The 57671-nt window shown below is 36.9% G+C and carries 60 protein-coding genes, 1 tRNA gene, 3 pseudogenes and 1 riboswitch (1 of these 65 running past the window's edge); of the genes and pseudogenes, 7 read left to right on the top strand and 57 right to left on the bottom strand.

The features are described from left to right. The 20 genes from QM928_RS07760 to efeO all read right to left on the bottom strand — a co-directional run. Positions 1–655: the start of an Eco57I restriction-modification methylase domain-containing protein gene (locus tag QM928_RS07760; protein ID WP_248034297.1), read on the bottom strand. It extends 1247 nt beyond the left edge of the window; the window shows 655 of its 1902 coding nt (coding positions 1–655); the start codon lies at positions 653–655; the stop codon falls past the left edge of the window. 73 nt (positions 656–728) lie between these two features. Further along, positions 729–983, bottom strand: coding sequence for a type II toxin-antitoxin system RelE family toxin (locus tag QM928_RS07755; protein WP_248034298.1), 255 nt, complete (start codon positions 981–983; stop codon positions 729–731). A gap of 1 nt (position 984) precedes the next feature. Further along, positions 985–1227: a type II toxin-antitoxin system RelB family antitoxin gene (relB, locus tag QM928_RS07750; RefSeq protein WP_248034299.1), complete on the bottom strand. Its 243-nt coding sequence runs from the start codon at positions 1225–1227 to the stop codon at positions 985–987. Positions 1228–1316: 89 nt separating this feature from the next. Beyond that, on the bottom strand, positions 1317–2126 hold the full coding sequence (locus QM928_RS07745) for an MBL fold metallo-hydrolase (RefSeq protein WP_248034300.1): 810 nt from the start codon (positions 2124–2126) through the stop codon (positions 1317–1319). A 1-nt stretch (position 2127) separates the two neighbouring features. Continuing rightward, the gene (gene vicK / locus QM928_RS07740) at positions 2128–3477 is read right to left on the bottom strand and encodes a cell wall metabolism sensor histidine kinase VicK (RefSeq protein ID WP_248034301.1); all 1350 of its coding nucleotides are present in this window, start codon (positions 3475–3477) and stop codon (positions 2128–2130) included. Continuing rightward, entirely contained in the window at positions 3470–4174 is a 705-nt protein-coding gene (gene yycF / locus QM928_RS07735) for a response regulator YycF (protein WP_075231732.1), read from the bottom strand. The genes vicK and yycF overlap by 8 nt, the downstream gene beginning before the upstream one ends. 64 nt (positions 4175–4238) lie before the next feature. Then, positions 4239–5402 carry an A/G-specific adenine glycosylase gene (gene mutY / locus QM928_RS07730; protein ID WP_414294911.1) on the bottom strand — a complete coding sequence of 388 codons (1164 nt, stop codon included), beginning with the start codon at positions 5400–5402 and terminating at the stop codon, positions 4239–4241. Between the two features lie 449 nt (positions 5403–5851). Next, positions 5852–6763: a bifunctional riboflavin kinase/FAD synthetase gene (locus QM928_RS07725; RefSeq protein WP_153225528.1), complete on the bottom strand. Its 912-nt coding sequence runs from the start codon at positions 6761–6763 to the stop codon at positions 5852–5854. Between the two features lie 65 nt (positions 6764–6828). Beyond that, positions 6829–7815 carry a dihydroorotate dehydrogenase gene (locus QM928_RS07720; RefSeq protein WP_083301286.1) on the bottom strand — a complete coding sequence of 329 codons (987 nt, stop codon included), beginning with the start codon at positions 7813–7815 and terminating at the stop codon, positions 6829–6831. After that, a complete protein-coding gene (locus QM928_RS07715) occupies positions 7778–8578 on the bottom strand; it encodes a dihydroorotate dehydrogenase electron transfer subunit (RefSeq protein ID WP_414294912.1) in 801 nt (266 codons plus the stop codon). The genes QM928_RS07720 and QM928_RS07715 overlap by 38 nt, the downstream gene beginning before the upstream one ends. Before the next feature lie 248 nt (positions 8579–8826). Continuing rightward, positions 8827–9516 carry a sugar phosphate nucleotidyltransferase gene (locus tag QM928_RS07710; protein ID WP_322741497.1) on the bottom strand — a complete coding sequence of 230 codons (690 nt, stop codon included), beginning with the start codon at positions 9514–9516 and terminating at the stop codon, positions 8827–8829. Positions 9517–9528: 12 nt separating this feature from the next. Further along, on the bottom strand, positions 9529–10407 hold the full coding sequence (locus QM928_RS07705) for a DMT family transporter (RefSeq protein WP_414294913.1): 879 nt from the start codon (positions 10405–10407) through the stop codon (positions 9529–9531). Beyond that, positions 10397–11266 carry a choline/ethanolamine kinase family protein gene (locus tag QM928_RS07700; protein WP_414275999.1) on the bottom strand — a complete coding sequence of 290 codons (870 nt, stop codon included), beginning with the start codon at positions 11264–11266 and terminating at the stop codon, positions 10397–10399. The genes QM928_RS07705 and QM928_RS07700 overlap by 11 nt, the downstream gene beginning before the upstream one ends. 12 nt (positions 11267–11278) lie before the next feature. Then, positions 11279–12301: a ribitol-5-phosphate dehydrogenase gene (locus QM928_RS07695; protein WP_414275998.1), complete on the bottom strand. Its 1023-nt coding sequence runs from the start codon at positions 12299–12301 to the stop codon at positions 11279–11281. 4 nt (positions 12302–12305) lie between these two features. After that, entirely contained in the window at positions 12306–13013 is a 708-nt protein-coding gene (locus QM928_RS07690) for a 2-C-methyl-D-erythritol 4-phosphate cytidylyltransferase (RefSeq protein ID WP_414275997.1), read from the bottom strand. 336 nt (positions 13014–13349) lie between these two features. Continuing rightward, positions 13350–13517 carry a twin-arginine translocase TatA/TatE family subunit gene (locus QM928_RS07685; RefSeq protein WP_075230556.1) on the bottom strand — a complete coding sequence of 56 codons (168 nt, stop codon included), beginning with the start codon at positions 13515–13517 and terminating at the stop codon, positions 13350–13352. Then, positions 13501–14232, bottom strand: coding sequence for a twin-arginine translocase subunit TatC (tatC, locus tag QM928_RS07680; RefSeq protein WP_414294914.1), 732 nt, complete (start codon positions 14230–14232; stop codon positions 13501–13503). The genes QM928_RS07685 and tatC overlap by 17 nt, the downstream gene beginning before the upstream one ends. Then, the gene (locus QM928_RS07675) at positions 14232–15920 is read right to left on the bottom strand and encodes an FTR1 family iron permease (protein WP_414294915.1); all 1689 of its coding nucleotides are present in this window, start codon (positions 15918–15920) and stop codon (positions 14232–14234) included. Before QM928_RS07675 ends, tatC begins: the two co-directional genes overlap by 1 nt. Continuing rightward, positions 15895–17109, bottom strand: coding sequence for an iron uptake transporter deferrochelatase/peroxidase subunit (gene efeB / locus QM928_RS07670; RefSeq protein WP_414294916.1), 1215 nt, complete (start codon positions 17107–17109; stop codon positions 15895–15897). Before efeB ends, QM928_RS07675 begins: the two co-directional genes overlap by 26 nt. A 5-nt stretch (positions 17110–17114) precedes the next feature. Beyond that, the gene (gene efeO / locus QM928_RS07665) at positions 17115–17987 is read right to left on the bottom strand and encodes an iron uptake system protein EfeO (RefSeq protein WP_371558951.1); all 873 of its coding nucleotides are present in this window, start codon (positions 17985–17987) and stop codon (positions 17115–17117) included. 183 nt (positions 17988–18170) lie between these two features. Between efeO and QM928_RS07660 the strand changes: the two genes are divergently transcribed. After that, positions 18171–18470, top strand: a complete 300-nt coding sequence (locus tag QM928_RS07660) for a YbaB/EbfC family nucleoid-associated protein (RefSeq protein ID WP_371558952.1) — start codon at positions 18171–18173, stop codon at positions 18468–18470. Between the two features lie 46 nt (positions 18471–18516). On the opposite strand, the gene QM928_RS07655 is transcribed toward QM928_RS07660, so the two are convergent. The 10 genes from QM928_RS07655 to QM928_RS07610 form a co-directional block, all read right to left on the bottom strand. Beyond that, entirely contained in the window at positions 18517–20280 is a 1764-nt protein-coding gene (locus QM928_RS07655; RefSeq protein ID WP_414294917.1) for a glycerophosphoryl diester phosphodiesterase membrane domain-containing protein, read from the bottom strand. 8 nt (positions 20281–20288) lie between these two features. Beyond that, positions 20289–20879: a 3'-5' exonuclease gene (locus tag QM928_RS07650; protein WP_414289930.1), complete on the bottom strand. Its 591-nt coding sequence runs from the start codon at positions 20877–20879 to the stop codon at positions 20289–20291. A gap of 70 nt (positions 20880–20949) precedes the next feature. Then, the gene (locus QM928_RS07645) at positions 20950–21441 is read right to left on the bottom strand and encodes a DUF536 domain-containing protein (RefSeq protein ID WP_049504976.1); all 492 of its coding nucleotides are present in this window, start codon (positions 21439–21441) and stop codon (positions 20950–20952) included. A gap of 178 nt (positions 21442–21619) precedes the next feature. Continuing rightward, a complete protein-coding gene (truB, locus tag QM928_RS07640) occupies positions 21620–22498 on the bottom strand; it encodes a tRNA pseudouridine(55) synthase TruB (protein WP_414294918.1) in 879 nt (292 codons plus the stop codon). Positions 22499–22508: 10 nt separating this feature from the next. Next, complete coding sequence (locus QM928_RS07635) at positions 22509–23783, bottom strand: DUF2130 domain-containing protein (RefSeq protein ID WP_414294919.1); 1275 nt, start codon at positions 23781–23783, stop codon at positions 22509–22511. A gap of 80 nt (positions 23784–23863) precedes the next feature. Then, positions 23864–24661, bottom strand: a complete 798-nt coding sequence (locus QM928_RS07630; protein WP_075229484.1) for a formate/nitrite transporter family protein — start codon at positions 24659–24661, stop codon at positions 23864–23866. Between the two features lie 339 nt (positions 24662–25000). Next, positions 25001–25798 carry a formate/nitrite transporter family protein gene (locus tag QM928_RS07625; RefSeq protein ID WP_414294920.1) on the bottom strand — a complete coding sequence of 266 codons (798 nt, stop codon included), beginning with the start codon at positions 25796–25798 and terminating at the stop codon, positions 25001–25003. A 158-nt stretch (positions 25799–25956) separates the two neighbouring features. Next, positions 25957–26586 (bottom strand): hypothetical protein, encoded by a 630-nt coding sequence (locus QM928_RS07620; RefSeq protein WP_414294921.1) that lies wholly within the window; start codon positions 26584–26586, stop codon positions 25957–25959. A gap of 25 nt (positions 26587–26611) precedes the next feature. After that, entirely contained in the window at positions 26612–27028 is a 417-nt protein-coding gene (locus QM928_RS07615; protein ID WP_414294922.1) for a hypothetical protein, read from the bottom strand. 115 nt (positions 27029–27143) lie between these two features. Beyond that, positions 27144–27653 carry a QueT transporter family protein gene (locus tag QM928_RS07610; RefSeq protein ID WP_414294923.1) on the bottom strand — a complete coding sequence of 170 codons (510 nt, stop codon included), beginning with the start codon at positions 27651–27653 and terminating at the stop codon, positions 27144–27146. Next, positions 27654–27751: riboswitch (PreQ1 riboswitch) on the bottom strand. A gap of 28 nt (positions 27752–27779) precedes the next feature. On the opposite strand from QM928_RS07610, the gene QM928_RS07605 reads away from it, so the two are divergent. The 3 genes from QM928_RS07605 (at position 27780) to QM928_RS07595 (ending at position 28846) form a co-directional block, all read left to right on the top strand. Then, positions 27780–28214, top strand: coding sequence for a GtrA family protein (locus QM928_RS07605; protein ID WP_049508472.1), 435 nt, complete (start codon positions 27780–27782; stop codon positions 28212–28214). A gap of 71 nt (positions 28215–28285) precedes the next feature. After that, on the top strand, positions 28286–28666 hold the full coding sequence (mscL, locus tag QM928_RS07600) for a large conductance mechanosensitive channel protein MscL (protein WP_075231750.1): 381 nt from the start codon (positions 28286–28288) through the stop codon (positions 28664–28666). Between the two features lie 108 nt (positions 28667–28774). Beyond that, positions 28775–28846, top strand: a tRNA-Arg gene (locus QM928_RS07595). Positions 28847–28983: 137 nt separating this feature from the next. On the opposite strand, the gene QM928_RS07590 is transcribed toward QM928_RS07595, so the two are convergent. The 24 genes and pseudogenes from QM928_RS07590 to QM928_RS07475 all read right to left on the bottom strand — a co-directional run bounded on the left by QM928_RS07590 (position 28984) and on the right by QM928_RS07475 (position 51354). After that, the gene (locus QM928_RS07590) at positions 28984–29367 is read right to left on the bottom strand and encodes a hypothetical protein (protein WP_414294924.1); all 384 of its coding nucleotides are present in this window, start codon (positions 29365–29367) and stop codon (positions 28984–28986) included. Next, positions 29364–29756, bottom strand: coding sequence for a hypothetical protein (locus QM928_RS07585; protein ID WP_414294925.1), 393 nt, complete (start codon positions 29754–29756; stop codon positions 29364–29366). Before QM928_RS07585 ends, QM928_RS07590 begins: the two co-directional genes overlap by 4 nt. 100 nt (positions 29757–29856) lie before the next feature. Beyond that, complete coding sequence (locus QM928_RS07580; protein ID WP_414294926.1) at positions 29857–31647, bottom strand: DUF262 domain-containing protein; 1791 nt, start codon at positions 31645–31647, stop codon at positions 29857–29859. Between the two features lie 115 nt (positions 31648–31762). Then, positions 31763–32329 carry a hypothetical protein gene (locus tag QM928_RS07575; RefSeq protein ID WP_153225504.1) on the bottom strand — a complete coding sequence of 189 codons (567 nt, stop codon included), beginning with the start codon at positions 32327–32329 and terminating at the stop codon, positions 31763–31765. 67 nt (positions 32330–32396) lie between these two features. Next, positions 32397–33251, bottom strand: a complete 855-nt coding sequence (locus tag QM928_RS07570) for an ADP-ribosylglycohydrolase family protein (RefSeq protein WP_153225503.1) — start codon at positions 33249–33251, stop codon at positions 32397–32399. 194 nt (positions 33252–33445) lie between these two features. Beyond that, the gene (locus QM928_RS07565; RefSeq protein WP_153225502.1) at positions 33446–34045 is read right to left on the bottom strand and encodes a hypothetical protein; all 600 of its coding nucleotides are present in this window, start codon (positions 34043–34045) and stop codon (positions 33446–33448) included. Positions 34046–34405: 360 nt separating this feature from the next. Continuing rightward, positions 34406–34937 (bottom strand): annotated as a pseudogene (locus QM928_RS07560) (GNAT family N-acetyltransferase). A gap of 465 nt (positions 34938–35402) precedes the next feature. Then, entirely contained in the window at positions 35403–35984 is a 582-nt protein-coding gene (locus QM928_RS07555; protein WP_153225501.1) for an HNH endonuclease, read from the bottom strand. A gap of 5 nt (positions 35985–35989) precedes the next feature. Then, on the bottom strand, positions 35990–36607 hold the full coding sequence (locus tag QM928_RS07550; RefSeq protein ID WP_153225500.1) for a chemotaxis protein: 618 nt from the start codon (positions 36605–36607) through the stop codon (positions 35990–35992). Positions 36608–36622: 15 nt separating this feature from the next. Then, a complete protein-coding gene (locus QM928_RS07545; protein WP_153225499.1) occupies positions 36623–38908 on the bottom strand; it encodes an ATP-binding protein in 2286 nt (761 codons plus the stop codon). Between the two features lie 14 nt (positions 38909–38922). Beyond that, complete coding sequence (locus QM928_RS07540) at positions 38923–40353, bottom strand: Eco57I restriction-modification methylase domain-containing protein (RefSeq protein WP_281334861.1); 1431 nt, start codon at positions 40351–40353, stop codon at positions 38923–38925. A 53-nt stretch (positions 40354–40406) separates the two neighbouring features. Continuing rightward, a pseudogene (locus tag QM928_RS07535) lies at positions 40407–40720 on the bottom strand (23S rRNA (uracil-5-)-methyltransferase RumA); the annotation flags it as partial. 398 nt (positions 40721–41118) lie between these two features. Then, positions 41119–41610 (bottom strand): nucleotidyltransferase, encoded by a 492-nt coding sequence (locus tag QM928_RS07530; RefSeq protein WP_075230087.1) that lies wholly within the window; start codon positions 41608–41610, stop codon positions 41119–41121. Between the two features lie 323 nt (positions 41611–41933). Further along, positions 41934–43304, bottom strand: a complete 1371-nt coding sequence (gene rlmD / locus QM928_RS07525) for a 23S rRNA (uracil(1939)-C(5))-methyltransferase RlmD (protein WP_414294927.1) — start codon at positions 43302–43304, stop codon at positions 41934–41936. Positions 43305–43377: 73 nt separating this feature from the next. Continuing rightward, positions 43378–44352 (bottom strand): DUF1002 domain-containing protein, encoded by a 975-nt coding sequence (locus QM928_RS07520; protein WP_414294928.1) that lies wholly within the window; start codon positions 44350–44352, stop codon positions 43378–43380. A gap of 82 nt (positions 44353–44434) precedes the next feature. Further along, positions 44435–45037 carry a lysozyme family protein gene (locus tag QM928_RS07515; protein ID WP_373093502.1) on the bottom strand — a complete coding sequence of 201 codons (603 nt, stop codon included), beginning with the start codon at positions 45035–45037 and terminating at the stop codon, positions 44435–44437. Next, positions 45037–46011 (bottom strand): nucleoid-associated protein, encoded by a 975-nt coding sequence (locus QM928_RS07510; RefSeq protein WP_075231769.1) that lies wholly within the window; start codon positions 46009–46011, stop codon positions 45037–45039. The genes QM928_RS07515 and QM928_RS07510 overlap by 1 nt, the downstream gene beginning before the upstream one ends. A gap of 7 nt (positions 46012–46018) precedes the next feature. Then, the gene (gene glyA, locus QM928_RS07505; protein WP_414294929.1) at positions 46019–47275 is read right to left on the bottom strand and encodes a serine hydroxymethyltransferase; all 1257 of its coding nucleotides are present in this window, start codon (positions 47273–47275) and stop codon (positions 46019–46021) included. Between the two features lie 66 nt (positions 47276–47341). Further along, positions 47342–47773: a GNAT family N-acetyltransferase gene (locus QM928_RS07500; RefSeq protein ID WP_414294930.1), complete on the bottom strand. Its 432-nt coding sequence runs from the start codon at positions 47771–47773 to the stop codon at positions 47342–47344. Position 47774: 1 nt separating this feature from the next. After that, on the bottom strand, positions 47775–48377 hold the full coding sequence (locus tag QM928_RS07495; protein ID WP_414294931.1) for an L-threonylcarbamoyladenylate synthase: 603 nt from the start codon (positions 48375–48377) through the stop codon (positions 47775–47777). Beyond that, positions 48361–49197 (bottom strand): peptide chain release factor N(5)-glutamine methyltransferase, encoded by an 837-nt coding sequence (gene prmC, locus QM928_RS07490; protein WP_414294932.1) that lies wholly within the window; start codon positions 49195–49197, stop codon positions 48361–48363. The genes QM928_RS07495 and prmC overlap by 17 nt, the downstream gene beginning before the upstream one ends. Next, the gene (gene prfA, locus QM928_RS07485) at positions 49197–50276 is read right to left on the bottom strand and encodes a peptide chain release factor 1 (RefSeq protein WP_001028810.1); all 1080 of its coding nucleotides are present in this window, start codon (positions 50274–50276) and stop codon (positions 49197–49199) included. Before prfA ends, prmC begins: the two co-directional genes overlap by 1 nt. A 9-nt stretch (positions 50277–50285) precedes the next feature. Next, the gene (locus tag QM928_RS07480) at positions 50286–50765 is read right to left on the bottom strand and encodes a GNAT family N-acetyltransferase (protein ID WP_075230294.1); all 480 of its coding nucleotides are present in this window, start codon (positions 50763–50765) and stop codon (positions 50286–50288) included. Continuing rightward, positions 50755–51354 (bottom strand): thymidine kinase, encoded by a 600-nt coding sequence (locus QM928_RS07475; RefSeq protein WP_373115783.1) that lies wholly within the window; start codon positions 51352–51354, stop codon positions 50755–50757. Before QM928_RS07475 ends, QM928_RS07480 begins: the two co-directional genes overlap by 11 nt. A gap of 123 nt (positions 51355–51477) precedes the next feature. Between QM928_RS07475 and QM928_RS07470 the strand changes: the two genes are divergently transcribed. Beyond that, entirely contained in the window at positions 51478–51660 is a 183-nt protein-coding gene (locus tag QM928_RS07470; protein ID WP_001117401.1) for a 4-oxalocrotonate tautomerase, read from the top strand. 122 nt (positions 51661–51782) lie between these two features. Continuing rightward, positions 51783–53156, top strand: a complete 1374-nt coding sequence (gene mnmE, locus QM928_RS07465) for a tRNA uridine-5-carboxymethylaminomethyl(34) synthesis GTPase MnmE (RefSeq protein ID WP_414294933.1) — start codon at positions 51783–51785, stop codon at positions 53154–53156. Between the two features lie 393 nt (positions 53157–53549). Here mnmE and hemH read toward each other — a convergent pair whose 3' ends face one another. Further along, on the bottom strand, positions 53550–54644 hold the full coding sequence (gene hemH, locus QM928_RS07460; RefSeq protein ID WP_371607822.1) for a ferrochelatase: 1095 nt from the start codon (positions 54642–54644) through the stop codon (positions 53550–53552). Between the two features lie 154 nt (positions 54645–54798). Between hemH and pepT the strand changes: the two genes are divergently transcribed. Beyond that, positions 54799–56022: a peptidase T gene (gene pepT, locus QM928_RS07455; RefSeq protein ID WP_414294934.1), complete on the top strand. Its 1224-nt coding sequence runs from the start codon at positions 54799–54801 to the stop codon at positions 56020–56022. A 28-nt stretch (positions 56023–56050) separates the two neighbouring features. On the opposite strand, the pseudogene QM928_RS07450 reads toward pepT, so the two are convergent. Then, a pseudogene (locus QM928_RS07450) lies at positions 56051–57098 on the bottom strand (IS630 family transposase). A 193-nt stretch (positions 57099–57291) separates the two neighbouring features. Beyond that, positions 57292–57671 (bottom strand): Rib/alpha-like domain-containing protein (locus tag QM928_RS07445; protein ID WP_414321994.1); only part of this gene is annotated, 380 nt, incomplete at its 5' end.

Below are 57671 nucleotides of genomic sequence, written 5' to 3'. Positions count from 1 at the left end.
TTGCAATTTCTTTCTTTTGCTCTAATGTTGGTTGATTTCCAGTCTTAGCTAGATAGTAATCCTCAAAGGTTGCTAAAAGATTTTCACGCGCCAAAAGCAGGGAATCTCCTTGATACTCATAGCCATAGGAAGCACGGTAAACTTCTTTTACAAGTTCATAGAAGGTGGCTTCTTCTGTAACCTCACGACTAATGCGCTGTAATTTTCTATCAACAAAACCAACTCGCTCAGACAGTGGAATTTCCTCTCCGGTTACTGTATCATAGCGGGTTACCATATAAGGAGCCTCACCACAGGTAATTTCTAGCCAGCGGACTTTGATATATTCTTCAAGCGCTAGAACTTCAAGTTCAGCTTCCACATAAGCATTTTGCTTTTCAACCAACCATGTAGGCGTAAATACTTCCGCTCGAATCTTGGTTCTATCTTTTTGCTCATACTTAGACTTTTCCGAACGAGGTTGAATCAAGCTTGCATAGGTTCCCGTCACCCTACTTGGAGTGATGCGATCACTTGGAGCAAATCCTTTTCCCAACAATTCATAAGAATGTGTCGCCCAAACAATATTTTTCTTTGTCGTTCGATCTTTTAAAAGAATTTTTAATAAGTCAGCCGACTCCAGAGCCAACTGTTCTTCACTAATATCTATTGTCATAAGCAACCTTTCTTATATTGTAAACCCTATTATATCATATTTTAGAAAATGAAAATTTATTTGGAAAAGAAATTCAAGAATTATCTCTACGATGACCTATTTCTAAAGTAGAGACTATCAGTTCATCATCTACAATGTGCACAATAACTCGATAATTACCAATCCGGTACAGCCATTGCCCACATGGATTCCCCACCAAAGCTTTCCCATGCCTTCTTGGATCCTCTAAAACGTTATTTTCTAGATACTTTTTAATTAGTATCTGCGTATAACGATCTAATTTCTTTAGTTGTTTGATAAATCGTCTTGTTGGAACTAGCTTATACAAGTTAATCTTCCTCCAGACCTAGATTATGCATCATTTCTTCCCAAGTAATGGGTTTAAGTCCTTTTTCCAAGTCTTCTAAATGCTCTTGATAAGCTAAATCTGCTACACGAGCATCATATTCATCCTCTAAAGCTTCTAAAGTTTTTGTTCGTATCAACTCGGATAGAGAAACTCCTTCAAACTTAGCCATGGCTTTCATAAATGTTTTATCTGCTTCGGAAACTTTTAATGTAATAGTCGGCATGTTTCTTCTCCTAGAATTATTGGTAATACCATTGTATTACTTTTTAAGAACCCAGTCAATATAAAAAGAACACCTCTCGGCGTTCCTTTCTATATATCAGTCAGTGGTGTTGCGGTGTCTGGTGAAGTATCGTAAACTTGAAAGTCTACTCCTACTCCCAGATCTGCCTGAGCTAACTGATTGACCATGGTCATGTGGGCCAGTTCCTTGATATTATTTTCCTTGGACAAATGGCCTAGGTAAATTTTCTTGGTACGATCACCTAGTGTGCGAATCATGGCGTCTGCTCCATCCTCGTTTGAGAGGTGACCAAGGTCAGACAGGATGCGTTGTTTGAGTCGCCATGCGTAGGATCCTGCTCGTAGAATTTCCACATCATGATTTGACTCGATCAGATAGCCATCTGCATTCTCGACAATGCCAGCCATACGGTCACTAACATAGCCCGTATCCGTCAGCATGACAAAGCTCTTATCATCCTTCATAAAGCGATAAAACTGGGGCGCGACTGCATCATGACTCACACCGAAACTCTCAATATCGATGTCACCAAAGGTTTTGGTTTTCCCCATCTCGAAAATATGCTTTTGAGATGAGTCAACCTTACCAAGATACTTACTGTTTTCCATAGCCTGCCAGGTTTTCTCATTGGCATAAAGATCCATTCCGTACTTACGAGCCAGAACGCCCACGCCATGGATATGGTCTGAATGCTCATGCGTAATCAAGATAGCATCCAAATCCTCTGGTTTACGATTGATTTCACTCAAGAGGCTTGTAATTTTTTTGCCAGAGAGTCCCGCATCTACTAAAATTTTCTTTTTTGGTGTTTCCAAGTAAAATGAATTTCCACTGGAACCCGATGCTAAAATACTGTATTTAAAACCGATATCACTCATTCTAGTCTTCTAGTTCATCCTCCCAAATCTCTTCTTTCACGGCATCCTTATCGTATGGAAGTACGATAGTAAAGGTAGATCCCTTGCCATATTCACTCTTGGCCCAGATAAAGCCTTTATGTTGCTTGATGATTTCCTTGGCGATAGCCAATCCTAGTCCTGTTCCTCCTTGAGCACGACTTCTAGCCTTATCAACCCTATAAAAACGGTCAAAAATCTTTGGTAAATCTTCTTTAGGAATCCCAAGTCCTTGATCTGAAATAGATAAAATCATCTGATCATCTGTAGTTTTCATGTTAACAGTGATTTTTCCACCATCTGGTGAATACTTGATAGCGTTATTCAGGATATTGTCAATCACCTGGGTCATCTTATCTGTATCAATCTCAATCCAAACAGAAGTAATCGGATAATCTCTCACCAACTCGTACTTCTTCTCCTCATCTTGACTTTTCATTTTATCAAAACGATTAAGGATAAAGGTGATAAAGGCCGTAAAGTTTATCAACTCAACATCTAAGTGACTAGTTGCGTTATCAATCCGTGATAGATGCAAGAGGTCCGTCACCATCCGCATCATACGGTTGGTTTCATCCAAAGAAACCTTGATAAAGTCTGGAGCAACTGGTTCTGTCAGCGCTCCTTCGTCCAAGGCCTCAAGATAGGATTTTACACTGGTCAAAGGTGTACGCAACTCATGACTAACGTTCGAAACGAAAAGCCTTCTCTCACGTTCTTCCTTCTCTTGTTCAGTCGTATCATGTAGAACTGCTACTAAACCAGAGATAAAGCCAGACTCTCTACGAATCAAGGCAAAACGAACGCGCAAACTGATATATTCGCCATTAAGATTCTGCGAATAAATCATCAGCTCAGGGCTCTGAGTAATAAGTTCTCTCAGCTCATACTCTTCTTCAATCTTGAGTAACTCTAAGATATTTTGATTAAGAGCATCATCCCTTTCAACTCCAAGTTGTCTCTTGGCCATGTCATTAATCATGATAATCTGACCACGACGATTGGTCGCAAGCACTCCGTCTGTCATGTAGGACAGGATACTATGCAACCTTTTACTCTCTTGTTCCAGATTTTCTTGAGTCAGACGAATGACTTCAGACAAATCATTAAGATTGTTAGTGATATTAGTTATCTCTGAGCTTCCTTGCATATCCAAAACCTGAGAATAATCACCATCAATCAAATCTTTTATTTTCTGATTGATCTGCCTCAAACGAATATTATCACGACGACTCTCAAGCAAGAGAAAAGACACTAACAGAATAAAGCCAATTAAGATGAGGATAAAGATAAAGTCGCTCGTCAAAATTGTTTGTCTAATTACTTCAATCATTATTTCTCATATAATATCCTACTCCACGACGAGTTAGGATGTATTCAGGTCTGCTTGGTGTATCTTCAATCTTCTCACGCAAGCGTCGAATGGTTACATCAACTGTACGGACATCTCCAAAATAGTCATATCCCCAAACGGTTTCAAGAAGATGTTCTCGGGTAATAACTTGTCCAAGATGAGAAGCTAAATGATGCAAGAGTTCGAATTCACGGTGGGTTAGGTCTAACTCTTCACCATATTTCTTAGCCACGTAGGCATCTGGTAAAATCTCCAAATCGCCAATCTGCAGACTTTGTAATTTCGTTTCAGGTTCTTGGCTATCAACTGAGACAAGATCTGTACGACGGAGAAGAGCTTTAACACGGGCCTGTAGTTCACGATTTGAAAACGGCTTGGTTACATAGTCATCCGCCCCAAGCTCAAGCCCGATAACCTTATCAAATTCGCTATCCTTTGCTGAAAGCATGATAATGGGAACACTACTTGTCTTACGAATAGTTTTTGCGACCTCAAGTCCATCAATCTCTGGAAGCATCAAATCCAAGATAATAATATCTGGTTGCTCAGCTTCAAATTGTTCAAGTGCTTCACGACCATTAAAAGCAGTTACAACTTCATAACCTTCCTTGGTCATATTAAATTTTATAATATCTGAGATGGGTTTTTCATCATCTACAATTAGTATTTTTTTCATTTAGTCACCTTTTTCCTTATCTCATTATACCAAAAAAAAGTAAAGAAGACACGCATGACCGATGCTAGCAGCTTCTTTTCAAGTAGGCTTGCCAAATCTTTTGCTGAGGTTTGGCTAGGGGATAATTGATAAATTCTTCTGGACTTAGCCAAAGGACTTCTCTATCTGCATATTCCTTTGTCTCAGCAACTCGGCCTGCAATTATCTGGATATGCCATTTACGATGGCTGAAAATGTGCTTGACCTCTTCAAAACGTAGATCTTGCCACTCAACTTTAAGATCATAGTCCTGTTCAAAACTCTCCTGTGGAGATGGTCCCAGTTCTAGAATCGGCTCCGCTACTTGACTAAAAAGGTCCAAGTCCTGAGTCTGGTCTGAGAATTCATCAACTTCAATCAAAGGAAAATGCCAAAAGCCAGCCAAGAGTTTTTCACTCTCATTCTTTTCCAATAGAAACTTCCCCTGACTATTTTGCACTACAAGAGCCTTTAGAAAAATAGGAATTGGCTTTTTCTTTGGAGCCTTGATAGGATAGTGAGCCATGGTTCCATGTTGATAAGCAGCACTGAAGTCCTTAACAGGACTCTCCTCCGGTCTTGGATTGACAGGAGCCTCAATATCTGAACCTAAATCCATCAAAGCCTGATTGAAATCACCTGGACGATCAGGATCTATCAGAACTTCCATCATCGCTTGAAAAATCTTGCGATTGCTAGGATTTCCAATATCATGATTGACTTCAAATAAACGTGCCAAAACACGCATGACATTCCCATCAACTGCAGGCTGCGGAAGGTTAAAGGCAATACTAGAAATTGCACCAGCTGTATAAGGACCAATCCCTTTTAAGCTTGCAATACCTTCATAAGTTGACGGGAAATTGCCTTCAAATTCATTCATAATCTGTTGAGCGGCTGTTTGCATGTTGCGAACACGAGAATAATAGCCAAGTCCTTCCCAGGCTTTTAATAAGCGCTCCTCAGGAGCATTTGCTAAGCTTTCGACGGTCGGAAACCAGTCTAAAAAACGTTCATAATAGGGAATGACGGTATCAACTCGAGTCTGCTGCAACATAATTTCAGATACCCAGATATAGTAAGGATTCTTACTCCGTCTCCATGGTAAATCCCGCTTATTTTCGTCATACCAGGCTAATAATTTTTGACGGAAAGAGAGAATCTTGTCCTCTTCCCACATGGTCACACCATATTTCTCCAAATCTAACATATTTCTAGTATAGCATAACCTTTAATGATACTCAAAAAATCAAGATAGACATTCAATAAAATAAAGACTAAAAGGAAGAAAAAGGAAATCTAAAGATTATCTTGTTTAAAATTTGAATAAACATATAGTTTAAAAAAGTTTATCAGAGTCTAGGATGTCCGGAAACAAAAGTAGAAAAGATTTATTCTATTCATAATACTCTAATTTTTATATAGCTACTTGTCAGTTTTAATTTTAAATGTTGACTTAAGTTAAATATAGTGGATTGAAATAAGATATAAACAAATTGATTAGGGGAGTCAAATCAATTTCTAGCAATGTTTTAGAAGTCGAAATGAACTATTCTTTATTTAGCCTACTATAATAATTATGATGATTCCCCAAACTTAAGCTAAAATACAAATAAAAAAAGAGTTTGAGAAAATCCCAAACTCTACTATTTTTTGATTTTATTTTCTAGCTATCTTTTCATCTTCTTCTAGTTGTTTAACTAATTGATCAACGCTATCAAATTTTACCATATCACGGATACGGTCCAACCAGGAAACGATGACAGTCTCCCCATAGATATCGTCGGAAAAATCAAAGATATGAACTTCAAAACGCTCTTCTTCGCCATCAAAGGTTTCATTTTTACCTAGACTTGCCATACCACGATAGACTTTTCTTTGGATTTCAACGTCAACGGCATAAACACCATCAGCTGGCATATATGTCCGATCCAAGTTGACTAGATTAGCTGTCGGGAAGCCAATAGTTCGACCACGCGCATTTCCATGAACCACTACACCTCTCGTTGGTAAAGGGAATCCCAAAAGTTTGCCTGCTTCTTTTACATCTCCTTCTAGAATGGCTTGGCGAATGCGCGTTGAACTAATTTTCCCCTTTTCGTCCTCAACTGGTGGAACAACAACCACTTCACCATGGAAGAGTTCTTTTAAATCCTCAGCTGTTTTTCTATCTGAACCAAGAGTATAGTCAAAACCAACTACAATGGTATCTGCCTTTGCTTCCTTGACGTAGGTATCAATGAATTCTTGGGCAGTCATATTTGCTACTCGACTAGTGAAATCCATCAAATATAAACTCTCAACTCCAGCTCGCTTCAATCGACGTTCACGTTCACTAGCATTCAAAATATGCAATAAGTGTTCAGGTGAGTATTGATTCAGAGTTAGTTTTGGTGATTCGTTAAAAGTTACTAGAGCTACTCCCTGGCGCTTTTCAGCAGCAATGTTAGAAGCTATATCAAATAATTTTTGATGTCCAAGGTGAACTCCATCAAAATAACCTAGTACAAGGACGTTTGGTCCTGGCGTTGCAATATCTTTTTCTGTTTTAATAGGTACTGTAATAATCATAGTATTTATTATACCAAAAAAATGGCGCTTTCAAAACAATTTAGGCTGAATTCAGTACATAAAACTTAAAGTAAACCTTCTTTGACTTCTTTACGGAGTTGCTCTAGACTATCAATACCATATTTGTCCATGACTTTTGGCAGATTTTCGATAATATCTGGACAAGAATATGGGTTGGTAAAGTTTGCTGTTCCGACTCCGATAGCTGATGCACCAGCCAGATACATTTCTAAGGCAGCTTCAGCAGAATCCACTCCCCCTATACCAATGATTGGAAGCTTAGTTGTTTGAGCTACTTGACGGATTAGTTTTAGAGCTACAGGAAATACTGCAGGTCCAGACATGCCACCTATCCCATTTGCAATAATCGGCTTTCTTGTTTTGAGATCAAAACGCATTCCTACAAGGGTATTGATCATGGTGATTCCACTAGCTCCAGCATCTTCTGCAGCCTTAGCAATGGTTACGATGTCAGTAACACTTGGAGTCAATTTGACGTAAACGGGCACTTCTGATGCTTCTACCGCAGCCTTCACCACATCATAGGCCAACTCAGGATCTTGTCCAATTAAAAGTCCATGATTCCCATGATCAACGTTAGGACAAGAGATATTGAGCTCAATGGCTTTCACGTTAGTTGCCTTAGAAATTCCATGAGATACGGCCGCGTATTCTTGTTTTGAAAAGCCAGCAACATTGGCGATAATAGGGAGATTTGGGTATTCTCTTTCAAGCCAAGGTAATTTTTCAGAGAGAACGACTTCTAAACCAGGATTTTGTAAACCAATGGCGTTTAGCATACCTGCTGGTGTTTCTGCAACCCTTGGAGTTGGATTTCCAAACCTGGGTTCTAGGGTAGTCGCCTTAATCATGATAGAGCCTAAAAGGTCTAAATCATAGTATTTGGCATATTCTTGACCAAAGCCAAAACAGCCTGAAGCAGGAATGATAGGATTCTTTAATTCTAAGCCTGGTAGAGAAACTTGTAATCGATTTGTAGTCATGACACTCTCCTTATAAAACAACTGTGCCTGTTTTAAATACAGGGCCATCTTCACACACACGTTGACTAACTGTTTCACTATCAGGCACTTTCAAGACGCAAGCGTAGCAAGCTCCCATGCCACAGGCCATACGGGATTCTAGGGATAGGTAAGCTCTTGGATGGTCGTAAAATGTTTGATTAATGTATTTCATCATACCTGGCGCACCGCATGAGTAGATTGCATCAAATTCTGTGTCAAATTCATTAATCACTACCGATACATTTCCTTTAATACCATAAGATCCATCATCAGTCGTTACAAAGACCTGACTAAATATGGATAATTCATCTTCCAAAATAACAGCATCTTTAGTAGCGAATCCTAGAACTGTTGTGACATCTACACCACGTTCATCTAATTGTTTAGCTACTTCAAGTAAAGGGGGCACACCAATTCCTCCACCGACTAGGAGAACATGACTCTGCTTATCTAAATCAGATAAGTCAAAGCCATTTCCTTGAGGTCCCATAACATCTAAACTATCACCTGGTTTCAAAGTTGAAAAAATTGCTGTACCAGAACCTTCGATACGATAAATAAGATGGCATTGTTTTTTAGCCTTATCTATAGACGAGATTGAAATTGGACGACGCAAGAGATGGGCGTCATCAGGAACACGCAAATGAAGAAATTGCCCTGCTTTCATCGCTTCAACCATGTCTCCTTGAAGTACTAGTTCAAAGATCGCTGGTACGATTTCCTTTTGAGACACTACTTTCATGGTTTCCAAGCGAATAGCACCCATGCGTTTTTTACAATTTGGATTCATAACTTTTCCTCCTTAAATTTTAAGGGGTTCAGAAAAAGAAAAACCTTGCAATCGCAAGGTTTCAGTAAGATACTTACAGAAAAGAATCAAATAAACTGTGTTTATTCGAAGTTTGTGTAATCTATTTTCTATCTGACACCTTGTGAGTCTCTCTGGACTTCCCTTAAAGGTTAAATTTTCACTAGTATACTGTATCAAACGTGAAAAGTCAAGTAAAAATAGGTAAGGTATCAGTTCATAAAATTTGATTACTTTTGTGAAGAAAGAATATTTTCTAGTTTTTGATAATCTTTAACACTGTCAATTTCGTAGATAGAGTTTTCTTCCAACTCTTCTACATATACATCTAGTTCTTTGATATTATCTTTAACCATGTTATCCCAGTAGAGGTCTACAAACTCACCGCTTGCATAAGCCTCACCGATAAATCCAACAATCTTTTCAGCTGTTGGGGCGTCCCAGAATGATACCCCACTCAAAATACGTCCATTCTTGCTATCAACGATGATATCTTGAACTTTGTAGTCATCTCCGTAAACTAGGAACCACTCATTGTCACAATCTTCACGATAAACACTAAAGTAAGTTGAACGTTCGATATCATTACGGAACATATTCTTGAAAAGATAGTTATCCGCATCGATAACGTAGCTGTTAGCCAACTCTTCTTTTACCAAGTAAAGAGAGTAAAAGTTGTTGTAATCAGCATACTTATCATTGAAGACCAAACGAACACCGTATTTTTCTTTAAGATAGTCGAATTGTTCTTCCAAATAACCTACAACGATGATAATGTCATCAATACCACGTTCTTTTAAAAATTCAATTTGATATTCAACCAAAGGTTTTTGATTGACTTTAACCAAGGCTTTGGGAGTATTTTCTGTCATGGGTCTCAAACGAGTTCCCAAACCAGCTGCTAAGATAATCGCTTTCACGCGCTTTCTCCTTTATTCTTTAATAATAATGTAAACACCAGCCATTACAACAAATGAAGTAATGATTGTTAAGACAGTCAGAGGTGTTCTCAAGAACATTGCTGCAAACAAAACTGTCCATACTACATAACTGACATTTAGACCAGTTGCCTTTGCTGGTTGCAATCGATTGATAGCAATGTAGTAGGCAAGGTAAGAAATCATATTAAATGCTGCAAAGACTATCAGTAAACCAAACAATTGCCCATTTGCTACTTCTGCAAACGTGTGATGCGAGAAGAGCACAATAACAAGATAAGACAAGAAGGATGTAACTTGCCGAATCAAGAGGGCTTCAACTTCACTGAGATCACTTTCCATAGCAAAAGAGCTAAGAACACTTTCACTGCCCCAAGCAAGGGCACAAATCAAAGCACATAAAATTCCGATATAGAAAGAATTCACTTGCTCTGCTTTATAGGTCTGAGCAATAATTCCTGCAATGATTAGAAGAATCCCAAAAACTGTATTTTTGGAAATCTTGTGCTTCAAGAAAAAGAAGGCAAGCAAGACTGAAACAGCAGGATAAATCGCCGAAACAGACGATGCTAGAGAACTTCCAATATACTTAACCGCATAGAGATTGGCCTGCATACCAATCGGTCCTGCCAGTAAAGCACCAAAAATAACACTAACATTTCGAATATTCAAGAAGATTGAAAAACGTACTTTTCCTTCCTTAACTAGAAGAAAACCTAGTAAGATAAAAATACTGAGGAAGTCGTGTGCTGCTGCTACTACAAAAGGTGATAAATCGGTAAATATTGAAAATATATAGGCACTAATAGTCAGACCTAATCCCCAAAACATCCCTGAAAGCAGACCAAAGGAAACTCCGTTTTTAGTCTTCATCAGAACCTCCCATAGAATCCAACTCTTTCACAGCTCTATTGTAACGAGAGACTCCATAATCTCCGAAATCTGCACCATTTTCTTCTTTGTAAATAGTCCAAAGACTCCAAATAATGTCTTGCAAAATTTTGTAGATACGAATTTTTTCTCTTGAAACGGGAGTCTTGTCACTCTTATAATGACTTAGAAAATCTTCTTCCTCTGCACTGGTAAACTCAGATTCTAGGAAGAGAGCTGCCAAATCCCACATAGGATCATTCATAGATGAATATTCCCAATCAATAAGATAAAGGTGACCATCTGGTCCTTCTATGAAATTTTCAGGAACCAAATCAATGTGACATGATTTCTTATCGATACCAATTTCTTCAAGCTCTTCTTTCAGAGAAAATACTAACTTTCTGACAGTTTCATAGTTCGGATAGGAAATCTCCCCTTGAATCAAGGTTTCATATTTTTTGATTTCCTCAAAAGGAGCAAACTCCCCTTTTAATTCCTTACCCGAAGCATGAACCGTTTGTAAAATAGGCGCAATCTTTTCAAACTTAGTCTTGATAGTAGTGGAATTAAGAGTATTCGCAGATTTAATGTACTGATTAACCTTGATACCTGCTTCAATATCGAAAAGATAATTTTCCACATCAAGTTTTAAATCTTTTAACAAGTCCAGATTAAATTTCTCATTCTGGCGGTTGATCAATTTATCTGTGCCTTTTCCGAAAAACTTAACGATATACTGATTTGAGGTTGTCTTAACCAAATAGTTTTGATTGGTCATCCCACCTAGTTGCTCAACACTGAGAATATCCTCTTCTTCCGATAATAAAGTAACAATCTTTTCTTTAACGATTTCCTTCACAATCATCCTCCATTAGACTTCCCACTTAAAGACTGTCTTGAAGGCAGTATTAAGGTCTGTTGCAAAAACTCGATGAATATCCTTAATCTCTCTTACAGGTTCTTCTAAATAAATGATATTCTTCAAACGATTGGCAAACTTCTTAATCTCCATCATTTGAATAGCTTTTTCAAAGTCAACTCGTCCAGAACGAGAAGAGCCGACTAGCAACAATCCTTTTTCCAATGAATCGCGAGTGTTAATATTAACTTTATACTCGCTAACCCCCATCATCAGAATAGTTCCTTGAGGTTTAATGTAGCGAATAAGATCATTAATAGCAGGTCCACTACCATCACCACCACAGCATTCGAAACCATGGTCAAAAGTCAGGTCCTCAGGGATATTATCCGTAATGTAGAGCTCCTTAGCAAATGAAAAGAGTTCCAATTTCTCCCAGTGGCGGCCAATGACAATAATCTCTGCTTCAGGCAAAGTGTAGTTGATAATATTGGCCATGACAAAGGCTAAACTGCCATCCCCAATAACTGCAATACGCTGACGTCTGCTATGTGAAACTGTCAAGAAGCGATTCATGGCGTGCATGCCCACACTGACAAACTCTGTAATGGCAGCAACTGTATCTTCGATGTCTTCGTAAGATACTACACGATCCTTAGGTAGAGAAACGAATTCTCGCATGAATCCATCGTAGCCACTTGATAAGAAATAGGTTCCAGTCATGTAATTTTCGTAGAATTCCTCATCACTTTGCATTGGTGGCTGATTTGGAATCATGACAACCTTCTGACCAACTTTGTAGGTACCAGTTGGATCAGAAATGACTGTACCACAAGACTCATGGATCATAGCCATTGGTAGTTTTTTCGCTAAAATTTTGGGATCGCGTTTCCCTTGATAGTAGCGTTGATCCGCATGACAAACCGCCATATAACGTGGTCGAATGAGAATATGATTCTCTTGGTCTATCTCTTCTTCTTGGTATTTGATATTGATAAATTTTGGTTTTGTCAGTTGATAAATTTGATTAATCATGTCTCTAGTCTTTCTCAATCATGCTTTTAGCAATCTTCAAGTCTGTAACTGTTGTGATTTTTAGATTTGAGTATTCACCCTTAGCCAAGGCTACATCTTTACCCTTAATGACAAAGATTTTACATGCATCTGTCAAAATTTCTTTTTCTTCTGCTGATAAAGAACCATACAAATCAATAAAGTCTTTACAACGGAAGGTTTGGGGAGTCTGTCCTTGGTATAGATGAGCGCGATTTGGAATATCTGTGATAAACTGACCATTTGTACTTTCAACGATGGTATCAACTGCTTCAACCACGGTATCAACAGCATCATGGTTTTTAGCGAGTTCAATATTATCTTGAATCATTCGAAGAGTGATGAAAGGACGAACGGAATCATGCGTCACCACAATATCATCTACGGTCAGTGGACGGTAAGCATCAATAGCTTCAATAATTTTTTCAATACTAGAATTACGATCCGCACCACCTTTTGTGATGATTATACGGTCCTTGTGGAGTGGTAGGAATTTTTCAACTAAATCTTCTGCGTGTGTAACCCAGTCACCATGAACTCCAACTACAATCTTTTCAATACTTGGTTCCAAAACAAATTTTTCAATAGTATGAATCAAGATTGGGCGATCTCCCAACTCAAGAAATTGTTTAGGTAAATTACTAATACCCATACGCGTGCCGGTTCCACCTGCTAAAATTCCAGCGTAAATCATTTTTATACTCCTTTAGTTCATTCTAAAAATCTTATTGCTAACTATTATATCACAATTTGGCTCTATCTTGAAAGAAATACAAAGACTTTATGCCTAGAAAGCGCTCTTTTTAAACCTTAATCTGAACATTATTTTTTCCTAGTGAACTTTCTTTTTAAAAATACAAATGATTATCTCATTTCTCCATTCAAGATTTAATCAATCCTATTAATATAGAGTTTTTCAGAATAGTATAGAAAACTTAAAGAAACCTTAAACCAAATAAAAAGAGTTGAGAATATTTGCCAGAGATAACTCCCTTCTAACAATTCTCAACTCTATTCAATCATTATTCGCTTATTTTTCTTCCGAATCCCCAAGGCCTTTAACGGCTTTTTTAAACTCAGCAAGCATTTTTCCTACTGATTCGCCTAGCTCTGGTAAGCGTTTTGGTCCAAAAATCAACAGTGCGCCAAGGACAATGACGATCAAGCCTGGTGCACCAATATCACGTAAGATTCCCATTTTTTTCTCCTTTCCTTTTTCTCTTAAAAATCCATTTACTAATAGCGATACTAACCTCATATAAAAGGATTAGGGGAACAGTCATCGCTAAATCACTAATAAAATCGGCCGGCGTCAATATAACAGCCAATACCAATAAAATGAAGTAGGCATGACGTCTATAAGCAACGAGTAGTCCAGGCCCAATTAAATCAATTGAGGTTAAAAAAGCAATGATAACTGGCAATTCAAAGATAAATGCTAGTGGTACAGTAGTTTGAAAGACAAAAGCTAGATAATTTTGTGCTGTTAACTGCGTCTCAAATAAGTTTTCACCTAATCCTAGTAAGACCTGAAGTATAGCTGGTGTGACAAAATAAAATCCAAAGGCTAATCCCAAGATAAAACAAAGGAAAGTTGCAGGGATATAAGCAAAAATCGCCCCTGCTTCTTCAGTTTTAAGTGCTGGTCGAACAAAACTCCAGACTTGATAGACCGTAAAAGGTAAGGTAAGGCTAAAGGACATTAAACTTGCTAAACGGAGATAAATCCATAAAATATCATTCGGCCCTAAGACCATCAACTTCTGACTAAAGCCTTGTGTGATAAATTGATAAACCTGATCAGCAAATAATAGTGAAACGCAGAATACTAGAAAGAAGCAAACAACTACTGCTAGCAATCTCTTTCTAAATTCTACCAAATGTTCAATAATTGTCAATTCCTTTTGATCCATCACTTTTCACCCTGTCTAATGGTAATTAGAAAAACTACGAGGATAAAGAGAGTCTGACCTGCTAACCCTTCCCAACTAGGGTAAATTCCCAATATATCAATACTTGGTATTCCTGAGATCAGATGGTTTGGAATCATATTTGTCAACTGTAAGGCATGGATACTGACTCCCGTCATCTTAAAGGCTAAGGCATAAATCATCCAAGTCAGGATAAAGAAAACCTTGTGAGGTAGGAAAAATTGACTGGCCTTGTTCATCACAAAAGCAATCACGACTAAGACTGAGAGGGCCAGAGAAATTCCTAGGACAAAATCAAAACTAGAAATCCTTGGCAGAATCCCCACATAGAATAAAATCGTCTCAGCACCTTCTCGGAATACGGCTAGAAAACTCAGAGCAAACATAGAAAGGAAAGATCCTGTTTTCGTGACAGTTTGCATTTGTGATTCCATAAAAGTATTCCATTTTTTAACAGAAGATTTGCTATGAAGCCAAATACCGATTAAAATCATCATGATAACCGCAAAAATTCCGACTGCACCTTCGATGATTTCACGGTTAGTTCCTGAGGTGACTGCTGGAAAGGCAATCTGTAGGATATAGGCAATTAAAAGACTGGCCACTATTCCCGCAAATGCACCACCATAGACCCACTTGAGGCCCTTTCTCATCTTAGCAGCTTTCAAAGTTGTCACAAGCGCCATGACAATCAAGAGTGCTTCTACACCTTCACGGAGCAAGATGAGCATGGCATCAAATGCATTATAGGAAGCGCTAGTATCAATTTGAGATAGCTCTGCAATCAAGCTAGAAAGCTTTTCTTGATATTCACTTTCCTTTCCCTTAACCATGATGACAGGACTTTCACTTTCAACCTTGGTATAAAGCGAAGGATTGGTTGTACTTACAGAACCTTCGATTGTTGGCCAAATTGTAATAAACTCCTTCATGGTTGCAGCTGCTTCACTATCTTGACCAGCTTGAAATTGGGTCAAAGCCTTCTTTAAAAGGTCTATCCCATCCTTCAGTGTCAGGTTGGATGATGTTGTCGCAACTTCTGTACCTTCAACAAAGTTAGAAATGGCTTTTTTCAAATCATTAAACGATGCCTGAATAGTATCAAAGTTCGTTGGTTCAGTCTCAATGCTACTACGCAGAAAGGAAATAGCTGTTTCCACTTGCCCATAATGAGCTGTACTATGGTCTCGAACCACTGCTTCATTGATGGTCCAGGTTGAATTCATTTTTTTATAGGCTTCTCTTACTGCTTCCAGATCTTGAGAAGCGATTGCCATGTCTAAGGCTTCAAAACGAGGTTCTAAACGTGAAACAAGTTTCTCTTTTTCTGCATCAAGGTCGACTGGATTTTGCTCTTTCTCAAATGACAAAAGGGCTAAAGAAATCTGAGTTAGCTGGTCTTCAGTAATATCACCAGTTAAGGCTAACTTTTCTTGAACTTGACGTCCTGCTTCAGAATCAGAATTCTCGACTTTCTCGAAATCTTTGGTAATTTCATCGATTAGTTTTCTTGCCTGATCTTGTTTGCCTTCTTTAACAGCTTTAGTTGTATCAGTTATTTTCACAAAGTAGGGACTCAAATTTTCCTTGGCTCCTACCGGAAAAATCAACAGAAAGAAACAAGCAAATAGGAGGATGATACTTTTAGGATTCCAATAATTTCTGCCCAATGTAACCTCCCTTCTCCACTCCACCAAAGCAAGCAAAAAGACCACTACCTATATGGGTAACATATTCGTTCATTTTATCCGTAGCACCCAGATTGGTCTGCACTTTAACAAAGCTATCTGGGTCCTTTTGGAAAGAGATAAAGAGCAAACCAGTATCAAACTGACCTGTCTTTTCATCAATTCCATCAGAATAAGAATAAGAGCGACGCAAGAGAGGCTTATCCACTTCTTTAGCTAAGCGTACATGAGAATCATCAGGAAGAAGGCTTAAATCAACCTCATCAAATTCGTTCTTCTTGCCAAAGGGAGCGCCACTTTCTTTATAACGACCAAAGGTATTTTCTTGTTCCTCGAGATTGGTTCGATCCCAAGTATCTAGGAACATCTGGATGCGCCGAACTGCCATGTAGGAACCATTTTCCATCCAATCCTTACTGTCAGCCCAAACAACCTGATCAAATTCTTTCTCAGTGGTAACATTAGCAGTCCCGTCTTTAAAACCAAAGAGATTACGAGGAGTTTCCATACGATTACCGATAGCTGCAAAACCTGATTGACTCCAACGAAGAGTAACGGCATTTCTACCCTTGCGAATAAGGTTACGAATAGCATGAAAGGCAACTTGCTCATCATCAGCACAAGCTTGGATAACTATATCTCCACCCGTGTACTTTTCTCGTAACTGTTCCTTTGGAAATGGAGGTAAATCTCTGAAAAGTTTGGGACGTTTGTTCTCTAGTTTCAGCTTTTCTAGGAAACTAGCCGAAATTCCAAAGGTCAGTGTCAAACGATGAGGATTAAGCCCAACTGTTTCTCCAGTATCACTTGGAGGCAAGAGGCTATTGTTACCATCTTTTTTAACCAATTCTCCTTCTACAAGTTTGGCACTATAATCCGTCCAATCCTTAAATAACTGGATGATTTTCTCTTTGTCAGTTGTATGCAAATCTAAAACCACAAAATAAATGTTTTTCTGCATGACAGTTGTAATGCCAGCTTGGTGTTTGCCATAGAAGGCTATTTTTTCATCCCCGTACGAGATTTTCTCCTGACCATCAAGCTTAGGTGAGAAAAAAGCAGAAGCACCAGAGAGTCCAAGTGCGAGACCGGCACCTCCGATACCTGCTTTTTTTAGAAATTCTCGACGGTCCATTTTTTGTTCAAAAAATTTTTCGCCTTTGTTTGTCATATTACTTATTCTCCACCAAGAAATTTACCCATTTGTGATAATGGTTCACCAAGTTTTGTTACTGCTTCAGACAATTCTTTAGTGTCTTCTTTCGTTAAGTCTGTATAGAGCTTATAGTGTTCCTTGTCCGTCATGTGTTTGTCTAACAAACTATTGACAGATTTGAAATCTTCTTCTAACTCTTTAACCAGAGCTGCATCTGATTTTTCAAGCAAGGGTTTAAATAGCTGGAAAATCTTCTCAGCACCTTGGATATTGGCACGGAAATCATACAAATCTGTATGAGAATAAATCTCCTCTTCACCAGTAATCTTACTTGTCGCTACTTCATTAAGAAGGTCAACAGCACCAGTTAGCATAATCTTGTAATCAACATCAACGGTCGCAATCTTAGCCTTTAATTCCTTGATATCATTTACCAGTTGGTCACCATAAGACTCAGTTCCTTTGGTTGTGTTTTCCTCCCAAAGAATGCGCTCGATACGGTGGAAACCTGACCAACCTTCTTCGGTCTTGTTTTCATCTAGATAGTCTGCTAATCGAAAATCAATCTTCACATCAGATTCACCAAAGCTCTCTGCAATCGGCTCTGAACGTTCATAAGACATACGGATTAAAGGATATGCCTTTTTAGCTTCTTCTAACTTACCATCCTTCAAGAGTTGAACAAAACCTTCTGTATCCGTCAATAGTTTATCAATCTGTTCTTCTACAAAGGTTTTGTAGTCACTAGTTGCCTTATCCAATAGTTTTTTGTTATCTTCTGACAATTTTGTAACCTGAGAGGAATTACTTGTCGAGGTTTGTTTTTCAGTCTGTGCCGCACAAGCCGTCAATAATAAAGCCGAAGATAAAAGGATAAAACCAAGTTTTTTCATATAACGCTCCTATTAAATCATGGGAATCCCATTTTTAAAATTTATTATATCATAGTTTTTCTAATTATTCAATAAATTGTCAGAAAATTTAATGTTTGCTCCTTTTAAAATTAGAATAGACTTTTCTAATTAAAATTGTTAAAATAATAGGGAAAATAAAAGAAAAGGAAGCTATATACCACCATGATGAATATGCAAAACATGATGCGTCAAGCTCAAAAACTTCAAAAACAAATGGAGCAAAGTCAGGCTGAGCTTGCTGCTACAGAATTTGTTGGCACTTCTGCTCAGAACCTTGTAACTGCTACTTTAACTGGAGATAAGAAAGTTGTAAAAATTGACTTCGATCCAGCTGTAGTTGATCCAGAAGATATTGAAACTCTTTCAGATATGACTGTTCAAGCAGTCAATGCTGCTCTTGAACAAATCGATGAGGCAACTAAAAAGAAACTCGGTGCTTTTGCAGGAAAATTACCATTCTAATAGCATAAAAAGAGGCTGATGTTCAATTCAGCCTCTTTTGTCTTACCTAGAAAGTAAATATTTCTGCTGCTTTCTTGAGAAGCAAGTCCGTATATTCAGGATCTTCCTGAGCGGTCTCAAGCTCTTCTTTAATTCTTTCCAGATCATCTGTTATCATACCATCAACTCCCAAACGTAGGGACTTATCAAAGGATTCCGAACCATTGATTGTCCAAACATAGAGTTTTTGTTTTGTATTCCAAAGCTTGGTTACAAAATATTCATCTAAAGTAGAATATTCCATGGTATAACCTGTAGCATTTGTTCTTGGAAAAACGGAATTATAGGGCAGTATGAAATAGACTGGAATCTCTTTATCATACTGGGTAACTTTTTCAATAACATGATAATCCAAAGATTGCATCTGATGCCCATAGACTTTAATTTTTGCTCCATATTGATCTAGAAAATGATCCATCATTTGAGCACTATCTTTTCGACTCGTTTTTATTTCGATCAGCAATTTCTGATGAAGGTCATTGGCACGATTTATATAATCATCAAAGCTAGATATTTTAGTCTGATAACCATTTTCATAAATATCTAATTGCTTCAACTCATCTAAAGTTAAGTCTTGTGGTGTTACATTTAATCCCGCTAAACTTTTTAGGTTCGCATCATGCATCATGACAAACTGACCATCCTTGGTTTCCTGCACATCCATCTCAACTAAATCTGGTTTTAACTGAGCTGTTTTTTCTAAGGATTCAACTGTATTTTGGACACCATTCCCATTAGAAACTCCTCTGTGAGAGATGACAAGCGGAGGATTGACTACGGGTGCTTCGAGATAAATATAGCCTTCAATCGCAAAGAAGATACTTGCGCACCCCATTACACCCCATCTCATAATATGGTCCTTTTTCCGTCTTGGCATAATATCCAACTCCTCACCAGTTAAAAAGGAGGTAAACTTAACCAAGAAGTAGGTTAAAGACATATAGTGGATATTTTTAATCAAAATATAGTTTGAAATAGCTAGAATCAATGATTCTCGGTGTGTGAGACCATCTGCTAAAGACTGGATCAACAATAGAGGAATTAAAGGTAAGTAAAAGAAAAGATTCGTTTTGACAACAATGAGAAAGAGATGCCAAGCGTAAAACCAAAAATGATTTCTGGTTTTTTCTAAACTGTAAACCACTGCTTTCTTAACCGTCATCTTTTCAAAAAAGATTTTTGGCAAAACAAAAACCAACTTAACAGAAACGCATAGGAAGAGGATTGACAAGATGATAATAGCAAGCCACCACATCCAGTATTTGTCTTCCATGTAGGTCTGAATAAACTCAGGTATCACTATTTTATTAAAATAATAAATTTTAAAAATCTTCCTGATAAACGGAAAAATCATAGCAATATAAACGAAGATAAACAAGGCCTTGGAAACAGTCAGACGTTTCATGAAGGCTATACTTTCACGAAATACCTTGCGACTATACTCAATCAAGGTTCGTTTCTCGTGATAGAGAAGGTGTCGAGCCCCAATAAAGAGGAGACTTAGTTGAAAATAGGCTACTAAAAGGTTAATGGCTATTAAGATTAAAAACCCAAGGCTGACTAAAGGCGCATGTTTTAAAATTTCAAAAACATTGTTATATGAAATAAACAAATAGCCCGTCTGACTGAGTAAAAAACCTGCTATCAATGAGTTCAGTGGCAACCAAATATAATCTACTAGCATGAAGATTAAAAAAAATAGAAAGAGGATTTTATCCAGATTGAGGTAAATCTTTTTAAAACCCAATTTTTTAGGTTTTTCAGGTTTCATAAAATCTCCTAATCAAAAAGCTGTGATAAATCTAGTCCACCGAAAGGATTAGAGTTCAAGCTACTCTTGGAGTCCAGTAAAATTCTGCTTTCATCAGATTCTAGAAAAGCTTCATAAACACGCGCAGTCATACGTGCATCCTCTAAACTATTATGAGACTGCCCCTTGAATCCTAAAAATTCAGCAACAGTCTGTAATTTTAGATTTGCAATGCCGTGAAGATCCGAACTCCGTCGCTCAAAAGCCTCATCATAGAGATCGACTAGATATTGACGACTATAATCCAATCCATACTCTAGTAAGATTGGTAAATCACTCTTGGCTGCATTATAACCAACAAGGGGTAATTCACCAACAAAGTCTTGAAAATTCTTAAGAACTTCCTCTACCATCGGTGCATCTTTCAAGGTTTCAGACGTGATACCCGTTAAACCATTGATAAAGCTTTTCAATGGGACATCGGTATGAACATATGAGTCAAATGCTCCTACTTCTTCACCATCTTTAAAACGGACCGCAGATACCTGAATCAAGTGAGTTTTATCTTGGTGTTTATTAAATTCCAAATCAAATGAAATGTAATCTCTTAATTTTTCCATCTTATCCATTCCTTACTGTATGTGTAAAAAGAAACTACTTGGTTATACCTAGAAACCAAGCAGCTTTTTCTTATCCTCCAAATAAGCGAGCAAAGAAGCCTTTCTTCGTTGCTTGTACTTCTTGCTTAGCCTGATCCAACTCCAACTGAAGGGTTTCTTGGTCCTTCATAGCTTGTAAGGTTAACTGTTGTTGTTGATCCAATTGCTTATCTTTTTCTGCGATTTGACGGTCTTTGACACGCATCTGTTCATCTTTTTCAGCTAACTGTTTGTCTTTGGCCTTTAATTGCTCATAAAGACGGATGATTTCAGCGTTCTTTTCATCAACAAGAATCTCCATTAATTCACGTTGCTTCACATCATCACTAACAGGTTCATCTTCAAAAATAGTCTTTTTGTAGATTTCTTCAAGCTTAATCAAGCCACTACGAGTTACCACAGTGACTCCTTTATCATTTTTAGTCGTATCTTCTTCAGGTAATTCCTTGACACGGTTATTGATTGCTTGGCGGGACAAGCCCAAGACCTCAGCAATCTCACTAACAGTCATCTCAATACTCATAATATCCTCTGAAAATTTTCTAGCTTTTCTTTATTTAAATATTATCATAAGCAAGCAAAACTGTCAAATATCACCGTGTTTTCAACCCTTTTTCATAACTTTTTCGGGTCTAAACTGAACTGTCTTTTAGTATTTTTTAAAACTAAAAATCAGTTTGCGATTTTACCACCAGTCCTAATCAATTGAAAACCTTTCTAGGCTTATAGAGTTGGTCACGTTTTTCTAAAATGGCTAGTAATTTTTCACCATCAAAACCAGCCAATTCCTTCTCGGTTTGTTCCAATTCAATAAAGCGACCAAAACGCACTTCTTCTGCCTGCTCTGGGGTCAAATATACCTTGACCAAGTCACCTGTCCCAATCTCCAAGGGATGAAGAAAGTCTAATTCACCAGCTTGTACTTTTTCCTCAATTTCACTTAAGGTCAAAGCATCATCTAACTGTAACCCAGCTGCACTTGTTCGTGTTAAATAAGACATATGAGCAGCATAGCCAAGTTTTTCTCCTAAGTCAACCGACAAGGTACGAATATAGGTTCCCTTACTGCATTTTACACGAAAAGTAAAGCGTGCAAGATGACCCTCATAAGAAATCGGACTTGTCCGTTCAAATTGATAAATCGTCACCTGACGCTCTGGACGCTCTACTTCTTGACCAGCACGCGCATACTCATAAAGTTTGCGCCCATTGACCTTGACAGCGGAATACATAGGTGGAATCTGAGTGATAGGACCTGTCAGACTAGCGATTGCTTCATCGACAAGATTCTCATTCAAAGGTGACAAAACTGGTGTCTCTGAAACTACCTCACCACTAGAATCCTCGGTGGTCGTAGAATAGCCTAGGGTGATTTCACCCTCATAGACCTTGCCCTCGTCCTGCATAAACTCGACCATGCGAGTCGCCTTACCAACGGCAATCGGCAAAACACCCACCACCTCAGGATCTAGCGTCCCACCGTGACCAATTTTCTTGGTTCCCAAAATCTTACGCAGCTTAAAAACTGCATCATGCGAGGTCATCCCCGCTTCTTTTTTTAAATTGATAATACCGTTCATGTCTTGCTTTCTACTCCCCCTTCAATGCTTCAAACTTAGCTTTCATGGTTGGATTTTTTCGTGTCAGTTTTTTGACTGAAACGTCTTCTAACTTATTGTTAGCAAGGCGGAGTTGGTTTTCTGATGTGGTCAAGAATTTCTTGACCTCTTCCATACGCTTAATGGCTTTATCAATCTCATCGATGGCCTTGCCAAAATTGACAGAAGCCGAGTTATAATTCTTTGCAAAAGCTACCTTGAAAGCGTCCAAGTCTTCCTCAAAATGAGTGATATCAATATTTTGTTCTCGGATAAGTGCTAATTCTTGCTTGTATTTAAGAGAGTTAAGAGCCGCATTGCGTAAAAGACCAATCAACTGGATAAAGAATTGAGGACGAATGACATACATCTTTTCATACTCGTGACTGACGTCGACAATCCCAGTATTGAAGTAGTCGTTATCTGCTTCAAGCATACTTACCAAAACAGCATACTCACAGTCTTTCTCACGGCGGTCTTTGTCTAATTCCTTGTAAAAGTCTGCATTCTTATGTTTCTTCTCTGTCCCGTCTGCTTCATTTTTCATCTCAAACATGATGGAAATGAATTCTAGTCCATTTTCATCAAAATCACGGAAAATGAAATCGCCCTTAGAACCACGTGCTGAAACCTTGTTGTCCTTTTCAAAGTAGGCATTGGGGAAGGCAAAGCTACGAACCTTGTTGAACTCACCTTCCGCATAGTGTTCCAGACTTTCACCAATAGCCTTTGTAGATTGTTGGGCTTTGAAATTCTTATAGAACTCAACCTGCTCATTAGCCGCCTTAAGCTGGGCCTCATAATTTTGTTTAACTGAAGTCAGAGAAAGTTCGTTTTCTTTTTCTTGTAAAAGGAGCTGATTTTTGACCTGATCACGTTCTTTCTCTAAATCAGATAGTGTTTTTTGTAGTTGATTTTCATGCTCTAAGCGCAAGGTAGCCAATTGATTTTCGAGAGCTTGGACTTCTTTTTCCTTCTCTAGCAAGCTTTGACTTGCACTTTGCTCCACTTCCTTTTTGACCAATTCTTTTTCTGTATCAAAGCTGTTAATTTGACTTTGAAGCTGGGCAATTTCTTGATCTTTTTGAGCCAGTTTGGTCTGTTGCTCATTCAAAGCCTTTTGCTCAACCAGAGACAACTCTTGTTTTATTCTGTCATGTAATTCCTTATCAAACTCTGCTGTTCGTACCTGCGACAAGAGTTCTGCATACTGGCTTTCATTGACTGTAAAGACTTCGCCACAATTTGGACATTTAATCTCGTTCATGTTATTCCTCTAAATTTATCTATTCTACTTTCATTATAGCATGGATAAACAAAAAGAAAAAGTTGGAATGAATCCAACTTTTAATCTACATATGTATCTTCGTTTTTATTTAAGAAAGCGTAAGGTAATCCCATGAGTAGACCACCACCGATAAAGTTACCGATGAAAGTTACACCCCAGTGACGAAGAATATTTCCAATACCGAAGTTTGCGATTGAATCAGCAGCAACACTGAATTTCACAATAGCAAATGATGCAAAGTTTGCGGCGATGTGCTCGTTTGTTAAGAATACAAACATGTAAATCGCTGAAAGAACCAACCAAAGTTTTGCTCCACCATCCTTGACTAAAACGAATGAAAGAATCGCGATATTTACAAAGACATTAGCCAAGATAGCTTCAAGCAAGACTAAATCATTACCACGCCCTAACTTCATCTCTACAACACCCGAAATAAAGCTTTCATGTGACAATTTTGCGAAAGCTGCCGAATGAGCGAATCCCCAACCTGCTATAAGAGCACCGATCAAATTAAAGAGTGTACAGTATAGAAGAATTTCAGCTGTTTTTCTCCAGCTAATTTTTTTCAAAAAGCTACCAGCTGTCAAGAACATCATGTTAGATGTTACTAACTCAGCATTCAAGAAGACAATGTAAGCCAATCCCCAAGCGAAAACAAATGGGAAGAGGAAACGTCCACTACCAGGAGCAATCTTATTAATCAAGTCAGCTCCAACTGCACCAGCTGCTGTACTAAATGTTAAGAATGCACCAGCAAACATTGAACGGATAGCATACTTGAATTTACTTTGACTGTAAAGACTTTCCTTTTTCTTACAAGCAAATTCAATTTTTGAGATAAATTCTGAAGAAACCATATAAACTCCTAAAACTTTTATTTGTGAATATTATAACATAAAATCGAAATTATGGGAAGGCTTTCTTAAGACATAACTTTAAATTCTTACTAATTTTAGCAATCCTTTCCATCCTTATTCTATACATTTATTTTATTAATTTATAATTATTATTTTAGTTAGGTTTATATTTTCTATACTAAATTATTTAATATATTTTACCAATTGGAGTAATAATAAATTTCTGAAATAAAGATTAGATTAAAGTTATCAGCCAGTAATGACTGCATTTAATTCTAAATAAAAAGAGAATCGCAATGATTCTCTCTTCTTCTATTAGCCAATATAAAATACTCAGGTCTAATCAACGTAAGTCTCTTCGTTTTTGTTTAAAAAAGCGTATGGTAAGCCTATCAAGAATCCTCCACCAATCAAGTTAGCAATAAAGGTAACTCCCCAATGGCGTAGGATATTTGGAATATCAAAGTTAGCAATTTGGTCAGAAACAATGCTGAATTTAATAATGCTAAAGGATGAAAAGTTGGCTGCAATATGCTCGTTAGATAAGAAAACAAACATAGAGATAGCTGATAAGATAATCCACAACTTAGCACTGCTATCCTTAACCAAAATAGAAGATAGAATGGCAATATTTACAAACATATTTGCCAAAATCCCTTCCAACAAGACCAACTCACTAGGTCGTGCCAACTTCTTGGCTACAATCTTTGGTAAGTAACTATCGTGAGTCAGGTGTGAAAAAGCCGATGAATTAGCAAAGCACCAACCTGCTAAGATGGCTCCAACTAAGTTGAAAAAAGCACAATAAAGTAAGATAATAAAGGCTTTCTTCCAGTCAATCTTCTTCAAGAATGTTCCAGCTGTCAGGTACATCATGTTTGATGTGACCAATTCAGCATTTAAAAATACAATGTAAACCAGTCCCCAAGCAAACACAAAGGGAAAAAGAAAATAGCCAGCACTAGGAACAATGCTATTGAGTAGATCAGCACCTATGGCCCCAGCGGCTGTACTAAAGGTTAAGAAAGCACCTGCAAACATCGAGCGAATGGCATATTTAAACTTGCTTTGGTCAAATAGACCCTCTTTCTTATGGCAATAATAATCAATCTTTGAAATAAATTCTGAAGAACTCATATAAACTCCTAAAAATTTTTCTGTTACTATTATAACATAAAAAAACTTAAGGAAATAAAGTTTTTTCTTTTTTTAATTAATTTCAGACCTTATTTTTCCATCATCTTTTTTAGAAATCCATACCCAAGCTACAGAGAAAAATCATTACCATCTAGTTATTAGTTGCCAAAGTTCATCATTTCTTCCCTACTCATTCCAACAAGCTCTGAAACCCACAAGCCCACAATATCTGACAAGACAGAATCACAAATATATTCATTCTCACCATGACCATATTTACAAGTGAAAAGAGGGGTTCTTATGGCTGATTGATAAAATTTTAAGGCTAACTCTTGCAGTTTTTCTGGCTGAAATTTAAGTCCCAACTCTTGCGCAAGTAGAGTTCTCACTTTGTCCCACTTTTCGCCTTTTGACTGGTAGTTTTGTCGTGCTTTATTGATAAATCCCTGACAGAATTTTGCCAACAAATCCTTGTTTTGGTAGAGTAACCGACAAGAAAAGTCTGAGATAGAACCAGCATGAATTAAGAAAGTAAGCAAGTTATCAAGGCTTTCTGCTACCCGACCAACTTGGTCTTCACTCCCTATAAAGCCAATACTCTCATCCTCAAGAATTATATATTCTCCCCCGCTGCCGTCCTGGGCAAATGCATGACAATCTAAAGAATATTCCTCATTGTTATAAGAAAATTGTACTTCTCTTATTTCATCATAAAAATAAATATCACACTCTGCCAATAGCAAGTTTCTTAAATGATTATTGTCTCTGATTGCTTCTAGTTTTTCCATTTTCACCTATCCTTAGACTAAAGTCCTACCAATTGATGATAACTTTAATATGATACTTTTTCGTTTCATTTTTTAGATTTCTGACAAGCTTATCATTCTCTTTTGATTGGCCAAAGAAATAGGCTAGAGCTTTTCCGTTCTTTTGTTGGATACTCAAAAAATATCTAGCTCCATTCAATTTAACACTTGGAATAAAATCGACCTCAATCTTTTTAATATTATTCAGTGGTATAATGCGCTTTTTAAAAACATAAGCATTATGGATATAAAATCTTCCCTTAGCAATATGAAACGGGGCAAAAAAGTTTCCACCACTTTGACGCACAATCACATAACGACGCCATAGAATCAGTAAAAGAAGGAAGGAAATAAAGTAAATAGCAAAAGTCAAAACCGAGCTTTTCATCATAGATTTTAGCCCAATCAAAAAATAATCTATCATAATTAAACCACCTTTTTCCCTTATTATATCACTTTTATTGAACAACTAGTTTTATGGACAAAGAAAAAGACTGAACAAAGTTCAGCCCTTTTCACAAAGATTTGATGTAATATCTTTATCTGGTCAAATCAAGACGTTTACCGATTTTTCCGATAAGAATAGCACCAACAATCAAGGAAGCGAATTCTCCGATAGCAGTTGTAAACCAAGTTAAGAAGAAAGGTGCTTCTGCTACGATATTCAATTCAGCAGCAATGGTGATCATTGAAATCGAAAAAAGAATTGAAAAGAAGAAATGATCTTTACGAATCAATCCATTAAAAAGATAGTCTTTTTTATATTTGCTAAACAACCATACGCCTAAACTTAGGAAGACAAGAGTTGATCCTCCACCAACTGCGACATCGATGAGTCCAAAACTGAAGAAATTAGCAATCATACATCCAAGAGTAACACCGATAATGTACTTAGGATTGTAAAAGGCAAGAAAATTCATCATTTCAGAGATACGGAACTGATAAGCACCGTAACTGATAGCATTAAGGGGTGGTGTGATTGTCAAAACCACATAAATTGCTGCGACAATGGCAATGTCTGCCAAATCACGGACAGTAAGTTTTTTCATCTATTATTCTCCTTTAGCGATTAACCCGCGTATAATATGCTTGGTGAAAGAAGCTAAGCACCAAGGGTTGAACAAGTCAACCTTTCAAGTATAGCACATTTATGTCCTTTATGCTATACTATTTTTATGAAAACATGTATAAAAAATTTTTTCGACAATGAAATCCTCTCCTACTTATTTTTCGGGGTTGCAACCACTCTTGTTTCTATCATTGTTCGTATCACCAATTTTTACTTTTTCCAACAAGAATTATGGGCGACTGCTCTGGGAAATATAGCTGGAATTCTCTTTGCTTTTTTCACCAATGATACCATTGTTTTTAAACAGAAACGAAAAAATTGGTTCAAGCGTCTGATAAAATTTACGACTGCAAGATTCATTACCTTCCTCTTAGACCTGCTTCTGACCTTTATTTTTGTGACAAGTTTCCCCCATATTATCGGTCAATTTGTAGGTGATAATCTCAATACTATCAATACAATTGAGACTATTTTTGCACAAGTTACTATCATAGTCCTCAACTATATTTTCAGTAAAGTTTTTGTTTTTAAAAAACACTGAGCATATTTCTTGCATTCAACAGATGATTAAGTTATAATTTAGATTGTAAACATTTCGAAAGGAAAAAGAAAATGTTAAAGGATCTTAAAGAATTTTTGCTCCGAGGTAACGTTGTAGACCTTGCTGTCGGTGTGATCATCGCTTCTGCTTTTGGTGCTATCGTGACTTCATTTGTTAATGATATCATCACTCCACTCCTATTGAACCCAGCCTTGGAAGCTGCGAAAGTACAAAACATCGCTGAGCTTGCATGGAATGGTGTTACTTACGGTAAATTCTTGAGTGCTATTATCAACTTCCTTGTAGTTGGTACTGTTCTATTCTTTGTGATTAAAGCTATGGAAAAAGCTCAAAGCCTTACTAAAAAAGAAGAGGTTGTTGAAGAAGCACCTGCTGGTCCAACTGAATTGGAAGTTCTTCAAGAAATCAAAGCTCTTCTTGAGAAAAAATAATCATATAGAGGATTCGGTTCAATACTGAATCCTTTTTTTATTCTCCTTTTGCTGAGTTTAGAAAAAACTTGAGTTCAGCTCTCTTTTTTGATATAATAATTAAAGTTTCCACCCTTAGTGTAATGGATATCACGTAAGATTCCGGTTCTTGAGATGGGGGTTCGATTCCCTCAGGGTGGATATTTTATAAAGAACTTACCAAAATCTGTAGATAAAGCTGTAAGGATTTAAGCTCTATAATATTTCTAGTGGATAAATTCCCTATAGATATTATGGAGTCTATTTTATTATTGAAAAGGTTTAATTTTACCTAGGCTTCAGTCTAGTTTTTTTATAATCGGAAATGCCTCTGTAAGGACGTCTATCCCAAAATTAATTCCCTGAACTTGGTAGTGATAGATTGGAACAGAGTAAATTTTTTGAACTCTGTTTTTGAGGTGACTATCTATTATTTCAAGTAAAATCCCATCTGATAAATAGGGAATTTCTGGTCCACTAAGTAAATCTTCTTCTAGTAAATTCAGGTCCCACCCCTGATCGATAGATCTGCAGAAAAGAATCTTACCAAAATCTATACAGTATTTTAACTTTTGATTCTTTAAGCCTTCAAGAAAAATTTGCAGATGATTTTCTTGAGAAAGTTGACACCGTAATTCATACCAATCATACTTGATTTCCTCACCAATATGAACCCACTTCATTTTTTACCAACCTCTTCTATCCTTATATCACTCTCTTGATTTTTATAGAGAATTAAGTCAACGACTAGATTCTTTGCACAAATACGAAAATGAACCAACTCTTCTTCAGTCAAAACTCCACCCGCCCTATGAATCACTTCTGTAATCAGGCTACTGGTCTCTAGCTTACAAATCGGGGATTCAAGCGCTGGCGAACTAGGAATCTGATGAAGAGCATCAAATAAGTCTCTATCTATGATTTGGTAAAAATGACAGAAGGGAAATTTCAATCGAATCAGATGTTTCTTACCCTTCAAAGTCATCGTAGAAATCTCGTAATGACTATTCTCACTAAAAGCTGCACTAGCTTCATATTCATCTTCTGGAATAATAGATTTCCACTCTAGCATTAAATCTCTCTCCACTATTTTCAATCATCTCATACGCTTTCTCTCTATAAAAATCTAAAGTAGTTTGAAAAACGCACAGCTACTTGTTATTGATTTACCATTAAATCCATCCTTTTTCCTTAAATTCAGCAATACGAGCTAAATCCTCATCTGAAGGTTTATTGGAAACAATTTCTTTTGTAATAACCGAATACTCTTTGTTCCATTTTTTAAGAATTGCAATAATAGAATCTGAAATCCTGATATCTCTTTTCGAAATTGACTCTAAATTCCACTCTTGAATTTCAGAAAGTCCCATAAATTTTGTGATTTCGATCTTAGAATCTGCATATTCTTTTTTCTTTTTAGCAAAGTAACCATTTCCTGCTATAATATTTAACTTCTTTTCAAATGGTAATTTATTGCCTATATGCTCGATTTTCTCTCGGATTTTATGATCTGATTCATCGATAAAGTAGTTAGTTTGCCATTTTTGAGGGAAGATATGCTCGATTTCCCATTTACTTGGTAATAATGAATCCTGATGTTTATAAGCAAGTGTTTTAAGCAACATTCTCACCACATTACGGTGAGGATTTTGGATTCCTGCTTCAAGTTGAGCTTGGTCTAGTTCTTTGAAATCAAATTTAGGAATATCTGATATAACAATTGCTGAATTTAATTTCAAAATATCACCCTTAACAGCATTGATAGTTGGAATAAGAATGTATTTTGTCATTAGTTCAGCGAGTAATTTGTTTAAGAATCTTGCAAATTTATCCTCAAAGTTTTTATCCTTACGATAACAAATATAATATATAATCACCGGATATTTCCAGAACTCATTAGGATATGAAGTAAGTGTATCTAATGTTTGTTTTATCTTTATATTTGATGACCAACTCTCATCTTCCAGCACTTCACCTTTATTAATTACTTTCCATAATTCGATCATTACGAATAAATTATCTAATAATTCAGATTGATAAAGGCGTTCAAATTTGTTACTCGAATAGTATTTTCTGACACCAGGTGTAGTACTTTTAGTATCTTTTTCCAAAGCCCTAAGATAGAACATATAGTAATAAAATAATTGTTGGATACTTTCATTAGCTGCTGTAGCTTGTTCATCAAGCTCTTTCCAGCGTTCAATAAATGTTTCCTTATCTTTTCCCTCAAGATGGTTATAAATTTTAGCTTTAAATATATCAGCATCAGATAGCGGTAAGCCTCTGTCATTTAGAGTAGAGAAAATAGTCAATGCTGTATCTTGGGTATCGGCAGTTATTGGTAAAAGAATAGCTTGATTTAATAGGGAATAAATGAACTGATAAATCATTAAGGGATTCTCACTTGAATGTTTATCAAGTAACTCCTGAAAATGAATATAATTTCTAGAATAATTATCTTTAGAATCTTTATTTGCTCTTCCAGTTTCGAGAATTTTACGAAGAATTTCATTACCTTCATTATTAACAACACGTGATGTTAGAAGAGTAGTTTTATAATCAACTGTTCCAGTCAGTTTATTAGTTCGCCAGATTGAAGGTTCAATCTTACCAATAAAATTGTTTGCTTCTGGAGTTCGTTCTGATAATGGAGAATTAAATAGCTTTGTGTAAATCGCTCTTAACAATAAAAACAGAGAGGTAATACGTTGCTGACCATCAATAATTTCCTGTTCACCATTATCATTTTCATACGAAACGATGCTTCCAAGAAAATACGAACCTTCGCGTTCAGTACCCCCATTACTGACGGTAAATTCCCATAAATCTTCAAACAGTGTTTCAACCTGTTCATCGGTCCAAGCATAAGGACGCTGATATTCTGGAATAACAAATGGTTTTGTTCTTCCACTACCAAGTAGTGCTTCAACACTCTGCTTATTAACTTCTATTGTAGTTGGCATCTTAAACCTCCATATTATATTTGCTAAAATACTACATTTTTTATTGATTATTTTGAAAACTATATCAAATCGCTTTAACTAGCAATCCTACACATTCAAAACGAACTTTTAGTAACTATTGCATATCTTCCATGGCTTCTTTCACATATCTTTCTACATCTTCAATCTCTAAAAAAGAAGGATCAAGGTGACACAAAAAGTGCCAATCTTCGGCGCCTCTTTTTCTGTAGACAATCGCTTCACCGTCTTCACTTCCGAAAAAGCTTCTATCGACTTCATATCCGTTGTGATCTAAAAAGTCCTTTGCCTTGTGATAATTTGCTTCTCTAACTTCTACATAGGCTTTCACTTCATCGTTATTAACGATATAGGCATCGATTTTTGAAAATCCTTGGATCACTGTATCGTTTCTAACGGACAGATTTGAAATTTCTTTCCAAATAATGTCCACATTTTCCTCAGAGTTGAACATAAACTTAGAAAAGGGCACAATATTTCCCTTATAGACAATTTCCATATAATCCGGCAAGTGTTTTGGGTTCACATACTCCACCTCAAACCCATCTTCTGTTTCTAAAGTATATCCAGGAATTTGAGCTACAAAAGCTCGTCCATCTTCTAAAGAGTCAAACACGACTAAATCTTTAGAAAAATCATTTTGGTACAATTCTAATATAAGCATTGATAATCCTTTCTAAACTGTCCGTACATTATTTTTTCACCACAGGATACTGACTGGCTAGTCTCCATTATGATATTGAAACTTCTTTCTCCCATCGTCTGAGCACATCTTTTAAAGGCTCATCTAGGTAGGAACAAGCCTTTTCCTTAATCCAATCAGGAATTCCATAAGCCGCTTCTGCTATACTGCCTGTTATTGCAGCCAGAGTATCGCTGTCCCCACCAAGGGAAATCGCATTTCGAATCGCATCTTCGAAGTCTGTACTTTCTAGAAAGGCAATGATTGCCTGAGGGACCGTATTCTGGCAAGTCTCATTAAATCGATAATGAGGGCGAATTTCATCCAGAGTTTTCGATAGGTCATAGCCATACTCTTCCTCTATGTGCTCCTTGATAAGTCTCTTACATTCTGTAGGATTATCGTTGATTGGTTGCTCATAGTCGCCACTATAGCCTCCAAAGTAATAGCGACACATAAAGATAGCATCAGACGTCGCCATAGCTCCTTTGACACCATCTGGATGATTATGAGTCACCTCTGCAGAAAGTCGTGCAAGAGCTCTTCTGGACGGCCAGGCTCCTGTTCTGGCACAGAAACTACAATCCATGACCCAAGCACAAGGAGAAACACGCATGGCTGAGCCATTGCCAAAGCTATTATATGGTTCACGATCGTCGCCATCAACCCAATTACTAAATCTCGCACCGTAACCTGCATCGGGATACATCCTACCATATTTCTTCATGGCGTCAATAAAGTTATCCTTCTGACCGCCATTCATAATGGCTTCTGCAACAGCACAGGTCATAACCGTATCGTCTGTGAAAAAACAATCATCACGAAATAATGGAAAATCTTTCGTTTTAATATTGTCCCATTCATAAACAGAACCTACAATGTCTCCAACAATTGCTCCAAGCATAAGATTCCTCCTAATGTCCAATGTCACATCTATAAATATACTAAAAATCTACTCTACTTTTTTTTAGATCGTACAAAGAGTGATACCACCTCAACGTGTGTTTGCATCTAGCTTTTACTCCTATAAATTCATTAAAGTTAAATTTGGGGTATTAGAGGAATTGAAATATTCTCTTTCTAATCCTATAGATATGCCTATTCTGTTCGAGTTTCAGCTAAATATATTCCCCATTCAGCTAATTCTTCAGGCAAGTCATAAACAGTTTTTCCATTACTTTCATAGATTTCAGAGATTCCTGGTAACGTCTTAGAAAAAGTTTTCCAAGCTGTCACTAGTTCTTCTACAAATTGAATATTATGAGGTTCAAAAAAGTCATTAAATTTCGATAGTTCTTTACTATAAATTGTCACAACATTATAGCTATCAAGCATGATCTCATCATGACTTTTATGCCCACCAAATCCAAACTTACTTAGTCCATCATTAACAAGCAAATCACCGTATCTAATCAACAGTGCTAGGCATTCCTCTCTTGAACAACCATCAATATAATAAACATCCTTATGGGATTCCTTGATAATATTCTTTGCTATTACTTTTTCTCTATCAATACTGACAGGCAATTCCAAAATAAAAAATAAGGGCTCGTCATGAATCGCAATAAAGTGTTGAAAAACCTCTAATATTTTTTCTGCGTGTACATTCGCCATCAAATGATGTTCAGTTAACTTTGTAAATGACTCAAACAGGTTTTCTACCAAGCTAACTCGATGACCTTTTACTAAATTCAACATTATGCGTCCTCCAGAGAATTTAAACAATATTCACATTTATAATTTCATTATACCATTAAACCCCTAAAAAGACTGCAACTTCACAGTCGCAGTCTCTTATAAATCTATCTCAATTCCTTCAAGGAAAGTTATTACAATTTGTCCAGCTTCTGAAATAGATTGATATCATGTCAGACTATAGTATCCAGAAGCCCAACTTGAACTATTACTCTGATTCTTATCCTCTATTCGATTAGAGAAGCTACCTTCACGCTATTCATTATTCCTTTCGTTCACTTTTAAGAGCAGAGAAACACTCTCAGCAGTTCGGACTTACCGTATCATTTCGTCGTTTATGCATCGCTCTACGACAGCTATGCCTTACTTAAATGAAATCCACTCTGACTTTGATAGACAGGTTATATGTTCTGTGCGAAGAACACCTTCCAAAGCACATGGAACGTTCTCTTTTGTATGATGATAACGGAACCCACATTTTTCCTGAACTCTCTTTGACTTTGTATTGCCGTCAAAATAACCGCACCACAATTTCTCCAGATTCAAGTCATCAAATCCATGTCTCATTATCTCACGAACTGCTTCTGGTATCAGACCCTTACCCCAATACGGAACTCCAATCCAGTAGCCAATCTCAGCCTCAGTATCAGGAATGCCTTTATCATTTGCAGAGCCAATCATCAATCCTATGCTCCCCACTTTCTTTTAAAACAATAGCGTATGTCTCAGGCGCGGAAAAATAACTTTTTATAATCTCCCTGCTATTTTCAACGCTAATATGTACAGGCCAACCTGCAATCGGATCCACCTCGGGATCACTGGCATATTGAAATAAATCAGTGGCATCTCTTTCTTCCCATGGGCGAAGAATCATTCTTTCCGTTTCTAAAATCATTTTTTCTCCTTAAATTCCAACTGTTTATTAAATCACTTCAGATGAAAGTTTTTATAGTGTAGTGAACTTAGAGTAGTACGCCTTGGATTCTAAAACATTTATTAGACATTGTTTTGACTTTCCTAACCTCTTTGTTCATATCTTATTTCAATTAACTATACTTTTTTACCAGCAAGCATACGCACTCAGAGGTTTGCTGTTTTCGTATGACTTCGTCGTAAACTCCTTACTCTACGACAGCTATTCCCCAGGGAACCTTCTCGACCTTCTGTCTCAATTTGTCGCATGGACGGACTCAAAAGGTTCAGTGAACTTTTGAGGATTAGTTACACTTCTCTAATAAACTTACCGCTTCAGAATATCGTATATGAACTATATATATCAGCATTTGTTTTTATATAAATTTATATCATGATACATCATTTTATAGATTTAATATCTAGTCAAAACCGCAATAATATCTGATTACTCTTTTTTTTCGAATAATATTTTCTTCAACTCCTCTATAGCCTTATCTAATTCTAAATATTTCATCAATTCCTCTGATGTGAGCTTATCCTTAATTTCAAGTAAATTTTTCTTTGCATTAATCAATTGACTAATTTTCCATATTTCCTTCATCGGCCGTATATCAAACCTAAATGCATTTTTATACATGTATTTACCAATATTTGTATAGAATTCAATACTACCTTCTTTATCTCTGCCTAAATGAGTATCATATTCTTTTAATACAGGATCTACAAAGCCAACCTCTCCATCATTGGGTTTATCTTTATTTTCCGTTGGCCATTTGCCGAGTTTTTTTCTATTGCATGTGAAACAAGAATATACTAAATTGGAATAATCAAGTTTTCTACTTGAATCTATTCTGTCAGGAACGAAATGATCTGGTTCAAAACCTTTTGTTGTAACCTCTTCAGGTTTTCCACAATAACCGCATATATGTTTAAAGTCTTCTCTCAAATGAGGAACATATTTTTTATAGTCATTTTCTTGATTCACATCAATACTTCTACTAATTTCATTTTCTCCATGTATTCGCATAACTTTTACCTGTTTTCGATTTCCTCTACCAAAACATTTACTCTTCCAAGTATTTCATCAATTTTCTGATTAACCTCGCTACTTAAAAGATGAATTGGCAAGTCATCTACTTCACCATATGCACGTAATAATTTATATAAATCTATAAACTGTTCTTCTTCTATTGCTGATATAGAACCATTTTTCTTTGCTTTGAGAAGATTCTCATAGTCGATATGATATTTATGTAACCTAGTTTCAAAAACATCAACAGCCTGTTTGATCTTTCTTACAAACTCTTCTATATCATTTGCAGCTAAAACATTTCTATCTTCAATCAAATTTATAATTACTAAATTTTCATTTATTGATTCTTCAGGGTAATTAGTTAATATTAAGCATGGTAAATCAGGGACTTTCAAATTTATATAAGTAATTAATTCCGTCCCCAAAAACTTAAATTTATTATTAAGTTTATAATCTATAATAAAACATTTAATACCGTTAGATAAAAGCCATTCTATTATTTCTGGCATTTCAGTAATGCCGTCTGGATATAGTAATTCAATATTTTTTCTTGCTAAACGTACTTGATAATCCTCATATGAATCTCGATCATCATCAATAAATCCTATTCTATACATGTCAGTCCTCCACTTCTATTTCTTTATTAATTTTATAGTGGCATAGAATCCAGAAGTATATTTCATATTATCGGATAAATCTATACTTCCATTATAGTCAGCAACCGTTCTATTTATAATCCACATACCCATACCAGTGCCAATAGTTTCTCCCATTTCATTTCTTCTATCACTTTCCATAGGTTCTAATATTTTTCTTGGATTATCTTTATAGGCACGAGATAACCCTCGTCCAGAATCGCTGTATTTGATAATAATTTCTTGTTCTAAGTCAGATACTACGATTTTTATACTCTTATTATCTGAAAAACAGGATTCAAAAGAACTTACACTATTAGCAATCAGATTACTAAAAATGCTTTCAATATCATAAGGAAAACATTTTAATTGTATTTCTGAACCTTGAAATTCTAAAACTATTGAAACGTTTTTAAGTGTTTCTTCCCATGACTTTACCGTTTGTGATATCAGAAAGATTAAATCTGTTTTTTTCATAGTTCTTTTATCACGTGTTACAGAACCTATTGTTACCTTGAACCATGAATTTAATGAATCTCTCATTACATTAGCTTCATTTACATATTTTAACCCATCTTGTAAGTTTCTATCTAATTCCAAAGCTTCTTTAGCCATAACAATCTTTCTGCTTAGCTTATGAGTTATATCTTTAATTTCGTGGACATAAGTGTTAGTAACTATACCAGTTGTAGCTAATGTTCTTAGCAATCTATTCTCATCTTCTAAGTTTTTAATAACTGTATCTTTATGATCTAAAACGGTTTTAGCTTCTTCTGGATCTATAAAACTTTTAGCAGATTCTGATTTTTGATTGAGTTCACTGCTATCATCTAAAAATTTCTTATCTTCTCTAGCAGCCTTTGCTTCTTCTGCTTTCTTATTAATTTCAGCTTGTATCCTTGCAGCTTCCATTATTTTATCATAGCGAGCATCTAACTTACGAAAGACATATTGCCTATCTTTTTCAAATTCCTGAATCACATTAATTAAAAATTCTTTTAATAATACAAATTCCTTTGTTTCTACAATACCTTCTCTATTAGATTGGTCTGGTAATGTAATATTCATGCGAGAAATAAAAATTGATCCAATTATTTGATCAGTATTAACCCTCCACGCACCTGTTTGATGTGAAGGTGCAGCAGGAGATTTGTTTTTTCTACCAGCTAATAACAGCCAGTCATAATCAGATGTTTTGGGTTCTCCATAAGGTCTCACTCTAAAACTATCTCTATATATTTTTATTCCCCCAAAAATATCCCTCTTATTATTACGATTATTCGACAATTTATAGAAATATTTTTCAGCATCTGTTTTTGAAGAAGTCACTTTTTCAAAATACAAAACTCCGGAAAATTCACCTATTGTATTTTTAAACTGCTCCCCACGTTTTGGTAGCATATGTGCAAAGTTTGTTTCTATACAAATATATTTGCCTTTAAAATACTGTTCATCTTCTGAAGTAAATTCAGCTTGTGTAATTATTTCATCAAATCTATCACCAAAGTCAAATTCATTTCTATGTATCTCAATATAAGTTTTTCCATCTTTCAGAACATTAAATTTAATTTTATAATCATAAGAAAAAGCATTCTCAACATCTAATACATCAGCATCTTCACTTGAGTTTTGTTCATCAAAGAAATATACTTGAAATTCACTTTTCATTTCATATGGTATTAATGTTATTAAATCGTCCTTGATTTTTTTTATAACATTATCATTCCATGAGTCTCTTAAAGAAGTTAACTTAAAAATAGTTCCCGTGTTTTTTAAATTATTTAATATTATATTTTTCACTTCGTAATTAATAACTTCATCAAGAAACCCATCTATTGATACAGTTGGTTCATACAAATCTGCTGTTACATCTGTAATATTATCACTCTTTGAAAAATCCTCCCAATCAACCTTCCAAATTAACTTTCCTTCCACAGAAACAGTAAACATTTCACATGTATCAGATATCCTATCTAAAGCAAACCTTCCAATTCCTTTTGCTCCAGTTTGTATTCGACCTGATTTGCTAATAAATCTATCCTTTTTTGTCGATCTTCCAATAGTCATCCAGTGTTTTATAATGACATCCTTTGTCATACCACAACCATTGTCTGCGATATATAGCGAATTAGTTGTTTTTTCATAATATAAGACACAAATCGTAGCATCCGCATCATATGTGTTTTTAACTAATTCAATTATAGCACCGTTTAATTTTGATACATTTTCCCGTCCTATTAAACGAGCTGTATAAGCATCTACATTGAATGATATCTTCTCCATGGTAATTTCTCTTCCTAATCCAAAGTATATTCAAAATTCATAACATCTCTTGCTGTAATCCTCATTGTTGTTCCACTAGCATTAATCCCTATATCATAAACATAATTTAAAAATTCATCACTTTTCAAAATCTTTTCTGCAATTTCTAATGACAAATCTCCTTTTTGATATATACATATCCCTGAATAAGGTACTTGATTTTTAGTAATGTGATGTATTTTAACTTTTTCTGTTATCAAAGTAGATAACAATAATTTTTCTTGATTAAGATGGCTTAATGCTTGTGATCTTCCAAACTCGAACCATTGTGCATTTTTATCTTTATCACGCTTATTTAATCTTTCACTAAAGGATTTTAAATAGTTGTACACTCCTGGAAATTGTTGTATAAACTCTGATTCTTCAAAGCGCAATATACTATTATTTTCTCCATATGAGTATGGAAAAATCAAAAATTCTTTTCGGGCATACTGCAATGATCTTGGACTAACGGCTTCTCTTAATACCGATTTTTCAATTTTATACCCATTAACCAATATATGTTCATTATATTCTTCATATTTTTTTATTATAAATACTTCATTTAATAACGTAGCAATCGAACACATTGCATTAAAATCATCACCAAATTTTCTTTTTGCCTTTTTTTTAACTACTTCTTTTTTTCTAAAAATCCACTTATTTGTTAAACTATTTTTATGCAATGTTATTTCTCGGTTTTTTACCTTATTTACATATTGAATATCGTTATTGTTCTGTGTGCCATTACAAATAATAATAGCAGAAGAAATTAATTTATTTTCAAAGAGTTTTTCTGTTGTATAATCAATTATTACTGACAAATGAGGTAACATAAAGATACGTAATCTATCTGCAAATCTATTTTTAAAAATGTTGTTAGGTATCAGATAAGCTAATTTACCATCATCAGCTAATAGCTTTATAGACATTTCAATAAAAGCATAATAATAATCTGGTTTCCCATCTGAACACACTATAAAATTCTTTTTAATGAAAGATCTTGTAGTTTTATTTAAATCTGAATATGTTATATACGGAGGGTTTCCTATAATAAAATCGAATTTTTCGATAATAGAACTTTTTAAAAAGTCATTCTGTGCAATATTCCATTTAACACAATCAATATTATATTTTTTCGCAACCCTATTTAAATTATCTATACAATTCACTTTGTGCTTCTCATCTATTTCATTTCCGTATATATCATTTTCCAATCCATAGATTATCCTATCTTTAGAAAAATTTTGTTTCAAGCAGTCAATAATATATCTATCAACAATTTCAACAAGAAAAGCTCCATCACCACAAGAATTTTCTAGAACCTTTTTCCCATATAGCTTTTCTATATACCCAACTTGATTTAATATCTCAACGACAATATTGTGAGGAGTAAACACTTGACATTCAATATTAATACTTTCCATATATTCGCTCTCCTTTTTCATATAATTTTTAACTTGAATTAGCACCTTTTCTATTAAATCATCTTAAAATACCTTAAAGCATCGATGATAGTTTCCTCGTTTTCCGGTATGCATTGTGGAATAAACTATTTCTCTTTTTCCAATTTATTATAATGCTCCCTCAGTACAATACCAAATTTCTTTTTAATCTGTGCAATAAAATGTGTCGAAACCTTTAAATCAAACTTTTTCAATATATATATTCCTTGATTGTTTTACTTTCAGCACTTGTCAAATCGAGCTTATTAAGCTTAATTTCACCATCTATATGCTTATCGACGTCGAGTTTGGACAAAAGTGCCACACACTCAACGTGATGCGTTTGTGGGACTCAAAAGGTTTGGGTGAACCTTTTGAGGATTAACTCCGTTTCACTAACAAACTCACACACTCAACATGTGGTAATATTCTGCTTTTATACTAATAAACAAAAGGCAATGAAAATCATTTTAAAATGATACTGTGGAACGGAAAGATTATCATCACTTCCAAAAGAAACGACATCCATAACTCCACTTAGAATTACAATTGATAATTCTCTAACATTAATCATCTAATTATAAAATCGTTACTTTCAATAATGGATAAGCTGATCTAAAATTTAAAATCCTTTTCTTTACTAATTCTATTACTAGCCAATATAGTATAAATTAAATGACCAATAAAAATGATGATAAAAATAACATAGCAGCCAGTCTTACAACTTACTACTTTTCATATGATAATTTACAAATGTCTTTCCAGCCACTCGATCTTTTTAAAATCCTTATTGTTATTGTGATCATTTCGATAGGAGTCTTGAGAAGAAGCTTTGTAAATACTTAGATACTGCTCCAGACTTGGAAGACGAAAAGTGATGCCTTCAATGTGAATAAGCTCTATATCCGATTCCGAAACACCTGCAAAATCAGGTAAGGAATCGATACTTCCAAATTCAACACTCACTCGATCCTTTTTGAATTCATGCTCATGAATATCTATTAAGACGTAGCCTAAGTCTTTCATCACTTTCATTATCTTGTCCCAGTCATAAATTCTGAGATGATCAGGTGCTTCCCAACCTCTAGGGTCACCAGGCACATGAATGTCAATGTCAGACGGCCCCCAATTTTCTTTCGTTCTAAACTCCAATCCCAAAGAACCCATCAGTGTCGGTGTAATTCCGACTCGATTTAAATGGAAACAAATGGTTTTAAATTCTTCAAATAAGAGACTCATGTTTACTCTAAACCTTTCATTTAAATGTTCGTTATTTCTACTTTATTACCTTGAACAAAATCATCTTCATTTTCTAGAGTATATCCAGTTATTTTGTATACAAATTCTTTTCCTTCTTTTAAGGACTCAAATGCGACTAGATCTTTATAAGAAGGATTTTTGATATAATTCCAACATATACATCTCTAGTCCTTCTGATTTTTGAACGATTATCCACATTCCACTAACAAACTTACACACTCGGCGGTTCGGACTTACCGTATCATTTCGTCGGTTTCCCTCCTCATTCTACGAGTCCTATCCCATGGGCGGAACATCTGCTTTTACTTCACTGATGAATCAGCTCGTACAAGCAGTGATACCGCCTCAACATGATGCGTTTGCGGAAACAAATCCACCGGCTGTACTTTCTTCAATTCATAGCCCAATTCTTGATAGAGTTTGATATCACGCGCCATGGTAGCGACGTTACAGGAGATATAGGCGATGCGGTCAGCTCCTGTTTGGGCGCTTGCTTTGATAAAGCTTTCAGTCAAGCCCTTGCGTGGTGGATCGACTAGGATGGCAGTTGGTTGGATGCCTTCCTTGAGCCAATTCTTCATGGCATTTTCAGCTGTGTCACAGACATAGTGGGCATTGGTAATATTGTTTAAAGCAGCATTCTTCTGGCTATTCTCTACTGCTTCTGAGATAACCTCTACGCCATAAACTTCCTTGACATGTTTAGCGACAGATAGTCCAATAGTCCCAATTCCTGAGTAGGCATCGATGACGACATCATCTTGTTTTAACTCCGCAAAGTCGATGGCTGTCTGATAAAGTTTCTCTGCCATTTCAGTATTGACCTGGTAAAAGGCTGGTCCAGAGATTTGGAAATCATTGCCTAACATTTGATCGGTAATATAATCTTGACCATAAAGTGTACGCCATTCCTTCCCGAAAATAGCATTGGTATTCTGGTCATTGATGTTCTGCATGACAGACACAATTTCTGGAAATTGCTTGATCAGTTGTTCAATTACCTGTTCAACTCTAAAAACTTTAGGACGAGTTGTCACTAATATAACCATGATTTGTCCCGAATGGTGACCTCGACGAACAACAAGGTTACGAATCAATCCTGACTGTTCCTTCTCATCATAAGGCTTCAAGTCATATCGACGGAGCAAATCACGTAAAGCTACAATAACTTGGTCAATGACTGGATCCTGAATGTAAAAATCCTCCAATGGCATAAGGTCGTGAGAATTCTTACGGAAGAAACCAGTCTCCAGAACACCATTAACGCGACGAACAGGAACCTGAGCCTTGTTACGATACTTGATAGGATTTTCCATACCAAGAGTATCAGCAACCTCTACATCCCTGATTCCAGCAATCTTATAAAGGCTGTCTTTTACTTGCTTGGTTTTAAACTTGAGTTGCTCTGGATAAGCTAGATGTCCCAAGTCGGCAATGCCTGAACGCAGGTAAGCCAAATCTAAGTCTTGATTACGATGTGGAGATTGCGTAAGGTATTCCTCAACTTTACCAAAGCCGATCTTTTTGTTGACTTTAAGGACACGCATAAGGATTTTTTCAGTCGGAAGAGCATTCTCTACAAAAAAGACCAAGCCATCGACCTTGGCAACACCTGATCCCTCATGGGTCAAATCGACAATCTCAACTTCTACAATATCATTTTTCTTTAACATATTTTTCACTTTCTATGTGCCGAAAAAAAAGACGGCAACTGTTCTGTTACCATCTATTATACCATGAATTAACCTAAGCACCAAAACTCTTGAAAAAGTTTACAATTGCTTGCCAAATAGCACTGAGGATATTGCCACCGTCTTGAATAGCTTTATTAGCATCAAAGTTAAGGTCTATATTACTAAAACTATCTCCTGCTTGCGCAACGATACTTTGTTTCAGATCCTTTAGAGTCTTTGTAAAGTCTTCGTTATTGAGAATATCGCTCTTAGAAAGATTAAAGGCAAAGTTGATGATGATATTGATCTGATTTCCTGTTATAACCTGATCCAGCTTATAATTTTTCAACGTATCTTCAACAATCTTACGAACATCATCTTCAGTAAGCTCGCCCTTAGACTCTTTGGCTTTAGCGATAGCAGATTTGATATCGGCAAGGGCTACATTGAGTTTATTGGCATCATAGCCTGATTTGTCCTTATTTTCATCGTTGATGTCTGACAAGGCTTTTAGTTCTTCCTGAGCTAGGTCTTTATTTTCTTGAGGAAGTTGAACACCATTAGCTTCTAGTGAATAGTAAATACCTGCTAGAGCACTTTCACCTGTTACAGGGATTGGTGCAGCTACGGTTATACGAGCATGCTCCACACCCAAGGTAACGGCCGCATTACGATACATGTCTTGGGTCACTTTAGTGATATTTTCAGGGGTTTCAATCTTCACTTCAAGTGGAGATTTTTCACCTAATTTTTGAATTTTTGCAGACGAATAGAGCTGGAGACTAGAGTCATTGGCGACGTTCATAATCTTTGAGTAGACATCTGGCGTCATAGTCTTCAGTTCTTTGGTATCTGTAGAGGCGTTATAGCCGAGTTTTTTTAATGTTTGATTTTTTTGATCTTCTGTTAACGAAGAACCCAAGACATACTCAGGTTGAACATAAGTTTCATCAATTACTTTTTGAACATCAGTGGCTGCTTGAGCGCTTTGCAAAGTTGCAACTGCTAAAAGAACTGCAGCACTAATCAGAAAGAATTTCTTTCTCATTGGACTCTCCTCCTTTTCCTATCTAGGATAGTCGATTAGCCTTAAAGAAAGCTTATAAAAGCACCTAGAATTTTCTAAGTGCTTAAAATAGATTAAAAAATTTAATAATATAGAGATTTAGTTGAACCTGTCTAGAGTAATAATAGTTTCCACCATCCACATAGAGTTCTCCACCTTGAAAGATGGAAATTGGATTGACATAGCGATAGGTTTTTCCAGTTGTATTTCCTAATGTCGGCGCAACGGTATCTCTTGAGTATTTCTTGGCTAGTGCAAGGGTATTTTCTTTCCCATTTTGAGCGATAAAATCAATATAAGCAGGCCCAAAGTTATAGGCCTGTACGGCAGTCCAAACATCTACACCCTTTTCTTGTGCTAAATAAAGATTTTCAGTCAAGGTTTGAATTCCCTGACGAATACTACTCCTATTGTCAGAAATTGTATTAGTAGTACCGCTAGCAGACTCACTGGACTGCATCACGTCACTTTCTTTACCTTTGGTTTCGGTATAAATCATGGCCAAGACTAGTTCTTCATTTGCTGGTGTATCTTGCTCACTTAAAACTTCTCGTACCAAGGATTGATAGGTCATGACCTGCTTAACATCCTGATACATGTGAAAAAGTTTATAGCCAGTAAATAATACAAGAACAAGTAGCAAGACCCTTCTTATAAATTTAAACATTATTTGCTTTGTATATCCTCGATGTTTTTGATTAAGATAGAGTAGGTTCCATTGTCATTTTGGATAAATTCTACCGACTCAGCATCTTGGTAAATATTATTGGGTACGATTAACTCAATACCATTTGATAGGGAAAGTTTTTGGTTTTCAAATTTCTTTAATTGGCGACTAGCATCGATTTCATCAAACTGAACTGGTTCCGGTACAGCTTCTTTTACTTGATCAATAAAGCTAAGACGTGCAGTGAGATTGTTGTCAAAAAGGTCATTTGCCAATTTTTCAGGAGACAATTCATTGCTTTCTTCAAGGTTGTTGAAAATAGCAGACTTAACCTTGGATTGAAACTGAAAATCGTCTGTGTTGAATGTCTCTGCAATTCTCTGAGCCGTTTTTTCAAGTTCCTTGATTGACTTCTTAGGTGAAATCTTTGGCTGAGCCTGGATCAGATTCTCAGAAAAATAGTTTAAAAAAGTCCCGTTATACTTGATTCGTTTTTCAATCAGATGGTACTTGCGACTCTGAAGATTGACCACCAAGGCCTCGTCAGCCCCTGTTCCAAATCCTGGTAGATTGTTTTGAGTCAGCTTGATTGGATTATCAACCTCTCCTCCAAGGTGAGTCAAGGTCTCACGCAGGGCAATTCGCAAGAAAGCAAAATGTTCCACTCCTTCTTTAGAAAACTTCACAAAAATCAAGTCATTGGTCTTAAGATTTTCAGAAATGCTGAATTCTTCTTTCCAGAGGTTAGCCAGCGTCACTGAAGTCTCCAACAAATCTTCTGTGATGTGATTGAAGAAGGGATTTTCTTCTTCGAAAATCCCAGTCTTAGCTTCATCCGAATACACACGTTCGATTTTCTTGCGTAGATATTCTTCGATTTTTGGAGTGATATTGAGAAATTTATCCGCTAGAAACAAATCCGTGTCATCTGGGCTGAACTGATGGATAATGGCTTTCTTAATATAAATGTCCATAATAGTATTAGTCCTCATACAATGGGAAGGCATCTGTCAAGGCTTTGACTTCGCTTCTCACTTCTTCTAAGACAGCTTCATTTTCTGCATTTTTAAGGGCTTTAATGATAAGCTCAGCCACTTTACGACTTTCTTCTTCACCAAAACCACGTGCAGTTGTTGCTGCTGCACCGATACGAATACCACTTGTCTTAAATGGTGACAAAGTTTCGTAAGGGATTGAGTTTTTATTTAGGGTAATATTGACTTCATCCAGCAAGTTTTGAGCAACTTTTCCGTTTTCTACAACTTTTGTTACATCAACTAAGAAGAGGTGGTTTTCAGTACCACCAGAGATAATACGGAAATCAGGATCTTGCAAGAAGACATCTGCCATAGCCTTACTGTTCTTGATGACATTAGTAGCATATTCTTTAAAAGCAGGATCCAATACCTCTTTGAAGGACACAGCTTTAGCAGCGATAACGTGCTCCAAAGGTCCACCTTGGATACCTGGGAAGATAGCTGAGTTAATTTTCTTAGCAAGATCTTCATCATTGGTCAAAATCAAACCACCACGTGGTCCGCGAAGAGTTTTGTGGGTCGTTGTTGTTGTAATATGAGCGTAAGGCACTGGACTTGGATGAAGACCTGCAGCAACCAAGCCAGCAATATGAGCCATATCAACCATGAGTTTAGCACCAACAGCATCAGCAATTTCACGGAATTTTGAAAAATCAAGAATTTGAGAATAAGCTGAAGCTCCTGCTACGATTAATTTGGGTTTCACTTCTTGAGCTTGTTTCAAAATGGCGTCAAAGTCCAAGAGTTCAGTCTCAGGATCAACACTATAAGAAACAAAGTTGTAGGTTTGACCAGAGAAGCTTACAGGAGCTCCGTGGGTCAAGTGCCCACCTGCTGCCAAATCCATTCCCATTACCGTATCACCTGGCTCAATCAAAGCCATGTAGGCTGCACAGTTGGCTTGACTTCCTGAGTGAGGTTGGACATTGGCAAACTTGGCACCAAAGATTTCTTTTGCACGTTCAATAGCTAGAGTTTCAACGATATCTACTACATCCGTACCACCGTAATAACGACGTCCTGGGTAACCTTCGGCGTATTTATTGGTCAAGATAGACCCTTGAGCCGCCATAACTGCTTTAGAAACGACATTTTCAGAGGCGATTAGCTCGATATTGTTTTGTTGACGTTCCTCTTCTTTGGCAATGGCATTCCAAAGATCTGCGTCATAAGCTTTAAAATCATCTTTGTCAAAAATCATAGGTCTTCTCCTTTATAGTATGACAGGTCTTTAGTTTGTTTTTACATCAAGAATATAAAATCCAAACTAAAAAATGCGAATAAACCGTTTCTGCGTCTTATCGCAGGTATAACCAACTTTTTCATAGAAAGCATGCGCACCTAAACGATGGTCTGCAGAATTTAAGCGAATAAAGTTATAGCCTCGTTTTTTTGCTTCATGTTCCAAGCCTTGGAGTAAAGTTTTTCCGATACCCTGACCCTGTGTTTGAGGCAAAACAGCTAAAGCTAGGATATTAAGACCTGGTTTTGAATAAAGGGATTCATAAACCTCGGCATGAACATAACCAAGTAAGTCATGGCTGGTCGAATCCTCAAACCCCAGTAGGTAGTGATGAGAGTCTTGAGATAACTTATCTAGTTGACTAGACGTTTCCTCTAAACTAAACGAATAGCCTAAAGCTTCTTTGTTAATCTCACAAATAGCTGCAACATCTGTTGTTTTCAAATCACGTAGCATATCATACCTCCTCAAAAGGAATGGCTGGTATCTTGGCAAGGATATCTTCTCGAGTAATCGCTCCTTGGCGAAGAATCTTTACCTTGTCGCCAGATAAGTCTAAAATAGTCGAATCCTGACCCATTAAAAAAGCATCGTCTTCTAGTCCCAAGACCACTTGGTCAAAGTTTTGAAGAATCTTGTGAAAATCTACTCCACTTGATTGGCCTGAAATATTGGCAGAAGGTCCGATTAAGGGGCCAAACTCACGAATCAACTCCAGAGTTACAGGATGACTCGGCATGCGAAATCCAACTGTCGTCAAATTTGAATTGACCCAGTAGGGAACTCTGTCATTAGCTTCTAGGACAATCGTTAGTGGACCCGGTAAAAAGGCATCAACAAGACTCTTTAGATAAGCTGGTTGATTTTTAGAAAAATACAAGATGTCATCGATAGAAGCGACATTGAGATTGAGCGCCTTATCTCTAGGACGACGTTTAAGCTGATAAACATGGTCAACAGCCTTTTTATCTAGAGCTTTTGCAAAAAGTCCATAAACAGTCTCCGTTGGCAAAACAACAGCTCCACCTTTTTCCAACTCGTGCTTAATTTTCTCCATCATCAATGACAACCATCCTATCTTGGCCAAATTGGTCTTTCAGAGTTCGAACTCGCTTCTCAGGAAAATTTTCCTTGAAAAGAGCTGGAACGCTTTGTCCTTGTTTGTAGCCAATTTCAAGATAAATCTTACCACCATCATTTAGATAGTCCTTTGATTCTTGCGCGATTCTACGATAGATCGCTAGACCATTCTCATCTGCAAAGAGGGCTAAATGTGGCTCTGAATGGAGAACATTCAAACCAACTTCTTCTTGATCTTCACGAGAAATGTATGGTGGATTGGATACAATTATATCATATTTTGAAGAAATTTCGGAGAAACAGTTAGATTTAATAAAGAATAATGTTAGACCTTGATTATTAGCGTTTTCCATCGCCAAATCCAAAGCATCCTGAGAAATATCGGCAGCTGTGATTGTCCAATCTGGTCTATTTTTAGCTAAAGCAAGAGCGATAGCACCACTCCCAGTTCCAATATCCAGAACTTTGAGATTTTCCTTCGGATTCTCATCCAGAATGAGCTCCACCAACTCTTCTGTCTCTGGACGGGGAATCAAGACCCGCTCATCTACTTTTAACTGCATACCAAAGAATTCAGCATGACCAATAATATACTGGGCGGGTATATGATTTGCTAATTTCTTGTAAATTTCCTCTACAAACTCTTTTTCTTCCTCTGTAACTTCTTGCTGAAGGGCAAAGACGAAGTCTGTAAAAGATAGATTTTTCAGGCTACGATAGACAAAGGAGAGGCTTTCTGCTTCCTCTCCTTGTGCTATCAACTTTTCCTCAAAATCTTTAAACATTTGAGCTAATTTCATTATTTGTTTAATTCTTCTAATTTCTGTGTTTGGTCATAGAGTACCAAGGCATCCACAACTTCATCTAGTTTACCAGATAAAATAGTATCAAGTTTTTGAAGGGTTAAGCCGATACGGTGGTCTGTCACACGGTTTTGTGGGAAGTTATAAGTACGGATACGTTCTGAACGGTCACCAGTACCGATAGTAGACTTACGCTCTGCGTCCTGCTCGTCTTGGGCAATCTGTGCAAAGTGGTCAGCAACACGCGCACGAATAATCTTCATAGCCTTCTCACGGTTCTTCTGTTGCGTACGTTCTTCCTGCATTTCAACCTTGATATTGGTTGGCAAGTGAACGATACGAACGGCAGTCGCAACCTTGTTGACGTTTTGTCCACCAGCTCCAGATGCGTGGTAGATATCCACACGAAGGTCTTTTGGATCAATATCATATTCTACCTCTTCCACTTCAGGCATAACGAGAACTGTCGCTGTAGAGGTATGCACACGCCCTTGGCTTTCTGTCACAGGGACACGTTGAACACGATGGGCACCAGACTCATACTTAAGCTTAGAGTATACAGACTGACCTGATACCATAGCAACCACTTCTTTGAAACCACCAACACCGTTCATTGAGGCTTCCATGACTTCAAAGCGCCAGCCTTGGGCTTCAGCATATTTTTGGTACATGGTTAGCAAATCGCCAGCAAAGAGGGCAGCTTCATCACCACCAGCTGCTCCTCGGATTTCAAGGATGATGTTCTTGTCATCGTTTGGATCTTTAGGAAGGAGCAAGATTTTCAATTTTTCTTCGTACTCTTCTTTTTCAGCCTTAGCATCTTTCAATTCTTGTTTGGCCATTTCTTCCAAGTCAGCATCTCCGCCTGATTCTTTAATCATCTCCTCAGCGTCGATAATGTTTTGAAGGACTTGTTTGTATTCGCGGTAGGCAGTTACAGTATCACGAGTAGAAGCTTCCTCTTTTGAAAGCTCCATGAAACGCTTGGTATCAGAGACCACATCAGGGTCGCTCAGCAATTCTCCCAACTCTTCATAACGGTCTTCTACAGCTTGTAGTTGATCATAGATGTTCATTTTTTCTCCTTATTTTTCAATTGTTAAATCGTATATGGCTACTACTTCGTTCTCAAATATTTCCCCAGTTTCTTTAAATCCATAACTGAGGTAATAATATCTTGCATGTTCATTTTCTGGTTCATAAGACAACCAAAGTTTATTGGATAAACCTGCTGGCGCTGTCCGAACATAGTCTATCACCTTATCCATAATTGGTTTAAAATATCCTTGATTTTGAAAATGCTTATCAATCATGAAACGAAATAGTAAATAATTTCCATTACTAATTCCGATTTTTTTATCATAAGCTAACATCACAAAACCTATGATTGCATCATTATCGTAAACTGCCAATGGAGCTACAAAATCTCCATTTTTTGTGTAGACATATGCTTCAGCTAGACTAATTGCGTTGGTAGCAATAAATTGTTTTTGATATTCCTTAACATCCAAATGCAGAACATCAAAATAATTTTCCATTGTAACATCTCTTAGTTCAATTGTCACAGTCTTGTTCCTTTTTAGATGTTATCAGTGGGGCAAAATAATGTTTACGGCAAACCGAGATATAGGTTTCATTCCCACCTATCTGGATCTGCTCACCATCATAGACTGGCAGACCATTCTGCGTACGCAACACCATGGTTGCTTTTTTCTTGCAATATTGACAAATGGTCTTGATTTCGTCAATCTTATCTGCTAAGAGCAGAAGATATTTTGAACCTTCGAAGAGTTCATTTCGAAAGTCATTTTTTAAACCAAATGCCATGACAGGTATGTCTAACTCATCCACAACACGAGCTAGGTCGTAAACATGGTGACGCTTTAAAAACTGGGCTTCATCGACAAGTACACAGTAAGGCATTTCAGGTAAATCTCGGATAAATCCAAAGATATCCGTTGTTTCCTCAATAGCAACTGCTGGTCTTTTCATCCCAATCCGACTTGAAACATAGCCAACACCATCACGTGTATCCAGAGCTGAAGTCATAATCACAACTCCCTTTCCTTGCTCCTCATAGTTATAGGCTACTTTGAGAATCTCAATCGTTTTTCCTGAGTTCATGGTCCCATAACGATAATACAACTGTGCCATGCTTCTATTTCACGTCCATTTCTAAATTCTTGCTACATTCTAGTATACCATATTTTCTCAAAGCTTTAAACGGCAAATTGTGGTAAAATGGAAGAAATCAAATAACTAGTGGAGGACGCAATTATGCCATTTGTACGCATCGATTTATTTGAAGGACGCACGCTAGAGCAAAAGAAAGCCCTAGCCAAGGAAGTTACGGAAGCTGTTGTTCGCAACACTGGTGCACCTCAATCTGCTGTTCATGTCATTATCAACGATATGCCTGAAGGAACCTATTTCCCACAAGGTGAAATGCGCACTAAGTAAAGCTTAAGCAATCTGCTTAGGCTTTTCTTTATAAGTAACATTCATTGAAGAAAATACTAAAATTTGTTACAATTTTAAGTGATATTAGTCTATACAAACAAATAAACTATAAAGGAATTGAAATGATTACACGTGAATTTGATACCATCGCTGCTATCTCTACTCCACTAGGTGAAGGAGCTATTGGTATTGTCCGCTTGAGCGGAACGGATAGTTTTGCCATTGCGCAGAAAATCTTTAAAGGCAGAGACTTGAGCAAGGTTGCTAGCCACACTCTTAACTACGGCCACATTGTTGACCCTCAAACTGGTAAGGTCATGGACGAGGTTATGATTGGGGCTATGAAATCTCCAAAGACATTCACTCGTGAAGATATTATCGAGATTAACACCCATGGTGGGATTGCCGTAACCAATGAAATCCTGCAATTGGCTATCCGTGAAGGGGCACGTATGGCAGAACCTGGAGAATTTACCAAGCGTGCCTTCCTCAATGGTCGTGTGGACTTGACTCAGGCTGAAGCTGTTATGGATATCATCCGTGCTAAGACTGATAAGGCTATGAATATAGCGGTCAAACAATTAGACGGTTCCCTATCTGACCTCATTAACAATACTCGTCAGGAAATCCTCAATACACTAGCACAAGTAGAGGTTAATATCGACTATCCTGAGTATGACGATGTTGAGGAAGCCACTACTGCTGTAGTCCGTGAAAAGACCTTGGAGTTTAAACAACTCTTAACCAATCTCTTAAAAACGGCACGTCGTGGGAAGATTCTCCGTGAAGGGATTTCAACGGCTATCATTGGTCGTCCCAACGTTGGGAAGTCTAGCCTTCTTAATAACCTCCTGCGCGAAGATAAAGCCATTGTAACGGATATTGCAGGTACAACCCGTGATGTCATTGAAGAATACGTCAATATCAACGGTGTTCCACTTAAGTTGATTGATACTGCGGGTATCCGTGAAACAGATGACATCGTCGAACAAATCGGTGTCGAGCGCTCCAAAAAAGCCCTCAAGGAAGCTGACTTAGTTCTACTAGTCCTAAACGCTAGCGAACCTCTAACTGCTCAAGATAGACAACTTCTCGAAATTAGCCAAGATACCAACCGTATCATCCTACTAAACAAAAATGACCTGCCTGAGGCTATTGAAACTGACGAACTTCCTAAAGATGTCATCCGTATTTCTGTCCTTAAAAATCAAAACATTGATAAGATTGAAGATCGCATCAATAATCTCTTCTTTGAAAACGCAGGCTTGGTCGAACAAGATGCTACTTACTTGTCCAATGCTCGCCATATTTCTTTGATTGAGAAGGCGGTTGAAAGCTTACAAGCTGTAAACGAAGGCCTCGAACTAGGAATGCCAGTTGATTTACTTCAAGTTGATTTGACACGTACTTGGGAAATCCTCGGAGAAATCACTGGTGATGCTGCTCCAGATGAACTCATTACACAGTTGTTCAGCCAATTTTGTCTGGGTAAATAAGAAAAAACTAGGTCAAAAAAATACTAGTCACCTAAAAAGAGGTTGGGACAAAAAGATCCCGACCTCACTTTTTATTATCAATCATAATTTGACGCGGTAGCTGATTGAACTTTTTGTTCGTCTTTTAGACTCCAAAAAGCTCCTAATCATCCTCGCAGGGCTGGGACTACGAAATCAAGACTTTGTCTATCGATTTCTGTCCCACCGCCTTTTCTTTCACCTTCTAAGTTATATCCTGCCTTAGCAGAAATCTGAAACAAACCTTATACTCAATGAAAATCAAAGAGCAAACTAGGAAACTAGCCGCAGGCTGTACTTGAGTACGGCAAGGCGACGTTGACGCAGTTTGAATTTGATTTTCGAAGAGTATTACCAGTTCTTTTCTATTTTCACTTAGTCTTTGGGTAATTTGCCAGCTTTTTCAAGCATTTTTTTGATTAAATAAGGCATCTTGACATTTTCACGACCTTTTTTCTCAATTAATTTTTTAACAAATTCTGGCATTTGTAAGTCTTGTGATTCATCTAAAATATTCTTAGTTTCATCCGAAGGGACTAATTCATCAAAGGTTTCTTCTTCTGGGAGGAATTCTCTAAATTCTTTATGTTCGTTAGCTCGGACAATATTGACCAAGGCATCAATCAAACGAGAATCTGTATTTGGCATTGGTGGACGATGGTAGTTCACCTCCAATTCCTGACACAAGTCATGACATTCCACATCGTTGTCAAACAAGACTTCAATATGCTCACTGATAAAACTAATAGGCACAAAAATATAATGCTCTGGATGTTCTTCCTGTTCTCTAAGATACTCCAATACATCTGGTTTGATCCAAGGAATACCAATATCACTTTCGCTCTGCCAAGTGTTGGTATATTGCTCTGGTTTCAAGTCTAATTTCTCAGCAATTAACTTGCTATTTTCGAAAATCTGGTCGATATAGGGATCACCAAAATCCAAGGCAAAAATGGGCACACTGTGGGCAGAAAAGATGACTTTAAAGCTATCCTGTTTCACCTTTTCTTTTAAAATCTTATCAATTTCAGCTGTCCAATAATTTAATAGTGCTTCTTCTTGATACCAGTCCTTAATAACTAAAAACTGAATTTGTTTGCTTTCCAGAAACTTTTCGTACCCCATGACAGAGTAAAAGGAATAGTGTGGCTCCAAAATCAAGCAAATACACTTTTCAATTCCATCTGCTTCCATTTGCCGAATTACATCTGGAATAAAAGGGGTTGAAAATTTATTGGCAAAATAGACACTATATTCATTTCCTAACCTAGCTTCTACCAAGGCAACTTCTTCACGGGTAATTCTTTGAAGTGGAGTTCCTCCAATTCGAACATAATTATCATAAAGGGTTTGAATCTCGTGGTCTTGAGGTCGAACTCCTCGACGAATGTTGGTAAAAAAATCGGCTACCCCTTCAAAGGTAATCTCTTCTGGTGAACCAAATGTCATCATTAAAATCGCTTTTTTCATATTTGCATCCTTGTGATATTTTTATCTTTTTTATTGTATCACTAAAGAAGCCATAAGTAAACGCTAACATAAGAATTTTATCTCCTTTCTGACTTTTGTTTTTCTCTTCCTTCTATGATACAATGGTTTTAAAAGAAGTAAAAAAGGAGTTTTTATGAAATACCCAACTTTGTTGGAGCGTTTTTTGACTTATGTCAAAGTCAATACACGTTCTGACGAACATTCAACCACTACACCAAGTACCCAAAGTCAAGTAGACTTCGCAACCAATGTCCTCATCCCAGAGATGAAACGTGTCGGTTTGCAAAATGTCTATTATTTGCCAAACGGTTTTGCTATCGGTACTCTTCCAGCTAACGATCCTAGTTTGACTCGTAAGATTGGCTTTATCTCCCACATGGATACAGCAGATTTTAATGCTGAAGGTGTTAACCCACAAGTAGTTGAAAAATACGACGGTGGCCTTATCGAGCTTGGGAACTCTGGTTTCAAACTAAATCCAGCGGATTTCAAGAGCTTAGAGAAATATCTAGGGCAAACCTTGATTACAACTGATGGAACTACTCTTCTCGGGGCTGATGATAAATCTGGTATCGCTGAAATCATGACATCTATCGAATACTTGACTGCTCATCCTGAGATTAAACACTGTGAAATCCGTGTTGGCTTTGGACCTGATGAAGAAATCGGTGTTGGTGCCAATAAGTTTGATGCAGAAGACTTCGATGTCGACTTTGCCTATACAGTTGACGGTGGACCTCTAGGAGAACTTCAATACGAAACCTTCTCCGCGGCCGGTGCCGAACTTCACTTCCAAGGTCGTAATGTTCACCCAGGAACAGCTAAAGGACAAATGGTTAACGCCCTTCAGTTGGCGATTGATTTCCACAATCAACTCCCAGCAGGTGACCGACCTGAGTTAACAGAAGGTTACCAAGGGTTCTACCATCTTATGGATGTGACAGGTAGTGTGGAGGAGGCGTGTGCAAGCTACATCATTCGTGATTTTGAAAAAGATGCCTTTGAAGCGCGTAAAGCAGCTATGCAGTCTATCGCTGATAAGATGAATCAAGAACTTGGTAGCGACCGTATCACCTTAAACTTGACAGACCAGTACTACAATATGAAAGAAGTCATTGAAAAAGATATGACTCCAATTACCATTGCTAAAGCCGTTATGGAAGGTTTGGGTATCACTCCTATTATCGAACCGATTCGTGGTGGAACAGATGGCTCTAAGATTTCCTTTATGGGAATTCCAACGCCAAATATCTTCGCTGGTGGTGAGAATATGCACGGACGTTTTGAATACGTTAGTCTTCAAACTATGGAACGTGCTGTTGACACTATTATTGGAATTGTAGCTTATAAAGACTAAAATAGGCTGAGACAAAAAGCTCTAATACTCAATTGTTTTCAAAAAGCAACTTTGTCCATTGTCTGCTGACAGTGGACAAAGTTGCTTTTTTCCAATCCTTGAATCACTTCTTGAAGCTTATCAATAACGGCTTCCAATGTTTGGAAAGCCTTATTTTTAAAACCTCGTTTTCGAATTTCTTTCCAGACTTGTTCAATAGGGTTCATTTCTGGTGTATAAGGCGGAATAAAAGCCAACTCAATATTACTTGGAATGTGTCTAAGGTACTTGATTTATGCCATATAGTATTATCCATGACAAGTAAAATATAGTCATCTGGATAAGCTTGTGAGACTTGCCGTAGAAATTCATTGGTCCACTCAGTATTGCATTCTCCAGCAATAAGGAAGAAGGAATCTCCTGTATGAGCATCTACTACCCCATAACAATAGCGATATTCTCGCATATAATGACTAGGAATACTAGGTCGGATTCCTTGAGGAACCCAACAAGAACTCATCTTACTGATTCTTCCGAAACCAGCTTCATCTTGGTAGATCAAACGTACTTTGTTATAAGTCCCTTTCTCTTTAAAGCGCTTACTTAAGGTCTCGAATGTAGATTTTATTTTTAGACATCTCAATTGTCTGAGCGTCTGCCTTCTTAGGATGTTCAGGTCTGGGAGTGACCGTTCGCCAACCATGGCGTTTCAAGAGATAATAAAAACCATCACGTGTAGAAGTGCGACCAATCTCTTTTTGATAGGCTTCGAATAACTGATTAACAGTTACAAATTCCCCATCCTGAGCAGCTTCTATATGACGTTTTAGAAATGCTTGTTCTTCTTCGTAAGTCATATATTCTCGATGACGTCCACCACGGGTTTCTTGAAGAAGAGCTTCTAAACCAAACTCCTTATATTTTTTCAAATTCCTCCAAACAGTTGTTTTATTGCAATCTAGCAGATCCATGATTTCCTTATAACTCTTATCTTTTGAGCGAAAATAAATAATCTGTAGACGTTTGTGATATTTGGCGTACGATGAATCTCTTAGGAGTTGTTCAATTTTTTGTGTTTCTTCATTTGTAAGTTTCATAACTACTATTATAAGATGTTTTTTGATTTTAGGATAGTATTATTCAACCCACTACAGTTGACAAAGAGCTCAAAAAAGCAACGGTACAAAACCGTTGCTTTTTTTGATAGAATCGAGATACTTTTGTCCCGGACTCTTTGCTAGCAAACTCATAGAATCAAGATTCTAAAGTTTGCTTTATCAGAGTAATGTTTTACTCTTCTTCCTTTCGTTTTTTAGCAAATAGAAGTCCGGCTGTAGCTGCTACAAGTAGTGCTAGACCAAGGGATGCGTTAGATTGCTCTGTCCCAGTATTTGGCAATTCTTTCGCTCCTGCTTTCTTAGTTGATGGGTTCACTACTGGAGTAATTGCTGGATCTTTAGTTTCTGATTTTGGTTCGTTCTTATCCGCATCGCTACGTGGATCTTTAACAGTCACTTTAACTGGAACTTCATCCTTAGAGCCATCTGGGTAAGTGACAACGACTACTGGTGTTTTTTCACCTGGTGTTGTTGTATCTACTGGTTCCTTGAACTTAGCTGTTGTTCCCGAAGGAAGGTCTTTGAAGTTCGCAATTGAATCTTCTGCTTTTG

This window comes from Streptococcus infantis, from assembly GCF_047460405.1.
GTDB classification, from domain to species: Bacteria; Bacillota; Bacilli; order Lactobacillales; family Streptococcaceae; genus Streptococcus; species Streptococcus infantis_Q.
Note: the sequence above shows the minus strand (reverse complement) of the source record. Positions and strands in the feature narration are given on the sequence as shown.

Coding starts and splice junctions, on each gene's coding strand:
- relB (WP_248034299.1), bottom strand. CDS start 1,227: ATGCCGACTATTACATTAAAAGTTTCCGAAGCAGATAAAACATTTATG.
- QM928_RS07745 (WP_248034300.1), bottom strand. CDS start 2,126: ATGAGTGATATCGGTTTTAAATACAGTATTTTAGCATCGGGTTCCAGT.
- vicK (WP_248034301.1), bottom strand. CDS start 3,477: ATGATTGAAGTAATTAGACAAACAATTTTGACGAGCGACTTTATCTTT.
- yycF (WP_075231732.1), bottom strand. CDS start 4,174: ATGAAAAAAATACTAATTGTAGATGATGAAAAACCCATCTCAGATATT.
- mutY (WP_414294911.1), bottom strand. CDS start 5,402: ATGTTAGATTTGGAGAAATATGGTGTGACCATGTGGGAAGAGGACAAG.
- QM928_RS07725 (WP_153225528.1), bottom strand. CDS start 6,763: ATGATTATTACAGTACCTATTAAAACAGAAAAAGATATTGCAACGCCA.
- QM928_RS07720 (WP_083301286.1), bottom strand. CDS start 7,815: ATGGCCCTGTATTTAAAACAGGCACAGTTGTTTTATAAGGAGAGTGTC.
- QM928_RS07715 (WP_414294912.1), bottom strand. CDS start 8,578: ATGAATCCAAATTGTAAAAAACGCATGGGTGCTATTCGCTTGGAAACC.
- QM928_RS07705 (WP_414294913.1), bottom strand. CDS start 10,407: ATGAAGACTAAAAACGGAGTTTCCTTTGGTCTGCTTTCAGGGATGTTT.
- QM928_RS07695 (WP_414275998.1), bottom strand. CDS start 12,301: ATGATTAATCAAATTTATCAACTGACAAAACCAAAATTTATCAATATC.
- QM928_RS07690 (WP_414275997.1), bottom strand. CDS start 13,013: ATGATTTACGCTGGAATTTTAGCAGGTGGAACCGGCACGCGTATGGGT.
- QM928_RS07685 (WP_075230556.1), bottom strand. CDS start 13,517: ATGGGAATCTTACGTGATATTGGTGCACCAGGCTTGATCGTCATTGTC.
- tatC (WP_414294914.1), bottom strand. CDS start 14,232: ATGGATCAAAAGGAATTGACAATTATTGAACATTTGGTAGAATTTAGA.
- efeB (WP_414294916.1), bottom strand. CDS start 17,109: ATGACAAACAAAGGCGAAAAATTTTTTGAACAAAAAATGGACCGTCGA.
- efeO (WP_371558951.1), bottom strand. CDS start 17,987: ATGAAAAAACTTGGTTTTATCCTTTTATCTTCGGCTTTATTATTGACG.
- QM928_RS07660 (WP_371558952.1), top strand. CDS start 18,171: ATGATGAATATGCAAAACATGATGCGTCAAGCTCAAAAACTTCAAAAA.
- QM928_RS07655 (WP_414294917.1), bottom strand. CDS start 20,280: ATGAAACCTGAAAAACCTAAAAAATTGGGTTTTAAAAAGATTTACCTC.
- QM928_RS07650 (WP_414289930.1), bottom strand. CDS start 20,879: ATGGAAAAATTAAGAGATTACATTTCATTTGATTTGGAATTTAATAAA.
- QM928_RS07645 (WP_049504976.1), bottom strand. CDS start 21,441: ATGAGTATTGAGATGACTGTTAGTGAGATTGCTGAGGTCTTGGGCTTG.
- truB (WP_414294918.1), bottom strand. CDS start 22,498: ATGAACGGTATTATCAATTTAAAAAAAGAAGCGGGGATGACCTCGCAT.
- QM928_RS07635 (WP_414294919.1), bottom strand. CDS start 23,783: ATGAACGAGATTAAATGTCCAAATTGTGGCGAAGTCTTTACAGTCAAT.
- QM928_RS07630 (WP_075229484.1), bottom strand. CDS start 24,661: ATGGTTTCTTCAGAATTTATCTCAAAAATTGAATTTGCTTGTAAGAAA.
- QM928_RS07625 (WP_414294920.1), bottom strand. CDS start 25,798: ATGAGTTCTTCAGAATTTATTTCAAAGATTGATTATTATTGCCATAAG.
- QM928_RS07620 (WP_414294921.1), bottom strand. CDS start 26,586: ATGGAAAAACTAGAAGCAATCAGAGACAATAATCATTTAAGAAACTTG.
- QM928_RS07615 (WP_414294922.1), bottom strand. CDS start 27,028: ATGATAGATTATTTTTTGATTGGGCTAAAATCTATGATGAAAAGCTCG.
- QM928_RS07610 (WP_414294923.1), bottom strand. CDS start 27,653: ATGAAAAAACTTACTGTCCGTGATTTGGCAGACATTGCCATTGTCGCA.
- QM928_RS07605 (WP_049508472.1), top strand. CDS start 27,780: ATGAAAACATGTATAAAAAATTTTTTCGACAATGAAATCCTCTCCTAC.
- mscL (WP_075231750.1), top strand. CDS start 28,286: ATGTTAAAGGATCTTAAAGAATTTTTGCTCCGAGGTAACGTTGTAGAC.
- QM928_RS07590 (WP_414294924.1), bottom strand. CDS start 29,367: ATGAAGTGGGTTCATATTGGTGAGGAAATCAAGTATGATTGGTATGAA.
- QM928_RS07585 (WP_414294925.1), bottom strand. CDS start 29,756: ATGCTAGAGTGGAAATCTATTATTCCAGAAGATGAATATGAAGCTAGT.
- QM928_RS07580 (WP_414294926.1), bottom strand. CDS start 31,647: ATGCCAACTACAATAGAAGTTAATAAGCAGAGTGTTGAAGCACTACTT.
- QM928_RS07575 (WP_153225504.1), bottom strand. CDS start 32,329: ATGCTTATATTAGAATTGTACCAAAATGATTTTTCTAAAGATTTAGTC.
- QM928_RS07570 (WP_153225503.1), bottom strand. CDS start 33,251: ATGCTTGGAGCAATTGTTGGAGACATTGTAGGTTCTGTTTATGAATGG.
- QM928_RS07565 (WP_153225502.1), bottom strand. CDS start 34,045: ATGTTGAATTTAGTAAAAGGTCATCGAGTTAGCTTGGTAGAAAACCTG.
- QM928_RS07555 (WP_153225501.1), bottom strand. CDS start 35,984: ATGCGAATACATGGAGAAAATGAAATTAGTAGAAGTATTGATGTGAAT.
- QM928_RS07550 (WP_153225500.1), bottom strand. CDS start 36,607: ATGTATAGAATAGGATTTATTGATGATGATCGAGATTCATATGAGGAT.
- QM928_RS07545 (WP_153225499.1), bottom strand. CDS start 38,908: ATGGAGAAGATATCATTCAATGTAGATGCTTATACAGCTCGTTTAATA.
- QM928_RS07540 (WP_281334861.1), bottom strand. CDS start 40,353: ATGGAAAGTATTAATATTGAATGTCAAGTGTTTACTCCTCACAATATT.
- QM928_RS07530 (WP_075230087.1), bottom strand. CDS start 41,610: ATGAGTCTCTTATTTGAAGAATTTAAAACCATTTGTTTCCATTTAAAT.
- rlmD (WP_414294927.1), bottom strand. CDS start 43,304: ATGTTAAAGAAAAATGATATTGTAGAAGTTGAGATTGTCGATTTGACC.
- QM928_RS07520 (WP_414294928.1), bottom strand. CDS start 44,352: ATGAGAAAGAAATTCTTTCTGATTAGTGCTGCAGTTCTTTTAGCAGTT.
- QM928_RS07515 (WP_373093502.1), bottom strand. CDS start 45,037: ATGTTTAAATTTATAAGAAGGGTCTTGCTACTTGTTCTTGTATTATTT.
- QM928_RS07510 (WP_075231769.1), bottom strand. CDS start 46,011: ATGGACATTTATATTAAGAAAGCCATTATCCATCAGTTCAGCCCAGAT.
- glyA (WP_414294929.1), bottom strand. CDS start 47,275: ATGATTTTTGACAAAGATGATTTTAAAGCTTATGACGCAGATCTTTGG.
- QM928_RS07500 (WP_414294930.1), bottom strand. CDS start 47,773: ATGCTACGTGATTTGAAAACAACAGATGTTGCAGCTATTTGTGAGATT.
- QM928_RS07495 (WP_414294931.1), bottom strand. CDS start 48,377: ATGATGGAGAAAATTAAGCACGAGTTGGAAAAAGGTGGAGCTGTTGTT.
- prmC (WP_414294932.1), bottom strand. CDS start 49,197: ATGAAATTAGCTCAAATGTTTAAAGATTTTGAGGAAAAGTTGATAGCA.
- prfA (WP_001028810.1), bottom strand. CDS start 50,276: ATGAACATCTATGATCAACTACAAGCTGTAGAAGACCGTTATGAAGAG.
- QM928_RS07475 (WP_373115783.1), bottom strand. CDS start 51,354: ATGGCACAGTTGTATTATCGTTATGGGACCATGAACTCAGGAAAAACG.
- QM928_RS07470 (WP_001117401.1), top strand. CDS start 51,478: ATGCCATTTGTACGCATCGATTTATTTGAAGGACGCACGCTAGAGCAA.
- mnmE (WP_414294933.1), top strand. CDS start 51,783: ATGATTACACGTGAATTTGATACCATCGCTGCTATCTCTACTCCACTA.
- hemH (WP_371607822.1), bottom strand. CDS start 54,644: ATGAAAAAAGCGATTTTAATGATGACATTTGGTTCACCAGAAGAGATT.
- pepT (WP_414294934.1), top strand. CDS start 54,799: ATGAAATACCCAACTTTGTTGGAGCGTTTTTTGACTTATGTCAAAGTC.